At 62.1% G+C, this 55,711-nt stretch carries 55 protein-coding genes and 3 pseudogenes (1 of these 58 running past the window's edge); 27 read left to right on the forward strand and 31 right to left on the reverse strand.

Annotated features, from left to right (window positions below):
* Nucleotides 1–19: 19 nt before the first annotated feature.
* Nucleotides 20–895, forward strand: a complete 876-nt coding sequence (locus B5E41_RS10430; RefSeq protein WP_088393766.1) for a LysR substrate-binding domain-containing protein — start codon at nucleotides 20–22, stop codon at nucleotides 893–895.
* A gap of 106 nt (nucleotides 896–1,001) precedes the next feature.
* Here the strand turns inward: B5E41_RS10430 and B5E41_RS10435 are convergent, their stop codons facing one another.
* Nucleotides 1,002–1,970: a zinc-dependent alcohol dehydrogenase family protein gene (locus B5E41_RS10435; protein ID WP_088393768.1), complete on the reverse strand. Its 969-nt coding sequence runs from the start codon at nucleotides 1,968–1,970 to the stop codon at nucleotides 1,002–1,004.
* Between the two features lie 53 nt (nucleotides 1,971–2,023).
* On the opposite strand from B5E41_RS10435, the gene B5E41_RS10440 reads away from it, so the two are divergent.
* Genes B5E41_RS10440 through B5E41_RS10450 form a run of 3 tightly spaced genes read left to right on the forward strand, consistent with a single transcriptional unit; the run spans nucleotide 2,024 to nucleotide 5,131 of the window.
* Entirely contained in the window at nucleotides 2,024–2,440 is a 417-nt protein-coding gene (locus B5E41_RS10440) for an acyl-CoA thioesterase (RefSeq protein ID WP_088393332.1), read from the forward strand.
* A 2-nt stretch (nucleotides 2,441–2,442) separates the two neighbouring features.
* The gene (locus B5E41_RS10445) at nucleotides 2,443–3,954 is read left to right on the forward strand and encodes a class I adenylate-forming enzyme family protein (RefSeq protein WP_088393334.1); all 1,512 of its coding nucleotides are present in this window, start codon (nucleotides 2,443–2,445) and stop codon (nucleotides 3,952–3,954) included.
* Complete coding sequence (locus B5E41_RS10450; RefSeq protein WP_088393336.1) at nucleotides 3,932–5,131, forward strand: thiolase family protein; 1,200 nt, start codon at nucleotides 3,932–3,934, stop codon at nucleotides 5,129–5,131. Before B5E41_RS10445 ends, B5E41_RS10450 begins: the two co-directional genes overlap by 23 nt.
* An 11-nt stretch (nucleotides 5,132–5,142) precedes the next feature.
* Here B5E41_RS10450 and B5E41_RS10455 read toward each other — a convergent pair whose 3' ends face one another.
* Nucleotides 5,143–6,126: a LysR family transcriptional regulator gene (locus B5E41_RS10455; protein WP_088393338.1), complete on the reverse strand. Its 984-nt coding sequence runs from the start codon at nucleotides 6,124–6,126 to the stop codon at nucleotides 5,143–5,145.
* A 110-nt stretch (nucleotides 6,127–6,236) separates the two neighbouring features.
* On the opposite strand from B5E41_RS10455, the gene B5E41_RS10460 reads away from it, so the two are divergent.
* From B5E41_RS10460 to B5E41_RS10470, 3 genes are all read left to right on the forward strand, one after another.
* Nucleotides 6,237–6,698, forward strand: coding sequence for a cupin domain-containing protein (locus B5E41_RS10460; RefSeq protein ID WP_088393340.1), 462 nt, complete (start codon nucleotides 6,237–6,239; stop codon nucleotides 6,696–6,698).
* 438 nt (nucleotides 6,699–7,136) lie between these two features.
* Nucleotides 7,137–7,901 carry an SDR family oxidoreductase gene (locus tag B5E41_RS10465; RefSeq protein ID WP_088393770.1) on the forward strand — a complete coding sequence of 255 codons (765 nt, stop codon included), beginning with the start codon at nucleotides 7,137–7,139 and terminating at the stop codon, nucleotides 7,899–7,901.
* 139 nt (nucleotides 7,902–8,040) lie between these two features.
* Nucleotides 8,041–8,454 (forward strand): cupin domain-containing protein, encoded by a 414-nt coding sequence (locus B5E41_RS10470; protein WP_088393342.1) that lies wholly within the window; start codon nucleotides 8,041–8,043, stop codon nucleotides 8,452–8,454.
* Between the two features lie 49 nt (nucleotides 8,455–8,503).
* Here the strand turns inward: B5E41_RS10470 and B5E41_RS10475 are convergent, their stop codons facing one another.
* On the reverse strand, nucleotides 8,504–9,787 hold the full coding sequence (locus B5E41_RS10475) for a cystathionine gamma-synthase family protein (RefSeq protein ID WP_088393344.1): 1,284 nt from the start codon (nucleotides 9,785–9,787) through the stop codon (nucleotides 8,504–8,506).
* Between the two features lie 137 nt (nucleotides 9,788–9,924).
* Entirely contained in the window at nucleotides 9,925–11,004 is a 1,080-nt protein-coding gene (locus B5E41_RS10480) for a YihY/virulence factor BrkB family protein (protein ID WP_088393346.1), read from the reverse strand.
* Between the two features lie 2,617 nt (nucleotides 11,005–13,621).
* Between B5E41_RS10480 and B5E41_RS10500 the strand changes: the two genes are divergently transcribed.
* Both B5E41_RS10500 and B5E41_RS32145 read left to right on the forward strand, forming a co-directional pair.
* The gene (locus B5E41_RS10500; RefSeq protein ID WP_088393352.1) at nucleotides 13,622–14,062 is read left to right on the forward strand and encodes a GFA family protein; all 441 of its coding nucleotides are present in this window, start codon (nucleotides 13,622–13,624) and stop codon (nucleotides 14,060–14,062) included.
* Nucleotides 14,063–14,958: 896 nt separating this feature from the next.
* Nucleotides 14,959–15,570, forward strand: a pseudogene (locus B5E41_RS32145) (AAA family ATPase).
* Nucleotides 15,571–15,590: 20 nt separating this feature from the next.
* Here the strand turns inward: B5E41_RS32145 and B5E41_RS10510 are convergent.
* Nucleotides 15,591–16,529, reverse strand: a complete 939-nt coding sequence (locus B5E41_RS10510) for a diacylglycerol kinase catalytic domain-containing protein (protein WP_088393354.1) — start codon at nucleotides 16,527–16,529, stop codon at nucleotides 15,591–15,593.
* The gene (locus tag B5E41_RS10515) at nucleotides 16,516–17,550 is read right to left on the reverse strand and encodes an SPFH domain-containing protein (RefSeq protein WP_088393356.1); all 1,035 of its coding nucleotides are present in this window, start codon (nucleotides 17,548–17,550) and stop codon (nucleotides 16,516–16,518) included. The genes B5E41_RS10510 and B5E41_RS10515 overlap by 14 nt, the downstream gene beginning before the upstream one ends.
* A 128-nt stretch (nucleotides 17,551–17,678) precedes the next feature.
* Here B5E41_RS10515 and B5E41_RS10520 point away from each other — a divergent pair, with 128 nt between their 5' ends.
* Together B5E41_RS10520 and B5E41_RS10525 are read left to right on the forward strand one after the other, a co-directional pair.
* Nucleotides 17,679–18,374 (forward strand): NUDIX hydrolase, encoded by a 696-nt coding sequence (locus B5E41_RS10520; protein WP_088393358.1) that lies wholly within the window; start codon nucleotides 17,679–17,681, stop codon nucleotides 18,372–18,374.
* A gap of 100 nt (nucleotides 18,375–18,474) precedes the next feature.
* Nucleotides 18,475–19,668 (forward strand): MFS transporter, encoded by a 1,194-nt coding sequence (locus B5E41_RS10525; protein WP_088393360.1) that lies wholly within the window; start codon nucleotides 18,475–18,477, stop codon nucleotides 19,666–19,668.
* 168 nt (nucleotides 19,669–19,836) lie between these two features.
* Here the strand turns inward: B5E41_RS10525 and B5E41_RS10530 are convergent, their stop codons facing one another.
* The 14 genes from B5E41_RS10530 to oiaX form a co-directional block, all read right to left on the reverse strand.
* Nucleotides 19,837–20,733 (reverse strand): universal stress protein, encoded by an 897-nt coding sequence (locus B5E41_RS10530; RefSeq protein ID WP_088393362.1) that lies wholly within the window; start codon nucleotides 20,731–20,733, stop codon nucleotides 19,837–19,839.
* A gap of 190 nt (nucleotides 20,734–20,923) precedes the next feature.
* On the reverse strand, nucleotides 20,924–21,586 hold the full coding sequence (gene dhaL / locus B5E41_RS10535) for a dihydroxyacetone kinase subunit DhaL (protein WP_088393364.1): 663 nt from the start codon (nucleotides 21,584–21,586) through the stop codon (nucleotides 20,924–20,926).
* Between the two features lie 3 nt (nucleotides 21,587–21,589).
* Entirely contained in the window at nucleotides 21,590–22,594 is a 1,005-nt protein-coding gene (locus B5E41_RS10540; RefSeq protein ID WP_088393366.1) for a dihydroxyacetone kinase subunit DhaK, read from the reverse strand.
* 55 nt (nucleotides 22,595–22,649) lie between these two features.
* Entirely contained in the window at nucleotides 22,650–24,494 is a 1,845-nt protein-coding gene (apnL, locus tag B5E41_RS10545; RefSeq protein WP_088393368.1) for a D-apionate lactonase, read from the reverse strand.
* The gene (locus B5E41_RS10550) at nucleotides 24,491–25,525 is read right to left on the reverse strand and encodes a Gfo/Idh/MocA family protein (protein ID WP_088393370.1); all 1,035 of its coding nucleotides are present in this window, start codon (nucleotides 25,523–25,525) and stop codon (nucleotides 24,491–24,493) included. Before B5E41_RS10550 ends, apnL begins: the two co-directional genes overlap by 4 nt.
* A 1-nt stretch (nucleotide 25,526) precedes the next feature.
* The gene (locus tag B5E41_RS10555; RefSeq protein WP_088393372.1) at nucleotides 25,527–26,588 is read right to left on the reverse strand and encodes an ABC transporter permease; all 1,062 of its coding nucleotides are present in this window, start codon (nucleotides 26,586–26,588) and stop codon (nucleotides 25,527–25,529) included.
* Complete coding sequence (locus tag B5E41_RS10560) at nucleotides 26,585–28,135, reverse strand: sugar ABC transporter ATP-binding protein (RefSeq protein WP_088393374.1); 1,551 nt, start codon at nucleotides 28,133–28,135, stop codon at nucleotides 26,585–26,587. Before B5E41_RS10560 ends, B5E41_RS10555 begins: the two co-directional genes overlap by 4 nt.
* Complete coding sequence (locus B5E41_RS10565; protein ID WP_088393376.1) at nucleotides 28,132–28,776, reverse strand: DUF2291 family protein; 645 nt, start codon at nucleotides 28,774–28,776, stop codon at nucleotides 28,132–28,134. The genes B5E41_RS10560 and B5E41_RS10565 overlap by 4 nt, the downstream gene beginning before the upstream one ends.
* A 73-nt stretch (nucleotides 28,777–28,849) precedes the next feature.
* A complete protein-coding gene (locus B5E41_RS10570; RefSeq protein WP_088393378.1) occupies nucleotides 28,850–29,791 on the reverse strand; it encodes a D-ribose ABC transporter substrate-binding protein in 942 nt (313 codons plus the stop codon).
* Nucleotides 29,792–29,888: 97 nt separating this feature from the next.
* Nucleotides 29,889–30,716 (reverse strand): phosphogluconate dehydrogenase C-terminal domain-containing protein, encoded by an 828-nt coding sequence (locus B5E41_RS10575; RefSeq protein ID WP_088393380.1) that lies wholly within the window; start codon nucleotides 30,714–30,716, stop codon nucleotides 29,889–29,891.
* Nucleotides 30,717–30,790: 74 nt separating this feature from the next.
* Entirely contained in the window at nucleotides 30,791–31,237 is a 447-nt protein-coding gene (gene derI / locus B5E41_RS10580) for a D-erythrulose-4-phosphate isomerase (protein WP_004678734.1), read from the reverse strand.
* The gene (locus B5E41_RS10585) at nucleotides 31,234–32,037 is read right to left on the reverse strand and encodes a triose-phosphate isomerase (RefSeq protein ID WP_088393382.1); all 804 of its coding nucleotides are present in this window, start codon (nucleotides 32,035–32,037) and stop codon (nucleotides 31,234–31,236) included. The genes derI and B5E41_RS10585 overlap by 4 nt, the downstream gene beginning before the upstream one ends.
* A gap of 1 nt (nucleotide 32,038) precedes the next feature.
* Nucleotides 32,039–33,373 (reverse strand): four-carbon acid sugar kinase family protein, encoded by a 1,335-nt coding sequence (locus tag B5E41_RS10590; RefSeq protein ID WP_088393384.1) that lies wholly within the window; start codon nucleotides 33,371–33,373, stop codon nucleotides 32,039–32,041.
* Between the two features lie 5 nt (nucleotides 33,374–33,378).
* On the reverse strand, nucleotides 33,379–34,674 hold the full coding sequence (oiaX, locus tag B5E41_RS10595) for a 3-oxo-isoapionate-4-phosphate decarboxylase OiaX (RefSeq protein WP_245303073.1): 1,296 nt from the start codon (nucleotides 34,672–34,674) through the stop codon (nucleotides 33,379–33,381).
* Between the two features lie 140 nt (nucleotides 34,675–34,814).
* Between oiaX and B5E41_RS10600 the strand changes: the two genes are divergently transcribed.
* The 8 genes and pseudogenes from B5E41_RS10600 to B5E41_RS10635 all read left to right on the forward strand — a co-directional run bounded on the left by B5E41_RS10600 (nucleotide 34,815) and on the right by B5E41_RS10635 (nucleotide 44,240).
* The gene (locus tag B5E41_RS10600; protein ID WP_011428354.1) at nucleotides 34,815–35,519 is read left to right on the forward strand and encodes a transcriptional regulator NanR; all 705 of its coding nucleotides are present in this window, start codon (nucleotides 34,815–34,817) and stop codon (nucleotides 35,517–35,519) included.
* 114 nt (nucleotides 35,520–35,633) lie between these two features.
* Nucleotides 35,634–35,954, forward strand: a complete 321-nt coding sequence (locus tag B5E41_RS10605) for a hypothetical protein (protein WP_088393388.1) — start codon at nucleotides 35,634–35,636, stop codon at nucleotides 35,952–35,954.
* A 381-nt stretch (nucleotides 35,955–36,335) separates the two neighbouring features.
* Nucleotides 36,336–38,188: pseudogene (locus B5E41_RS10610) on the forward strand (ABC transporter ATP-binding protein).
* 82 nt (nucleotides 38,189–38,270) lie between these two features.
* The gene (locus B5E41_RS10615) at nucleotides 38,271–39,275 is read left to right on the forward strand and encodes a LacI family DNA-binding transcriptional regulator (RefSeq protein ID WP_088393390.1); all 1,005 of its coding nucleotides are present in this window, start codon (nucleotides 38,271–38,273) and stop codon (nucleotides 39,273–39,275) included.
* A 36-nt stretch (nucleotides 39,276–39,311) separates the two neighbouring features.
* Complete coding sequence (locus B5E41_RS10620) at nucleotides 39,312–40,604, forward strand: ABC transporter substrate-binding protein (RefSeq protein WP_088393392.1); 1,293 nt, start codon at nucleotides 39,312–39,314, stop codon at nucleotides 40,602–40,604.
* A 91-nt stretch (nucleotides 40,605–40,695) separates the two neighbouring features.
* The gene (locus B5E41_RS10625; RefSeq protein ID WP_088393394.1) at nucleotides 40,696–41,637 is read left to right on the forward strand and encodes a carbohydrate ABC transporter permease; all 942 of its coding nucleotides are present in this window, start codon (nucleotides 40,696–40,698) and stop codon (nucleotides 41,635–41,637) included.
* Nucleotides 41,630–42,523: a carbohydrate ABC transporter permease gene (locus B5E41_RS10630; protein ID WP_088393396.1), complete on the forward strand. Its 894-nt coding sequence runs from the start codon at nucleotides 41,630–41,632 to the stop codon at nucleotides 42,521–42,523. The genes B5E41_RS10625 and B5E41_RS10630 overlap by 8 nt, the downstream gene beginning before the upstream one ends.
* Nucleotides 42,524–42,527: 4 nt before the next feature.
* Nucleotides 42,528–44,240: a GH32 C-terminal domain-containing protein gene (locus B5E41_RS10635; protein ID WP_088393772.1), complete on the forward strand. Its 1,713-nt coding sequence runs from the start codon at nucleotides 42,528–42,530 to the stop codon at nucleotides 44,238–44,240.
* A 74-nt stretch (nucleotides 44,241–44,314) separates the two neighbouring features.
* Here the strand turns inward: B5E41_RS10635 and B5E41_RS10640 are convergent, their stop codons facing one another.
* Nucleotides 44,315–44,818, reverse strand: a complete 504-nt coding sequence (locus tag B5E41_RS10640) for a YciE/YciF ferroxidase family protein (protein ID WP_088393398.1) — start codon at nucleotides 44,816–44,818, stop codon at nucleotides 44,315–44,317.
* Between the two features lie 282 nt (nucleotides 44,819–45,100).
* Between B5E41_RS10640 and B5E41_RS10645 the strand changes: the two genes are divergently transcribed.
* Together B5E41_RS10645 and B5E41_RS10650 are read left to right on the forward strand one after the other, a co-directional pair.
* Nucleotides 45,101–45,628, forward strand: a complete 528-nt coding sequence (locus B5E41_RS10645) for a sigma-70 family RNA polymerase sigma factor (RefSeq protein WP_088393400.1) — start codon at nucleotides 45,101–45,103, stop codon at nucleotides 45,626–45,628.
* A gap of 125 nt (nucleotides 45,629–45,753) precedes the next feature.
* Nucleotides 45,754–47,079, forward strand: coding sequence for a cytochrome P450 (locus tag B5E41_RS10650; RefSeq protein ID WP_088393402.1), 1,326 nt, complete (start codon nucleotides 45,754–45,756; stop codon nucleotides 47,077–47,079).
* Nucleotides 47,080–47,113: 34 nt separating this feature from the next.
* On the opposite strand, the gene B5E41_RS31640 is transcribed toward B5E41_RS10650, so the two are convergent.
* From B5E41_RS31640 to B5E41_RS10660, 4 genes are all read right to left on the reverse strand, one after another.
* A complete protein-coding gene (locus B5E41_RS31640) occupies nucleotides 47,114–47,284 on the reverse strand; it encodes a hypothetical protein (RefSeq protein WP_155249479.1) in 171 nt (56 codons plus the stop codon).
* Nucleotides 47,284–47,436, reverse strand: coding sequence for a hypothetical protein (locus B5E41_RS31645; protein WP_176439372.1), 153 nt, complete (start codon nucleotides 47,434–47,436; stop codon nucleotides 47,284–47,286). Before B5E41_RS31645 ends, B5E41_RS31640 begins: the two co-directional genes overlap by 1 nt.
* A gap of 68 nt (nucleotides 47,437–47,504) precedes the next feature.
* A complete protein-coding gene (locus B5E41_RS10655) occupies nucleotides 47,505–48,149 on the reverse strand; it encodes an NrsF family protein (RefSeq protein ID WP_088393404.1) in 645 nt (214 codons plus the stop codon).
* Entirely contained in the window at nucleotides 48,146–48,694 is a 549-nt protein-coding gene (locus B5E41_RS10660) for a sigma-70 family RNA polymerase sigma factor (RefSeq protein ID WP_095999809.1), read from the reverse strand. Before B5E41_RS10660 ends, B5E41_RS10655 begins: the two co-directional genes overlap by 4 nt.
* A 247-nt stretch (nucleotides 48,695–48,941) precedes the next feature.
* Between B5E41_RS10660 and B5E41_RS32150 the strand changes: the two are divergent.
* Nucleotides 48,942–49,076, forward strand: a pseudogene (locus B5E41_RS32150) (molybdopterin-binding protein); the annotation flags it as partial.
* 9 nt (nucleotides 49,077–49,085) lie between these two features.
* On the opposite strand, the gene B5E41_RS10665 reads toward B5E41_RS32150, so the two are convergent.
* Together B5E41_RS10665 and B5E41_RS10670 are read right to left on the reverse strand one after the other, a co-directional pair.
* On the reverse strand, nucleotides 49,086–49,847 hold the full coding sequence (locus B5E41_RS10665) for a Crp/Fnr family transcriptional regulator (protein WP_088393406.1): 762 nt from the start codon (nucleotides 49,845–49,847) through the stop codon (nucleotides 49,086–49,088).
* 243 nt (nucleotides 49,848–50,090) lie between these two features.
* Nucleotides 50,091–50,603: a ferritin-like domain-containing protein gene (locus tag B5E41_RS10670; protein ID WP_088393408.1), complete on the reverse strand. Its 513-nt coding sequence runs from the start codon at nucleotides 50,601–50,603 to the stop codon at nucleotides 50,091–50,093.
* 160 nt (nucleotides 50,604–50,763) lie between these two features.
* On the opposite strand from B5E41_RS10670, the gene B5E41_RS10675 reads away from it, so the two are divergent.
* The 3 genes from B5E41_RS10675 to B5E41_RS10685 all read left to right on the forward strand — a co-directional run bounded on the left by B5E41_RS10675 (nucleotide 50,764) and on the right by B5E41_RS10685 (nucleotide 53,080).
* On the forward strand, nucleotides 50,764–51,261 hold the full coding sequence (locus tag B5E41_RS10675; protein ID WP_088393410.1) for a DUF4142 domain-containing protein: 498 nt from the start codon (nucleotides 50,764–50,766) through the stop codon (nucleotides 51,259–51,261).
* 5 nt (nucleotides 51,262–51,266) lie between these two features.
* Entirely contained in the window at nucleotides 51,267–52,250 is a 984-nt protein-coding gene (locus B5E41_RS10680; protein WP_088393412.1) for an alpha/beta hydrolase, read from the forward strand.
* 104 nt (nucleotides 52,251–52,354) lie between these two features.
* Nucleotides 52,355–53,080, forward strand: a complete 726-nt coding sequence (locus tag B5E41_RS10685; protein WP_020919113.1) for a Crp/Fnr family transcriptional regulator — start codon at nucleotides 52,355–52,357, stop codon at nucleotides 53,078–53,080.
* Here the strand turns inward: B5E41_RS10685 and B5E41_RS10690 are convergent.
* From B5E41_RS10690 to B5E41_RS10700, 3 genes are all read right to left on the reverse strand, one after another.
* Nucleotides 53,072–53,254, reverse strand: coding sequence for a hypothetical protein (locus tag B5E41_RS10690; RefSeq protein ID WP_088393414.1), 183 nt, complete (start codon nucleotides 53,252–53,254; stop codon nucleotides 53,072–53,074). The genes B5E41_RS10685 and B5E41_RS10690 overlap by 9 nt on opposite strands.
* Nucleotides 53,251–53,553 carry a hypothetical protein gene (locus B5E41_RS10695; protein WP_088393416.1) on the reverse strand — a complete coding sequence of 101 codons (303 nt, stop codon included), beginning with the start codon at nucleotides 53,551–53,553 and terminating at the stop codon, nucleotides 53,251–53,253. Before B5E41_RS10695 ends, B5E41_RS10690 begins: the two co-directional genes overlap by 4 nt.
* Nucleotides 53,554–53,681: 128 nt before the next feature.
* Nucleotides 53,682–54,053 (reverse strand): hypothetical protein, encoded by a 372-nt coding sequence (locus B5E41_RS10700; protein ID WP_088393418.1) that lies wholly within the window; start codon nucleotides 54,051–54,053, stop codon nucleotides 53,682–53,684.
* Nucleotides 54,054–54,324: 271 nt separating this feature from the next.
* On the opposite strand from B5E41_RS10700, the gene B5E41_RS10705 reads away from it, so the two are divergent.
* Both B5E41_RS10705 and B5E41_RS10710 read left to right on the forward strand, forming a co-directional pair.
* On the forward strand, nucleotides 54,325–54,624 hold the full coding sequence (locus B5E41_RS10705; protein WP_088393420.1) for a hypothetical protein: 300 nt from the start codon (nucleotides 54,325–54,327) through the stop codon (nucleotides 54,622–54,624).
* Between the two features lie 72 nt (nucleotides 54,625–54,696).
* Entirely contained in the window at nucleotides 54,697–54,936 is a 240-nt protein-coding gene (locus tag B5E41_RS10710; protein WP_088393422.1) for a DUF6894 family protein, read from the forward strand.
* Nucleotides 54,937–55,096: 160 nt separating this feature from the next.
* Here B5E41_RS10710 and B5E41_RS10715 read toward each other — a convergent pair whose 3' ends face one another.
* Nucleotides 55,097–55,711: the 3' portion of a sensor histidine kinase gene (locus B5E41_RS10715; protein ID WP_088393424.1), read on the reverse strand. The gene runs 759 nt beyond the window's last position; only the last 615 of its 1,374 coding nucleotides appear in the window; the start codon falls outside the window, past its right edge — the gene reads right to left on this strand; its stop codon occupies nucleotides 55,097–55,099.

Below are 55,711 nucleotides of genomic sequence, written 5' to 3' on the forward strand. Positions count from 1 at the left end.
AAATCTACTGGATATGCCGATGACCCAATCCCGCCGCACGCTGCCGCCTCTGAATGCCCTGCGCGCCTTCGAGGTCTCGGGCCGCAGGCTGAATTTCCGCGCCGCCGCCGAGGAGCTCGGCGTCACGCAAGGGGCGGTCGCGCAGCAGGTTCGCGCGCTGGAAGACCAGCTCGGCCTCAGACTGTTTCAACGCCTTGCCCGCGGCCTCACGCTCACTGCCTATGGCACGGCCTATCTGGCGGATGTGACCCGCGCCTTCGACATGCTTGCCGATGCGACGGGGCGGCTTCTCGACCGGCCTGAAATGGTGACGATCAGCGCCACTCCCACGGTCGCCACCAGGCTGTTGATCCCGCGGCTCGCGGAGCTCTATGCCGCTCTTCCCGACATCGATCTGAGGACGGTCGCGACCGAGACGCTCGCCGATTTCGACCGCGACCAGGTTGATATCGCAGTGCGCCTCACCCGCCCGCCTTTTCCGGCAAACCTGCAGGCGCAGATGTTGTTCCGCCAGGAGCTGGTCGCGGTCGCAAGCCCGCATCTGGTTAAAGGCCTGAGCTTGCCCTTGACCGTCGAAGAACTTCGCAAACTGCCGCTTCTGCACGACTCGCACGATCATTGGCCGGTATTCCTGCGCACGCGCGAGAAGCTGCCCGGCGCGGCCTTCAACCATACGACCCTGGCGCTCGACGCCGCGCTAGCCGGCCAGGGCGTCGTCCTCGCCTGCCGCGCCTTCGTCATGGCCGATCTCGAAGCAGGACGGCTGGTGCGGGTGACGGATGCGACCGCGACCATCGGATCCGATTACTTCCTCGTGCGCAAACGCTCCTCATCGCCGCGAAAGGCCGTCGATGCGGTCTGGGACTGGTGCGCGACCCAGTTGTCGCTTTCCTGAAGCGCCGCATGAAAGCAGGGCGCTAGCCCTCCAGCGCCTCGATCATCTCAACCCGCGTTGAATGCCGGCCGCCCTCCGAGGAGCGTTGGAGAGCCGCACTTGCCCGTCACGCCAGCAACACCTTGCCACCCGTCCGGAAGGGCAGGGCGGCGCGCAGCGCCTCGCCGATCTTTTCCAGAGGAAAGACCTCCCGCACTTCGGTCGCGATCACCTTGGAGGCGATCATCGCCGCCACCTCTGCATAGGCGCGCTGGACGTCGCCAATCGTCTTGGAATGGACCCACTCCCTGAGGTGGCAGAAGGAAAAGGCAATGTCGGGATGGGAGGCCCAGAATGACGGCTGGATGCTCTCTCCCGAAAGCAGGCCGTAATGCAGGAAATGCCCGCCGGGCCTCAGCGCATCCGCAAGGATCGAGGCGCGGGCGCCGCCGACGCAATCGAGCACCGCGTCGAGCCCATGCCGGCCAGCGAGGCCGGTGACGAGATCGCCGTCCGCCCTGTCGACGATAACGGCTTCTAGCCGGCCACGCAGACGCGCGAGAGATTCTTCGCTGCGGACGATTGCGATCGGTTCCACGCCAACCGCATTCGCCATGCCGATCAGGATCGATCCGATCGAAGAGGCGGCGGCGTTGATGGCGATGCGCATGCCGGGTCTCAGCCCGATCTTCTTATGCAGCATCAGCCAGCCAGTCATCGGGTTGACGTAGCTGGTCGCGGCCTGGAAGTCGGAAAGCGCATCGGGTACGCGAAGGCACCAGCTCGGATCGGTATCCTTGAATTCCTGCCACCCGCCGGCGCTGCGCACCGGCAGCACGCGCGTTCCCGGCACAAGTCCGTGCACTTCCTCGCCGCACGCCTCGACCACCCCGAAGGCTTCGAAGCCGGGGATGAAGGGCAAGGTCGTACGACCGGCATAGGCGCCTGAGATGGTGATGATATCGGAGGGATTGATCGAGCGCGCCAGCAGGCGCACGCGAACCTGATCGCGCGAGAGCGGCGCCAGTTCGGCCCGTTCGATCCCGACGACCTCCTCGGCCGGCCCGAATTTTCGCACGACCGCCTGATATTGCATTTGCATCCCCCACACAGTCGGTTAGAACACGCCGTCGAAATTTCGGTGATCGAATGAGCGTTGACGACAGGCCTTTAGCATCGTTCCGGGTCTCGATGCGAGACATCGACATTTATGGTCATGTCCACAACTCGGTTTATCTCGATTATTGCGAGGATGCGGTCGTCGAGTTGCTGCGCCACCGTGAGATCCTCAGCCACTTCCGCCACACCACCTCGGGTGTGGCTTATCACGTCAAGAAGGCGGAGATCACCTTTCACAGCCCGATCGATGTCGACGATATCGTCGAGGCGAAGGTCAAGGTCGAGAAGATCGGGCGGTCGAGCCTCTCCTTTACGATCGAGCTCTATCGCCAGCGCGACGGCGCACACTGCGCCTCGGCCGGCCTCGTCTGGGTCTGCGTCGGCCTCTTTGACAGCCGCCCGACGCCGATCCCGGAGGCGACCAGGGCCGCCTTGTCGCAGGGCTGACCATGCCGATCCACGCAGAACTTCTTCGGCACGCCACGAAGAGACCGGAAAAGCCGGCGGTCGTGATCGACGGCCGCTCGCTGAGCTATGGCGAACTCTATAGCCGCGCCGGCGCGATCTACCGGTTTATCCAAGCGCGCTCGAACCACCGTTCATTCGATCTGCCCGGCGTCGAGAAGCTCGTGGCGGTCAGCCTCGGCAATCACATCGCCTTTGCCGAATATTTCGTCGCCGCCACCGCGCTGGCGAATGCCTGCGCTGTCATCGATCCGATGATGCCGGCCGAAAGGATCGAGCGCATCGTCGAGCGGCTGGCGCCTCACCTGCTCGTCGTCGACGATGCCGCGAGCCCGAGCGCCGAGATCGGCCGCAGTCTCGGTATTCCTGTGATCGTCGCCGGCGCGGAGCCCTTTGGCCTCGCCGCGACGGGAGACGGCCTTCCGGCCGATGCCGACGGCATCTTCCTGATCGGTTTTACCTCGGGCACGACAGCCGAACCGAAGGCCTATTACCGCTCGTGCGAGCAGTGGCGCCGGAGCCTCGACCGGGGACGTCTCGTTTTCGAACTCCAGGATGCGCCCTCGACCCTGTGCCCGGGAGCGCTCGCGCATGGGCTGGCGCTTTACGCACTCGTCGAGGCACTCGATGCCGGGGCAACCTTTCATTCGGTGGGCAAATGGGATGCCGGCGCGGTCGCGCGCATTCTCTCTTCCGGGATCGAACGGCTGGTCGCCGTGCCCACCCATATAGCAGGCATCGCCCGGGCATGGACGGGCGCGCCGATGGATTCCTTGCGCGACGTGCTGACCGCCGGCGCCAAGCTCAATCTCAACGAGGTCGAATCCATGCGCCGCCTTTTCCCAAAGGCACGCATCCGGGAATATTACGGCGCCTCTGAGATCGGCTTCATGACCGTCTCCACGCTTGCCGGCGGCGCGACGGATTTTCCGATCGACCGAGTCGGGCAGGCCTATCCCGGCGTCGAAATCTCCATCCGCGACCCTGAGGGAAACGACGTCGGCGCCGATGTGCCCGGCACCATCTTCGTCAACAGCGACCTGATTGCGAATGGCTATCTCTGGGGCGACGACGGTCAGGCGTTCCGCGTTACCCCGGCTGGCGCGACGGTCGGCGATCTCGGCGAGATCGATGAAAACGGCATGCTGCGGGTGATCGGCCGGGCAGGCGGCATGATGATCACGGGCGGCAACAACGTCTATCCCGCCGAGGTCGAGAGTGCGCTGAAAACCTGCGCCGGCGTCGAAGATGCCGTCGTCTTCGGGCTGCCGGACGCCTATTACGGCCAAAGGATCGTCGCCGTCGTCTCGGGCGAGGCGACGGATGCGAAAATGCTCGCCGAGCATTGCGCAGGCAGGCTTGCAAGGTTCAAGATCCCCAGGCAGTTCCACCATATCGACGCCTGGCCGATGACGAGCAGCGGCAAGATCGCGCGCGGGCAGGTGGAAGCATCGGTGATTTCGGGAGATGGTCTTGTCCTACGCCTATCAGCCTGACGAGGATTGGCAGCCGGTCGTGGTCGCCGCCTACCGCACGCCGATCGGCCGGGCCTTCGGCTCTCTTTCGACGGTTGCGGCCGAAGATCTGCTTGCCCCGATCATTCGCCGGATCGTCGCGGAAACTGGCGTTGCGCCCGATGCCATCGACGACGTGTTGGTCGGCAATGCCGCCGGCGGCGGCGGCAATATCGGCCGGCTGGCGGCGCTCAACGCCGGCCTGCCGATGGCCGTCCCCGGTGTCGCCATCGATCGGCAATGCGGTTCCGGCCTAGAAGCGATCATCCTGGCCGCCCGGCTGATTCAGGCGAAGGCGGGTGCCTGTTTCCTCGCCGGCGGCGTCGAAAGCGTCAGCACGGCCCCATGGCGCGTCGAAAGGCCGAAAGCCAATGGCGCCCTGCCGCGCTTTTACGAACGGGCGCGCTTCTCCCCCGAAACGATCGGCGATCCCGAGATGGGCGTCGCCGCCGAAAATGTCGCTCGTCAATTCGGCATCTCGCGCCAGCGGCAGGATGAATTCGCCCTGCGTAGCCACCGGCTGGCCGTCAAGACGGCCGAGGCCGGCCTCTTCCGGCCGGAGATCGTCGAGATCGCCACCGCCGGCGGTTTGGTGGAGCGGGACGAATGTCCGCGCCCGACGACCTCGCTTGAGGCCCTCGCAAACCTGAAGCCGGTCTTCCTCGCCGATGGCTCCGTGACAGCAGGCAATGCTTGCCCTGTGAATGACGGCGCCTGCCTGGTGCTCGTCATGAGCCGCGGCATGGCCAGAAGCCTCGGCATCGAAAAAGGCCTCGCCTTCATCGACAGCGCCGCCGCTGGCGTCGATCCCAACCTGCTCGGCATCGGTCCGGTCGCCTCGACGGGTAAGCTTCTGCAGCGCCAGCCCCACCTCTTGCTCTCGAAGATCGACGCCATCGAATTCAATGAGGCTTTCGCGGCGCAGGTTCTGGCGTCGCTCGATCAGCTGGATATATCAGCCGACGCGGTCAACAAGGAGGGCGGCGCCTTGGCGCTCGGCCATCCCTTCGGCGCCTCCGGCGCGATCCTGGTCACCCGGCTCTACAGCCAGCTCATCCGCAGGGATGGCCGGAGGCCCGCCGCCACCGGCCTCGCCATGATCGGCATCGGTGGCGGCATCGGGCTCACGGCGCTTTTCGAGGCCGTCCGCCTTTTCTGAGAAGAGGCCGTTCAGGCACGTGCGCTGCCGGATTCAATCCTTTTGTGAGCTGGCTCGGTCGATATCGGCTTCGGCGCGGCGAGGGCGCCCGCGATCTGATCCCGAAGCCACACACTCCCGGGGTCACGATCGAAACGACGAAGCCAATACATGGTGACATCCATTTTCGGCGATTCCATCGGGGGCATGAACACGTCGAGCATCAGTCGACCGGTCAACATGCGGGCGAAATGAACCGGAATGCTTCCGAGCATCTCGCTCGCTTCAACGGCAAGAGCGACCGCGTGAAAATGCGGCACCGTGACCATGACACGCCTGGCGAGACCCAGGCGTGCAAGGGAAGGATCGATCGTCCCCATCCTGCTGCCATCGGCCGAGCGCAGGACGTGGGGAACAGCGCAGAAGACGTCCGCCGGTATGGTGTCTCCTGGAGAAACGCCATGGCTGGCAAGGAGCGGATGTCCTCGCTTGGCAATGCATACCAGCCATGATTGGAACAGCTTGCGGCTCATAATCCATTCAGGCGGTTCGAGCGAGCGATCGATAACGATATCAGCGCGGCCGTCACGCAGCATCTCGAAGACTTCCGATGAAGCATGATCGATCATATGCAGGGTGATGGAGGGCGCCGCTTTGGCCACGCGTGCAGCAAGCGGCGGCATCAACAGCGAGGAGAAGTAGTCCGATCCGATCAGCGTGAAGGATCGGGTCGAGGTAGCGGGGTCGAACGCAGCGTTCGTCGCCAACGCCTCTTCCATGCCGGCCAGGGCTTGCCTTATCGGTTCACGCAGCTCGAGCGCCCGCGCCGTCGGCATCATCTGATTGCCTTCCCGTACGAACAATTCGTCGTCCAAGAGCGCGCGCAGTCTCCCCAACGCCGAACTCACGGCCGGCTGGGACAAGCCGACACGCTCGCCGGCTCGCACCGTCGAGAGCTCCGCCATCATGGCGTCGAATACACGCAGCAGATTGAGATCGAGGGCCGAGAAATTCACGAACTCAATATCCCTTATATGATCATTCAATTTCCGGGCATCTGCTTCCGGCGATAGTTTTGGACAGCAGTATAAAACTCTATTCCATTCAACCTCGGAAGGAAATTGCGATGAACATCGCTGGGGGCATCGGGCGGACCGTAAGCTGGATGGACACGGCCTACACCATACATGTGGGGCGATTTGAGAGCGGTGGAATTGTCGGCGTTTTTGAAGGCACCGTGCCTGCCGGCGGCGGGCCGCCCGTCCACATCCATCACAATGAGGACGAGGTGATCCATGTGATCGAAGGCGATTACGAGTTCTGGCTGAACGGCGAGATCGTTCCGGTTCCTGCGGGCAGATCAATTTTCCTACCGCGTGGCGTGCCGCACACATTTCGGGTGGCAAGCGCGTCTCCAGGACGCAACCTCACCATCCTGACGCCGGGCGGCATGGAAGAATTCTTCACCGAGGCCGCTGTGCAGGCTCCGCGCCTACCGGAGCATATGGATCAGTTGCTCCAGCTTGCGGAACGCTATGGTATCGAATTTCGCGGGCCGCCGGATTGGGACGCCGCCCGGGCGTCCTGACAACGGCACTCTGCATCAACGACTGCACAGTGCGCCGATCGCCTCTCCCACCCCGCAACCAACGCTTGAACGCCTCTGCTCCGTGGCGAAGGCGGCAGGCTTTGGCGATCGTGATGACATCCTCAGCTTCGGTTATCTCCGCCGACGGCACGTCCGGCCGATGCCGGATGACATCAGCCTTCTCCACTCCGGCGGCACACCTCGACCGCAGGTGAGTTGCGCTACTGCCTTGGCATAGGACGACAGCGACCGAGAGAGAATGGTTCGAGCCCCTGATCCGGCGCATTCTCTTGGCCGTCGGCTGTGGTCGGCCGCGCTGGAATCCGCGTGGCGATTGTCCTCATGCCGATCAAGTCGCCTGCCCTGCTGAAGAGGCGGTTTGCGACCCATCTTGAAATCAACAGAGGACATTCCTCGCAAAGGACAAGGGAGATTACCATGAAGATCGTCGTTATCGGCGGAACCGGCCTCATCGGCTCGAAGACGGTGGAAAGGTTGCGCAAGAAGGGACACGATGTCTTGCCGGCCTCGCCCAATTCCGGCGTCGACACGATCACCGGCAAGGGCGTCGCTGAAGCGCTTGCCGGGGCGCAGGTGGTACTCGACCTCGCCAACTCGCCTTCCTTCGAAGACCAGGCCGTGCTCGAATTCTTCCAGACCTCGGGCCGCAACCTGCTCAAGGCGGGGGCTGCAGCCGGCGTGAAGCACCACATCGCGCTGTCGATCGTCGGCATGGAGCGGCTGCAGGGCAGCGGTTACATGCGCGCCAAGATGGCCCAGGAGCAGCTGATCAAGAGCTCCGGCATTCCCTATACCATCGTGCACTCCACCCAATTTCATGAATTCATGGCCGGCATCGCCCAGTCGAACACGGTCGGCCAGACCGTGCATCTGTCGCCGGCATATCTTCAGCCGATCGCCTCGGACGATGTCGCCGATGTCATGGCGGACGTGGCGCTTGCAGCACCGGTCAACGGCACGATCGAAATCGGCGGCCCCGAGAAAATCCGCCTGACCGATATCGTCACGCGCCTCTTCAAGGCGACGAACGATCCGCGCCAGGTGATGACGGATCCGCACGCCCGCTATTTCGGCGTCGAGCTCGATGACACTTCGCTGGTAACCGGTCCCAATGCCAGGCTCGGCAAGATCCGCTTCGACGACTGGCTGCGCCAGCAGCCGCCCCAGAAAAAGAGCGCGTGATATCGACCCGGCGCTTGTCCACCCACTCCTGGAGCGGCTCAGCTTTCACACAGCGGAGAGCCGCCCTCAGCAATGATTTGAGAAATTCCAGGCGAGACCGCTCGCACTGGAATTGCCCTAGCAACCGAGGAGACCAGACATGCTCAGGAAAATCATCTCAGCGGCGGCCTTTGCGCTTGTCCTTGCCGCCAGCACCCAGGCTGACGCCGCTGGCGGCAAAGCCAAGGTGACCGTTGTCTTTGACCAGAAGCTGCCCAATGTTCCCGGCAAGAGCATGAAGGCCGTACTGGTGGAATATGAGCCGGGGGGCCAGTCGCCCGGCCATACGCACCCGAAGTCGGCCTTCATCTACGCCACCGTTCTCGAAGGGGCGATCACCAGCAAGGTGAATGACGGGCCGGAGAAGATCTACAAGGCCGGCGAGAGCTTTCCCGAATTTCCCGGCGATCATCACGCCGTCAGCAAGAACGCCAGCAAGACAAAGCCGGCGCGCCTGCTTGCGGTGTTCGTGCTCAATAGCGACGAGACGGAACTGACGACCGACGACAAGTAACCTCGTCCTCGATGCCCGGCGGCGCCGGGCATCGATTCCGTGCGCCGCGTCAAACAGCCTGCAGCGCCAGCTCCAGATCGGCGATCAGATCATCCGGATGCTCGATGCCGATCGATAGCCGGATTGTCGATTCCAGCACGCCAATGCGCTCCCTGACATCGGCCGGCACGCCGGAATGCGTCATGGCGGCGGGGTGGCTTGCGAGCGACTCCGTGCCACCGAGGCTGACGGCGAGCTTGAAGACCTGCAGCGCGTTCAGGAATTTGAACGAGGCCGGCTGGCCGCCGCGGATATCGAAGGAGAAGGTCGAGCCGGCGCCGGTGCATTGGGCGGCGAAGGTGCGGCCGGAGGGCGAGTCCGGATCGTGATAGGGAAGATAATGGACCTTCTCCACCTTCGGATGATCACGCAGGAAATCGGCCACCGTCCGCGCATTGCTGTTCGCCCGCTCCATGCGTAGCTGCAGCGTTTCGAGCGACCGGCCGAGCATCCAGCAGGAATGCGGATCAAGCTGCGTACCGATCGCGCCGCGCAGCGCCTTGACCTGCTTGATGACAGCCTTGCGCCCGAGGACAGCGCCGGCGATCAGATCGGAATGGCCGCCGACATATTTGGTCAGCGAATAAAGCGAGATATCGGCGCCATGCTCGATCGGCCGCTGGAAGACCGGCCCGAGCAGCGTATTGTCGCAGACGACGACCGGCACGTGCCCCTGTCTTGCGCCGATCGCATCGGCCACCCGCCGGATCATCGCGACGTCGACGAGACCGTTGGTCGGATTGGCGGGCGTCTCGATGAGGATGACGGAAACGCGGCCCTTGCCGACCGCCTCATCCGCCGCCTTCTGCACCGATGCCTCGCTGACGCCATCGGCAAAACCGACCGCGGCGACGCCGAAATTGAGGAAAGTCTTTGCCAGCAAGGTTTCCGTGCCGCCATAAAGCGGCTGCGAATGCAGGATCGCATCTCCCGGCCGGACGAAGGCGAACAGGGTCGTGGCGATCGCCGCCATGCCTGAGGAAAACAGCGCACCGCTTTCCGTCCGCTCATAAACAGCGAGCCTGTCTTCGACGATCTCGCTATTCGGATGATTGAAGCGCGAATAGACGAGACCGGCGCCTTTGCCCGCCGGCGGGTCGCGGCGGCCGGAGACATAATCGAAGAAATCCTTGCCATCCTCGGCGGAGTTGAAGACGAAGGTGGAGGTCAGGAACACCGGCGGCTTGACCGCCCCTTCCGAAAGTTCGGGATCGTAGCCGTAGTTCAGCATCTGCGTTTCGGGATGCAGCGCATGATTGCCGATATGGGTTTTGGAAGGATGCGGGGCGGTCATGATCGTCTCCTCTGTCGAACCTGCCGAAGGACAGGATACATCAAATCGAGGAGCAGTCATCGAGACTGCTCAATTAAGAGTGGAGCATAATGTCGTACCAAGAACCGCTCACACTTTTCGGCCTCGTGCTCAGACGCTCAACTCACGATCTCGCCTAAGGTATCGGCGACATAGGCGCCGCGCGCACCCATCGGCAGCGGGTGGCCCGTCGTCGTGTCCCGCGCCGTCTGATGCTCCAGCTCGGCATTAAGCTCCGCTCCGACGATGAGAATAACCACGGAAAGCCAGATCCAGATGAGGAAACCGATCAGCGCGCCGAGCGTACCGTAGGTCGCGTCGTAATTGGCGAAATGCTCGAGATAGAAGGAGAAGCCGAGCGACATGCCGGCGCAGGCGAGCGCGGTCAGAACCGCACCCCAGGTCATCCACCGGACTCGCGCGGGCTCGCGGCTCGGACCGAAGCGGTAGACCAAGGTTACGGCCACGACAATGACAAGCAGAAGCAGCGGCCATCTCAAGAGAAGCGCCATATGTTCCTTGAACTGATCAAGCCAGAGATAGGAGAGTACGACAGGCATCACGCCCATGAGCGCTACCACGACGACCGCGAAGATAACTGCGCAGAGGGTGAAGCAGAGGCCGATCAGGTTCAGCCGCACCAGGCTGCGCTTCTCCTTCTCCTCATAAGCGACGTTCATCGCATCGAAGATTGCCAGGGTGCCGCTATGGGTGCTCCACAGCGCAATGCCGAGACCGACGAAGAAGGTGATGCCGAGCGTGCTGTCGCGTTTCTCCACAAGCGCCTTGAGCTGATCGGCAAGAAGATCGAAGGCCCCGGGCGGCAGGAGGATGGCGAGCTCGCGAAGATGTTCGGAAATGGTGATCGGATCGGCCACCAGGCCGTACAGCGAGACCAAGGCCGTCAGGGCCGGGAACAGCGCCAGGAGCAGATAGAAAGTTACGCCCGCGGCAATGAGGGTGACCCGGTCGTCGAGGACCTCATGGAAGACGCGCCAGAACACATCGCGAAGGCCGCTCATCGGGATGGCCTCGGGCGTCGCCGCGCTGCGCCCATGATCGTCACCCGATGGGGCGACCGCGGCAGAAGGCGCCTGCGAATTGCGCTGCGTTGCCTGCAGCAACACAAACGCGCCCACAGCAGCCGCCATCATCGCCGCAGCGAGCGGATATCCCTTGAGGCGGAGCACATCAGCCATTACTCTATCCTCCGATTTGCTTCGGGGATAACGCCGGGTGCCGCTAAAGGATGCAAGCTGTTGCTTTCTTGCGGAGATTTCCGGGGAGGGGAGGGGGCCGCTGCGGCCAAGAGGCCGCGACGGCGATGCCTGACTCCAACTCCTGATATTATAAACAGATGATTTTATTAATTTTTAATCAGCTTACGGAAGCAAAGCCGGCTTTTGGTTTCGCTACTGCAGCACAGGGCTATTTGGAACTGTCGCCGTCATGGCGACTTCGCGGCGCCGGAAGCGGCAGATTCGGCCGCCAGACGCCCCATCGAGATCGATTTCGGACCCCGAATTCGCCTGCCGTCTTCGCACTGGCGCTTCCTGGAGACCGGCAGAAGCATTCGCGGAACCGCCTGAACGACAAACCTGCCGATGCATTTGCCCTGTCTCACCCATACGCCGACGGCAATGGCCGACAATAGCCACCCCCGTTGTCCACGGCAAAGATTGGCCCCGGTCGGTATGGGCCGGCTTTCTCATTCAGAACGCTCTACGATCGCACAGCGTCCGTACCCGGGCGCCAGTCCGCCTTCCCGCTCCATCCACACACCCGGATGCAACGCTGCGAAGGAAGAAATGGGCACCGCCTCTGGAGACCGGCGATCAGAACGCGGCGCCGATTTGCTGCCGACAGTCCCGACCGCCACTGATGGCTCGGACCACCATTCACTGCGGGCGGCAGATGCCGCGAGGCGTATCGCCGGCTTTCCCGGTAAGTTCAGCGGCGGACAGACCGGCTAATCAGCATTGGCAGCCGTAGGCCTCCTGCGCATTCGTATCATCTGCCCGACATCGTCATCATATCGATCATCCGGGAACTCGACGCTCCAGACGAGACGGCGCAGCGACTCAGGAGAGATGCACTCCTCCAGACGAAGCAGAAGCAACAAGTGGTCGACAACGACGATTAGCCTGGCGTAGGCGCCGAGCTGATACAACACGGGACGCATCGCCGCATAGGATTTGAAGCCGAAAGACGCGGCGATCGCCTCATCAAGGTGCGATGACTTGATATTGGGATATTGACCCCGCTAGGCTTTCTTGAAAGTGGCGACGTTCGAAGGCGAGAACCTGACAGATGGGTTCAGCATATGACGATCCAATGTTCCGGCCGAAGTCTGCCGATTACACTTCGACCTTGGTGAACATGGTCGTCGAGAAACTCTGCACGCCCTTCAACCCGGCAGCAGGTTCGGATGAGCTTCCTAGCCGAGACATTAACCTTCGGACGCTTCTTGCTCAAGACATGGATCGACCTGTGGATCGCGTTGCCATTGGCGGCGGCTGCATGGCTCGCGAACTGGCATATCGCTGTCCGTTGTCCGCGGACAACCAGCCGATCGGGCCTGGCTTGTGCCAGCTCATGCCGTGTCCGAATTAAGACTCTGCCTCAGAACGAGCCGACATGGCGGCACTTTCAATGCGCGGTCCCGCCGCCCTCGTCTTCCGCATAGGCAATTACGATGTCGCTCAGTTTCGAAGTTTAGCTCAGAGGCAGCTAGCGACTGCGCCGAAGGGGGCAGCCGAAGTAAAGTCGCACTTGAGCGAATAGAGCGTGCTCTTCGACCGGCTCTATTGTGTGGACTTCATCCCAAGCGATCGCGAGTTGGAGATCCTGGAATTGCAGCCAGAGCACACCATGTCGTTTGATGCCGTCATAGTAATAGTCGGAAACTCGTCTCTCCTGATCGAACACCTGCGACGGAAGGGAGCATTGATCAGGCATAAGCTCGAGCAACTGCCATATGCGGATCTCTCCAAATGGTTTCGATTTTGGTTCGGTCCGGAGGATGAACGGCATGACCCAACCGCGGAGCTGTCCGAAGCAATCCATTCGCCGCCGCTCCTCCCGACGCCTTCTGAGTTCTGCAGGCACTCGAACAAGCCGGAGCCAGCAGGTCAAGAGCAGAAGCGAATAACTCGTCTGACGGGTTCATCACCTAAGCCCGCATGCGGACCTCCTTCGCACGACGCCATTCAAACTGGAGCACTCCCCAAGAAGCATATGTCGCTACGTTGTCCGCGGACAACGCCGCGCCCAAGCAGACAGGGAGCTGCGCCGCACCACTTCTCCCGTCCGCAACATCACCTGTGCGATATTGGCGCAGCCGGCTTGAATTCGCCGCATTGCGGCACTACCTCGTGACGGGCCGAAGCGCTGCCCCTCCTAGCTGCTTTGGTCCGATGGACAGCACTCCTCCTCCCATGCTGTCGGTCACTATTGAAGCCCGGCGCACTCTCCCGCGCCGGGCTTCTGCCAGATGGATATCGTACCCATCAGCCCTTCGAGGCCTCGCCGGGGCGCATCAGGGTGAGGCTCTCGTGGGCGCCGCGACACACTCCAATGCCTCTCGTCGACCGCGGCATCCTCCACCATCCATCATGCTGCGGTGCGCAGCCCGCAGGGCGGAGCCTCGAAGCACACGCCGCAACGCCGCTCCTTGCATCTACTCGACGCGACACGCACCCTACGCCCCCCTTGAGGACGCTTGAGCGCCGGCGCGATAGCCTCCTACACTTCTCATGAGACGCAGCGCCCTAACCGACAATGCACAAGATGAGCAAAAAGCAACCGAGGTGACGAATGAACAGGCTTGCGCAATGCCATTGCGGATCACTCCGCGCAGAGACATCAGGCGATCCGCTCACGGTGAGCATCTGCCACTGCCGCGATTGTCAGCGCAGAACGGGCGCCGTGGCCGGAAGCGGTGCGATCTTCGCGAAGGCCGAAGTGATGATCGAGGGAGATCGCAGGATCTTCGAGCGGGACGCCGCGCAAGGGCGCAAGGTGCGTTTCCACTTCTGCCCGAACTGCGGCACGTCCGTGTATTGGGAGGGCGATTTCAATCCCGACCTCTGCGTCGTCGCCGTCGGCGCCTTCGCCGATCCGGCATTTCCACCGCCACTGGTTTCCGTCTACGAGGAGTCCAGGCATGATTGGCTTCAGCTTCCCGATGGGATGAAGCACGCGCAACGCGGGCTGGTTTCGGCAGCGGCTGCGGAAAAGGAGCAGGGCAGCGGCTAGCGGCCTTGGTGGCCGTGCGCCACGCGGGCAGCTCCTCCTCGGCAGCCCGTGCGGAGCGTGCGGCAACGCCACTGCTTGTCATCTGACACCTGCGCACCCGCTCCGCCTCGAGGGCCCCTTAGGAGGTACCTCAGGGTGAGGCTCTTTTGGGCGTCGCGCAACCTGCAACGCCTTTGAGCCTCCGCGCAAAATCATCCGGCGCCCGCCTCGACTGCGGCCCACCAAGCCTCCTAGGCGCGGCATTCCCAACATCCCTCATCCGAGGCGCGGAGGCCGAAGACCGAAGCCTCGGAGGACACGCCGCAGCGCCGCTCCTGGCATTCAATCAACCTCGGCGCGCTCGCTGCTCTCCTGAGCACAGTCGATATGGCCGACACTCTTTGGCAGCAGCCGCCGCTCATCTCAATCGATGGGAGAGTTCCTCGTTCCCCACACAAAAGTGACAGTAACTGGAACGACGTACGAGGGGCGGAGAAGTAAAGGAACTAAATCCTTACATTACTTCCGTTTCGATATCAAAGCTGGACAAATTAAGGTGTTAGCCCTCAACACCAGCGGAAGCCTCTTGCCGCTCAGCCGGCATCACCACCCCGTCTCCTCGCATTAAACTCAAGAAAATCCGCTTCGATGCCATCTCTGAAGATGACGCCGTGTTCAGGCGTTTCGGAAAACGCTGGTCAGCGGCTGATCCTGGGAGACGATGCCGGCGGCAAGGCGGTTACCAACATGGCAACGTTTGACGATCCTTTGAGACAACCAAAGGGAGCGACGGCTTTTCGAAACCGCGCTACTCTTTATGATCTTGTGACACCGACCAAATCGGCACCGCCTCTTAATCGTCCACTGCAGTGACTGCGAGGTTCGAGAAGTCAGCTGTGAATAGGGAAGACAGCCCGATGAAGCTATTCATTCTCCTCTTGGGCTTTCCCGGCGTCGGAAAGCTGACGATCGCGAGAGAACTAAGTCCGCTCCTGACTGCAAAGGTTATTGATAATCATTAGTTCAACAACCCGATACTGCGTCTGCTTGACGATGACGGAACCACGCCTCTCCCGAATGGAATATGGGAATATACCGGAAGAGTTCGCCAAGCCGTCCTGGATGCGATCGTCGCCTATGGTCCTCCTTCGGCGAATTTCATTTTCACGCATGCCGGCATAGAAGGTGATGAGCGCAGCAATCGCACGTTCCAGCAGATTGCCGGCGCGGCCCGAGAATGCGAGGCGCTGCTGGTCCCCGTGAGGCTGCTCTGCGACGAGGAGGAGTTGGCACGTCGCCTTGCCACACCGGCGCGTCGCGATCGGTTGAAGTCGATTGATGCACAGGCATCGAGGGAGAAAAGCAGAAGAGCCCAGGTCCTCGCTCCCCAACACCCGTTTACGCTGAATTTGGATGTCACCTCAAAGACGGCGGAAGCGAGCGCAGCAGCGATTCACGATTATATCTTAAAGGTAACAGCCGGCGATCTCGGTTCGCTCCAGGATACCGGTATCATTACCCTACCATAATCATCCGAACCTCAACTCCCTCACACCACCAACATCCCCTGCCGCTCAGCCAACGTCACCTCCGCCCGCGTCCCGGCGTTGAACTCCAAAAAATCCGCCTCGATGCCGTCGCTGAAGATCACCCCGTGCTCCGGCATTTCGGAGACGATGGTGAGCGGCTGGTCCTTAGAGACGATGCCGGCGACAATGGTGGTGCCGGTGGTGCGGCTGGGGAAGGGTTCGCGGACGAAGTAGCGCAGGTAATCCGCATCCCAGGCGAAGGACATGTCGATCGTCCGGTCGGCTGGCTCGAAACCCAGCGCGCTTGCGGCTCCGAGCCAACCGGAATAGAGGCTCTTCAGCCAGCCGGTGGAGCCCATGCCTGTCGAGACGATGATGCCGCTCGAGGATTGGTGTTCCCAGCGCTCCTCGGCCTGCAGGATATAACGGGCCGAGACATGGCTTTGCGGGCCGATGAAGAGATCATTGACCGCGTGGATGACGGCGCCGGTGTTGAGCGTCGCCTTGGCCATGCTGACATGTTTGATCGGCCGCTTGTTTTTCAGCGCCTCGCCGATCACTCTCCGAAGGCTCTTCGGGTTGAAGGGCAGCAGCGGGCCGTCCCAGCGCTTGGGGTCGGGGTTGACGCCGAGGACCGGCTGCCCGTCGAGATATTTGAGCGTGTTGGCGACCAATCCGTCCTGGCCGAGCACGACGACGACATCGTCGGGAGCGAAGATGAAGCTCGAGAGGTACCGGCGGTCGAGACGCTGGACTCGGGCGACGGCACGCAGGCTTGCTTCCACCTCGTCGATGGCCGTTTCGTATTGTTTCTTCTCGGCGAGATAATCGCTGAAGTCGGCGCCGAGATGCTCGACATAGAACTGCGCCTGCTGCACGGTGTTGAACCGGGCGATGAGTTCGTCGAGCCGGGTCGGCCTGACGACCAGGATGATCTTGCGTTCGTCAGAGACCGGCACGGTCCTTGCCCTCCTGCGGCTGCAAGATCTCCCGGAGAAGATCGGGCGAGACGTTCAGCTGGCCGATCTTCGTCGCATTGTCTGCAAGGTCGCGGAAGGCGAGCGCCATCAGCTGGCCCGGCTGCATGCCGACCGAGGCGAGCGCCTGCAACACTTTCGGATCGGCCTGTTCGAAGGATTTCATCATCGCCGTCAGCGCATAGGCCTGGGCGTCGGCCTCGGCCCGCGCATTGGTCGCCGCCAGCGTCACCAGGTCACGGTTCTGCTCTTCGAGCGCGATCTTGCCGGCCATTTCTTCCCGGCGGATCTGCAGCTGCCGTTCCTGCACGGCGCGTTCGGCCTCCATCTGGGCTTCGCGCACCTGCCGTCTCTTGTTCTCCAGCGTGATCTCGGTGGCGATCTCGTTTTCCTTGATCGTCCGCTCCTGCTCGATCGCGGCGTTGCGCCTGCTATAGATGGCTTCGTCGGCCTGCCGCAGCAGGGCTTCACGGGCATGCGCTTCGAGCGCCTTTGATGTCTCGGCCTTCGGCGTGACGGCAAGCAGCGACAGGCCGAGAATCTCCAAGCCAAGCGCCTCGATCGTCGGATGCACCTTGAGCGCGTCGGCCACGCCGGCGACGAGCGCCTCGCCCGAAGCAAGAACCTCTTTGAGCGACAGCGTCTGCACTTCGGCGCGCATCGCCACCTGAACGCGGTCGATCACGCGGGTCGAAAGCTTCTGCGGGTCCTCCGAGACATAGTGGCCCCGGCGGTCGAGCGTGAAATTCAAAAGTGCCGCCGTGCGGCGCGGCTCGGCGATGCGGTAGGTGATCTGCCCCTGCACCGTCACCTCCTGGAAGTCTGATGTCACCAGAGGAAAGATGAAAGGATCGTTGACGCTGGCCGTCGGCACGAGCACGAGGGAGCTCGAAGGCGAAAAATGCCAGAAGGCAAGGCCGGCGCCCTCGCGAACGGCCTTGCCGTTCTGATATTGGATGACGTATTGCGTGGGTTCCGTCTTAATAAAGCGCAGTCCGAACATATCCGTTTTCCCGTTTCCTGGCGCGAGCCCCTCGCTCGTGTCGAAAACAGAAAACATAACTTAGTGACAAATGTCAACTAACTTAGTTGACGATTTACACTAAGGCCGGGGCATGTTATCTTCCCACCATGACAACACACGACAATGACGCCTTCAAACCGATCGCGACCGTCGATCTCGCCATTTTTTCCCTGGCGCCGGCTGGCCTCTCCGTGCTGCTCGTGCGCAGGACAAGCGTCCCCTTTGCCGGCGACTGGGCTTTGCCCGGCGGCTGGATCCATATTGATGAAGATGCGGATCTGGAGGCTGCGGCGCGCCGGGTGCTGAAGGAAAAGACCGGCGTCGAAACACCCTATCTCGAACAGCTGCAAACGACGGGAAGCCGCGATCGAGACCCAAGAGGCTGGAGCATCAGCATCGTTTACATCGCGCTGCTTTCGGCCGATGATGTCGCAGAGCGGCAGGATGCGCTGGCCGAGGAGGCCGAATGGCGACCGATCGAAGGCGAGGGCGTCGGCTTGTCCCTTGCTTTCGACCATGCGTCCCTCCTCAAGGAGGCGCTCGGCCGCATCCGGAGCAAGGTCGAATATTCGAGCCTGCCCGGCCATCTGCTGCCGGTCCGTTTCACATTGAGCGAGCTGCAATCGGTCTATGAGAGCCTTCTCGGCCGTAAGCTCGACAAATCGGCCTTTCGAAAGCGCATGGCGGAAGCCGATTTCCTGGAGCCCGTCGAAGGCGAGATGCGCCGGGCCAGCAATCGGCCCGCACAGGTCTTCCGCTTGAAGGACACCCGGTCGCTGGTGCTCTTCGACCGCAGAATTTGATCTCTGCATCCTGAGGGATCAGGCGTTAAGACGCTGCTGCGTCTGCCGGTCGAAGAGACGAGCAACGTCCGCGCAATCGATGCCGTAGAAGGAGTCGCATATGAGAGGGCTCGATGGTGGCGGTTCGTCCGCTCTGCGCTTCGTGCTGATCATGGGAGTCGTCAATCTTTTCGGCGACCTCACCTATGAAGGTGGCGCGGCGATCAACGGTCAGTTCCTTGGAATGCTGGGGGCGAGTGCCGCTGCGATCAGCATCATTGCCGGCACAGGGGAATTCCTTGGATATGCGCTGCGGCCCGTCGCCGGCTGGATCGCCGACCGGAGCCGCGCCTATTGGGCGGTTACCTTTGCCGGCTACGCGATCAATCTCTGCGCCGTACCCGCCATGGCACTGGCCGGGAGTTGGGAGCTTGCGGCGGCCCTGATCATTGCCGAACGGGTTGGCCGTGCCATGCGCAAGCCGACGGTCGAGACAATGATCTCCTATACCACCGGCGAACTTGGGCGAGGCTGGGCCTTCGGCCTCAATACCGCCCTCGACGAGGCGGGGGCGACGCTGGGGCCATTGATTGCCGCTCTCATTTTATTCCTGCGTGGCGACTATCGAACCGCCTACGCCCTGCTAACCATTTCTGTTGTGCTTGCAATCACGGCACTCATCGCTGCGCGGCTGACGTTCCCCGTTCCCGAGCGATTGGAGCAGGGCCGCACCGCCACGGCGAAAACGCTAGGCCTGCCGTACTGGCTCTACATGGGCGCCGGCGCGCTCTTTGCGGCCGGGTTGCTCAGTTACGAGCTCGGAGCATACCATCTGGAGCGCACTCGGACCGTCCCGCCTGAATGGATCCCGGTGTTGCTTGCCTTCTCCACCGGATCAGGGGTGGCTGCCAACCTGATCCTCGGCAGGCTTTACGACTGGTCGAATAAGGTGGCGCTCACTGTGGGGATCGTGCTGTCTGCTTGCTTCGCGCCGGTTCTACTCCAGGGCGGCTTCGCGATGGCTGTCATCGCAATGCCATTGTGGGGCATCGGTTACGCGGTGCAGGACACGCTGATGAAGGCGATCATCGCCGGGTTGCTCCCGGAAGGGCGTCGGGGTCTGGGGTTCGGCATGTTCTATTCGGCCTATGGTGGAGGTTGGCTGCTGGGCAGCGTCGCAATGGGATTGCTCTATGATCGCTCGACGCTTGCGCTTGCCGCGTTCGTCGCAGCGGCGCAGCTTGCATCTCTTCCGATCTTTCTCCTGGCTCGAAGGGAAGCGCGTCGGGAGACGCGGTCAAAGCGGTCGCAATAGTCCCATGCGAGATCTGAACCTGCGCAGCTTCGCGACCGTCGCTAGGCATAAGCACTTCGCGGCTCAGAATCATCGGGGCACAGAGCAGCGGGGGAGTGTTCGCCGCGGTTTCTTGGAAAGGCACGCGTGAAAATCGCCATCCACGGCGGGATCGAAAATCGCGCCTCTCTAATGCTTCATCATCAAGGGAAGTCTCGCGTGCGACAGCAGGTAGCGAGTGACGCGGCCGAGAAGCAGTTCGAGGAAATAGGCATGCTTGAAAGCGCCGATCAGCAGGCAGGTTGCGCCGACGGAACCCGCAAAATCGAGAATGGCCTCGGCAACCGGACGATCCTCGGAGCGGATCGCGACGATGTCCCCTTTCAGGCCGAGCTGCGTAATCAGTTCCCTGGCGGTAAACTGATAGCTGCCGTCGGGCTTGTCGTTGACGCACAAAACGGTGACTCGCTCCGCCACCGCCAGCCAACGTCTTGCCGCGACGATGGCGGCTTGTGCATGCCCGTGCGGCTTCCAACCGATCAAGACATGCTGCAGGACATGGCCGGAATAGCGGCCTGCAGGCGGCACGAGCACGAGCTTGCGTTCGTTGAAAAGCAGGTCGTGGAACGCATCGCGGGCATCCATGTTGCCGTGGCATGGGGTGACGACGAGTGCACTCTCGTGGCATTCCGATGTGACGCAGCGGCCGAGATCACCGCGACAATCATCAAGCAGCAGGTCGCTTCGGCTCGGATTGGCCTCTTTCCAGTTCTCGAAGACGCTTATCACCCGCTCAAGGCGCTGCTGTGGCGAACCCTCGTTCATGTCTCGCAGCATCTGCAAGTCGATTTCTTCGGGCGCAGCCACCATCCGTTCCGGATCCGCACCGACATGGGCGGCCGCCATGCGGCCATTGACGGCTTGAGCGGCGTCTACCGCGATATCGAGGCAGATCCAAGCACTTGCCGCGTCGGGCAGCAAGGCGATGACTTCAGCGTGACGGGTCAACTCGTGGACCCGACGGGCTGAGTTCACGGCGGGTGGCAACGCTTCTGTGTCGCGGCCGTCTGAAGGTGAGGTGTTCATCAGGACCTCCGTTCGCGATGCTCCCGCATCGCTCTTGGTCCAATCCGAAATTCAGCTTGATCATACGCCCGCGCCTGGCGGCCCGCAACACGCAGAGGCTTGAACAGATCGGTGCGAGACGGTGGTAGCCCCATGCTGTGATCGCTGCCACAGGCTGTCCCGGCAAGCGGGCCCTTTTTGCCGGTAATCATTACATATCGATGCGATAACTATCATGTTGCTCCACGAATTTTGCGATCGACGCGATGATAATCGCAGCCGATGCGGCACCGGGATCGATATGCCCGATCACCCGCTCCCCGAGCCGCGATGATCGCCCCTTGGCGGCCGTCATATCCTTGGTTGCTTCGCAGCCTTGGCGCGCTGCCTGCTCGGCCATGTCGAGCGATTGGGAAAGGGGCGTGCCGGACGCCCAGGCAGCGAGCGCGGCATCGGCTGCGGGCTTCCAGGCATCGACCATGGTCTTTTCGCCGGGCTCGGCCTTGCCGCGCTCCTGAATGCCCTGTGCCAGCGCCGCGAAAGCGCGCAGGAAGTCGTCATCACTGAGTTCAGACTTGTCCTTCACGGCTGCGCCGGCGCGCATAAAGGCTGTGGCATAAAGCGGGCCGGATGACGCGCCGACCGTATTCAGGAATGCTTTTGCCGCCGCGTTAAAGACGGCGGTCGGCGCAGTCTGCGCCCGGTCGAGCGCGGCGACCGCCTTGGCCGCCGCCTCGCAGCCCGCATCCATGGCAAGGCCGTGATCGCCGTCGCCGATGGCGCCGTCTAGCTCGCAAAGATGATCGCGTCGCGCGGCGATATCCCTAGCAATCAGGGCAAACAGGCGCTGCAGGTCCTCGGTTGCGATGGTCATCGATCACCTCCTGAACATGGCGCAATCGCAGGGATGATCGATCAGCCGCTGAAGCTCGTCGTCGAGATGCATCAGCGTGATGGACGCGCCCGCCATTTCGAGCGAGGTGCAGTAATTGCCGACGAGCGATGTGTGGATGACGAGCCCGGCCTCGTCGAGCCGCGCCTTGACGCGCCGCATCATGATGTAGAGTTCCATCATCGGCGTCGAGCCCAGCGAATTAACAAGCACGGCGACACGATCGCCAAGCTCGGCCTTCATCTCCCTGAGAAGATTGTCCATCAGTTCGTCGGTCACGGCATCCGCCGTCTTCAGCGGCCCGCGCGCCACGCCGGGCTCGCCGTGGATGCCCATGCCGATCTCCATCTCCTCCTCGCCGATCTGGAAGTTCGGTTTCAAGGTCTGGGGCAGCGAGCAGGGCGAGAGCGCAACACCCATCGTATAGGTGCGCGCATTGGCATGGCGGGCGGCGCGCTCGACCTCGTCGAAGGAATAAAGAAGATCGCAGGCTGCGCCGGCGGCCTTGAAGATAAACACATTGCCCGCCACGCCGCGCCGCCTGTCCGTCTGATCGGCCGGGGCGGACGCGACATCGTCGGTGGTCAGCACGGTGCGCACCGTAATGTCGTCGAGCGCCAGCATGTCCGCCGCCATGTCGAAATTCATCACGTCGCCGGCATAATTGCCGTACATGAAGAGCACCCCGACGCCGCCGTCGACGGCCTTGGCGCAGGCCATGATCGGATCGGGCGGCGGCGAGGCGAAGACATTGCCGATCGCGGCGGCATCAGCGAGCCCCTTGCCGACATAGCCGAGGAATGTCGGCTCATGCCCGGAGCCGCCGCCGATCACCAGCCCGACCTTGCCCTTGCGCGGTCCGTTCCTGGCAATGATGGCGCGCGGCACGCCGTCCACGGCATAGAGGTGCTCGGGATGTGCCGCGAGAACCCCTTGCAGCATCTCATCGACGGCATCCGCGCCTGCATTGATAAGCTTCTTCGTCTTCACGCCGATCCTCCCAAAACGAGCTCCGACTGCATAGATGCGGCGGGCGGGCCAGAGGTCAATCCGCCAGCGGCAAGGCGGCCGTCGCGAACGGCGCAAGCTGCAGCTCTTCGGCCAGTGCGCTGCCGCCGACGCTTCGCTCTTCGCCCGTGAGATTGACCACGTAGAGCCTGGCGCCTGCGGCATCCCGCGCCAGGAAAGAGAGCACTTCGGAGGGCGAAGACGAGAGGCATTCCTGCCAGGATGCACCCGCCAAGGCCGACAAGGTCCGCACCGTGTTGAAGAGCGGCCGCCGCCCGCCTTGCTCGACAGGTTCATCGGGACCGGCGATCAGGCCGAAAGGACCGGTCAGCGCCGAAAGCGTCAGGCATTCGAGGCCGGCCTCCAGCACCCGGATCGCATAGCCGAGCGCGAAGGCCTCGGCGAAGCGGCCGTTGTGGCGGGGATCGCGATTGGCCATCGGAATGCGCCCGCCGGACGGATTGTCCATCGTGCGGCTGCCATAGGGGTTCTGGCGCATCGGGATCGTCGACGGGCCGATGCGATACGGCTTGTCGCCGTAGATCGCGCGGACGGAGCGCGTGATGAAGGGCAGCGCCTCCAATGTCTGCATGACGCTGAGATCGTCGGCCGCGTGCACGATCGGGTTGGTGCAATGGCTGACGAAATCGATCTCACCTGCCGGCACGCGCTTGCGATTGAGCTCGGTGAAATAGCTGAGCATGCCGCCACCGATGCGAATGCCGGGGAAGGCGGCGCGGGCCGCTGCATAGACCTCTTCGAGGGGAGGGCAGTCCGGCCATTTGCTGCCGGGCGGCGTCGATTGCCGGTCGACGGAAGGCGACATCAGGATCGCATCCGGCTTGAATCCGGCTTGCTGCATCTGCCGGGCGATCTCGGCTGCCTCGACTGCCGGCGACGATTTGCAAGGGAGCGCGATCTCCAGCGTCGAGCGGCCAGGATGGAGAGCCGCGATCGCGGCGAAGTTTTTCAATGCGTGGGGGCCATGCCCGGCGTCGGGATCGAAATGGAAGAGAAGCTCGCGAGGCGCGATCTCCGACAGGAGAGGCCCGGCCGCCAGTGTCGCCTCGGCCTCCTCGGGCGTCACGATCAAGCCGATCTCGGGCATGGTGCCGGTTCGCGTACCGAGCTCGAGCCTTATGACGCTGCTCTGCGTCGCGGCTGATGGCGCGACGGAACTGCTGATATCCCGGATGATCAGCGACGTCTTCTGCCGGACAGGCTGGTTCGCCGGTATCTGGTAAGGCCAGGGCAAAGCGAGCGGCCGGACATAGGTCTTGTAGGAGGCATCCGACCAGTTGCGCTGATCCTCCATTTCGAACGTGTCGCCCTCCATCCGGCATTCCGCGGTAACGCCTGGCATGATCTGATGGGTGATGGCGCGCATATCCTTGAAGGGCTGCCACGGCTCGATGACATTGGGAAAACGCGTCGCCGCGATCTGGCCGTCGACATGCTCGACCGCCGCCGGCGAACCGGCCACGCCGACGATCGGATGCAGGATGCAGAAGCCGCAGCGATTGGTTTCGAAGCCGGTCCCTGAGATGGCTTCGGCCTCGAAATCGAGCCGGTCGCGATATCCGGTGATGCGGACCTCTATGGAGAGCGTCGTCGCTTCCGGCCCCTCGCAGCGGGCGAGATAGGCGACCTCGAAACGATCCTCGCCTTGCTCGATCCTGAGGTCGGTGATCTCAGGGCTGTAGGTGCCCCAGTCCCGGTCGCGGACGAGATAGGAAATCGCCCGCAGCACCTCGACGCCGTCGTAGCGGATCGTACGAAGGTTGCCGTCGGCGAGATCGGCCGTCAGCCTTTCCGCCGTCAAGCGGACCGGCGGCCTTTCCCCAGCGCGGGTGCCGTAGAGCTGAAACGCATCGGCGGTCATCGCAGCATCGCCCGGACATCGATCGTCTGGCCGCGCGCGGCGCTGTCATAGGCGGCCTCGACAAGGGCGAAGGTCTTCAGATTGTCGGCGCCCGAGGTCGAGTGCTCCGCGCCGCGCCTGAGCTGGTCGACCCAATGCTGCTCGATCGCATAGACGCTTTCCTGGATGTTGTGCCAGGGCCGCGAGGCCCAGGACAGCAGCTTCGGCGGGACATCCATGACGGTCGTGCCCCTGCCGTTGGTGATCTCGAGGCCGTAGCCCTGGGTCAGCCGGATCGTGCCTTCGGAGCCGTCGAGCTCGATCAGCGTCTCGGGGAAGGGCTCCTTCGAGAGCCTGGTGGCGTAGCTGACGTCGACGACGGATGTCGCGCCGTTCTCATGATCGAGCAGGATGGTCGCGACATCCTCACCCTTGATCCTGTGGTTGACCCGCTTGGTGCGGGCCGTCAGCGAATTGACGTCGCCGAGGATATAGCGGGCGATATCGAGCGTATGGATGCCGAGATCTTCGATGATGAAGCGCTCGCCTTCGGCGAGATAGGGCTGGCCGGAAAAGACGTCGTAGCCCGAGCGGAAGGAGAATCGGCCCCAGAAGGGCGTGCCGATGGCGCCGGCATCGAGCGCCTTGCGCACCGCCTGGATCGGCGTCTGCCAACGGAAATTCTCATGCACCATCAGCGCCACGCCGGCGGCCCGGCAGGCCTCGACCATCGCCTTGGCATCCGAAAGCGTCTTAGCGAAGGGCTTCTGGCAGATGGCCGGCACCTTGTTTCGGGCCGCCATTTCTACCAGCGCACGGTGGCTCTGAACCGTCGTGGCGATATCGACGAAATCGAAGCCGTCATCGGCAAACATCGCCTCGGCATCCCTATAGCGCCGCTCGATGCCGAACTGGTCGCCGACGAGCTTCAGCCGCTCGGGATCGCGGTCGCAGATCGCGACGATCTCGGCACCTTCGACATCGTTCCAGGCATGCATCTGGTTGATCGCAAAGAAGCCGCAGCCGATCAACGCGCCTTTCAATTCGGTCATGTCAGCCTGCCTTTGCCATCTGCATGAGGGTGACGCGCTGCTGCAGGCGCCGCTGCGCCTGGTCGACGACCACGGCGATGATGATGACGAGGCCCTTGATGACCATCTGCCAGAAGGAGGAAACGCCCATCATGACGAGACCGTCAGAGAGGATGCCGATGACAAAGGCGCCGATGATCGTGCCGCCGATCGTGCCGCGCCCGCCCGACATCGAAGTGCCGCCGAGCACCGCTGCGGCGATCGCATTGAGCTCGAAGCTTTCGCCGGTCGCCGGATGGGCGGCCATCAGCTCCGAGGAGATGACGACGCCGACGATCGCCGCGCAAAGGCCGGAGAACATGTAGACGAAGATTTTCACGAGATCGACGCGGATGCCCGACATGCGCGCGGCCCGCTCATTGCCGCCGACGGCGAAGATGTGGCGGCCGATCGGCGTCGAACGCGCGACATAGGCGGCCGCGAGCGCCAGCATGATCAGGATCCAGATCGACACCGGCAGGCCGAGAATGCGGCCGGCTCCGAAGAAGTCGAAGCCGGTCGTCGCATATTCCGGACGGCCAACGAGGTTCGGAAAGGTCTGGCCGTCAGAGGACAGCAGCGCCAGGCCCCGGGCGATATAGAGCGTGCCGAGCGTGGCGATGAAGGGCGCGACGTTGAGCTTGGTGATCAACAGGCCGTTGATGAGACCGATGACAAGGCCGATCGACAGCGTGATCAGCACGATCTCGAAGAGGTTGAAATAGATGGTGTAGCCGATCGGCAGCTCGATGCCGTAGAGGATCAGTCCGCCGGCGACCATGCCGCAGAGCCCGACGATCGAGCCGACCGAAAGGTCGATGCCGCCGGTGATGATGACGAAGGTCATGCCCATCGCGAGGAATGCGTTCAGCGCCACATGCTTCGACATCAGGATCATGTTCGCCGTCGAGGTGAAGTTCGGCGCGAAGATCGCAAAGAAGATGATGACGGCGAAAAGCGCGATGAAGGTCCTGAGCTTCATCAGCGTCAGAAGCGCAGAGCCGTTGGCGCCCTTCGGCGCAAGAGTTGAGGTAGCCGCCATCATGACGCGATTTTCCCTTGATGTCCGTGTCCCTTGGCCGAAGCCGCGATAATGGCGTCTTCCGTCGCTTCGTCCCTGTCGAAGACGGCGACGAGCTGGCCATTGCTCAAGACCGCGATGCGGTCGGATAGCGCCATGACCTCTTCGAGGTCGGAGGTCGAAAACAGGATGGCGAGCCCGTTTGCCGCCAGCCGCCGCATGGTGCGGAAGACGTCGGCCTTGGCGCCGACATCGATGCCGCGGCTCGGCTCGTCCATCAGCAGCACCTTCGGATTGGTCATCAGCGCCTTACCTATGACGACCTTCTGCTGGTTACCGCCGGACATGGAGGTGACCTCGAAATCCGGGTTCGGCGCCTTGATGGAGAGATCGCGGATCGCTTCCTGAATGGCGTTCTTCTCCGCGCCGCTGTCGATATGAAAAAGCCGGGTGAAGCGCGACAGGCTCGCGAGCGTCAGGTTGGAAGCGATGGACAGCACCTGCACCAGCCCCTCGCGCTGCCGGTCTTCCGGGATCAGCGCCAGGCCGCGGCGGATGCGCCGCGTGGTGTCGCGGGCGCGCACTTGCCTGCCGTCGATGAAGATCTTACCGGTCGAATGCGTATGGCGTCCGATCACGCATTCGAAAAATTCGCTGCGCCCGGCGCCCATCAGGCCATAGATGCCGAGGATCTCGCCTGCCTTGACCGACAGGGAAACGTCGTTGACCGAAAGCCCACCGGTCGGCCGGGGAAGGCTGATGTTTTCGGCGCGGAAGACTTCCTTGCCGACCGAATGGGTGACGGATTTCGCGAAATCCTTGGCGTCCGAGCCGATCATCGAACGGACGATCCAGCGCGTGTCGATGTCGCGCACCATGGCGTGCCCGGTGATCTGGCCGTCGCGCAGCACGGTGATGTAGTCGCCGATCCGCATCAGCTCTTCCAGCCGGTGCGAGATATAGACGATCGCCACCCCCTGCGCCTTCAGCTCGGCGATCACCTTGAACAGGATCTCGACTTCGGCCGCCGACAGCGCCGAGGTCGGCTCGTCCATGATCAGGATGCGGGCATTAAGCGACATCGCCTTGGCGATCTCGACCAGCTGCTGCTGGCCGATCGGCAGATCCTCGACCATCGTATCGGCCTCGATGCCGGCATCGAGGCGCCGCAGGAATTCATTGGCCTTTTCGACCTGCGCCTTGTGATCGATGCCGAGCAGGCCGCGGGTGATTTCGCGCCTGGTGAAGATGTTTTCGGCGACCGACATGTTGGCGAAGAGATTGAGCTCCTGGAAGATCATGCCGATGCCGTTCGCCTGCGCGTCGGCCGGGCTGTCGAAGGAAACGGGCTTGCCGTCCAGGATGATGCGGCCATGCGTCGGGCGCTCGACGCCGGCGATGATCTTCATCAGCGTCGATTTGCCGGCGCCGTTTTCGCCGACGAGAACATTCACCGCGCCTCGGCGCAGCTCCAGATTGGCCCGCTTGACGGCGACGATGCCGGAATAGACCTTCGACACGTCGTCGAGACGGAGGATGATATCGTCCTGATGTGCGTCTGTCGCCGTCATGATCCCACCTTCAGTTCCGAAGGTGTGACGAGCGGCAGCTCGCCGCTTCTCGGCAGCGGGAAGGCGCCGATCACCGTCACCGTCTTGCCGGTGAGATCCTCGCGCGGAACGGCGGAGAGGAAGGCGGCATTGGCCTTCTCGTTGAACGCCTTGCCGAACTGCGCCCATTCGATCTGGTTCTTGAACTCGTTGAAATTGACGAATTCGAGCGTGTCGCGCAGCGCGGTGCCGCGCAGCGCCGGGCCGATCTGCACCTTCGCATCGGCCTTGCCGTCGCCATCGGCATCGACATCGAGCGTCGCCGCGCGCGAGGCGGTGTCGGCCGCGACGACCGTGCCGGTGATCTTCACCGCATAGGTCCAGGGCGAGCTGCTCTGCTTGCGCGGATTGCCGTATTTTTCGCCCGCGGCATCGGGGCTCGTCGCAACGAGCTGCATGACGTCCTTCAGCTCGCCGGCGCGCTTTTCGAAATAGGGCACGACCTGAGGCTGCCAGATCGCCTCGACCTTGGCATTCGGATCGAAAGCGGTCTTGGCCGCTGCCGCCGCCTTCTCTTCCGCGGTCGGCGTCTTGATGATCTTGCAACCGGGCAGGGCCGCCGCCACGACGGCAGCCAGCAATGCGCCCTTCATTCTCAACATGCGGGTGAACCTCGGCGTCTCGCAAAATGCATTGCGGAGGGCGCAACATTGCACCCTCCGCAATTGGGGCTGATCAGTTCGTCAGGGCGAAGGTTTCGAGCTTGCCGGCATTGTCGGCATTGATGAGAACGCAGTCCATCAGCTGCTTCTCTTCCTTCGGCGTCGTCTTGTTCTTGATGTAGGCGTCGGCCTGCTCCACCGCGAGCTGCGCCTGCGCATAGGCGGGTTGCAGGACGGTCGCCTTGATGCCGCCCGACTTGATGGAGTCGCGCACGTCGTTGGAACCGTCGAAGCCAACGACGATCACATCCTTGCGGCCGGCGGCCTGCAGGGCTGCGATCGCGCCCATCGCCATTGTGTCATTGCCTGAAATGACGCCCTTGATATCCGGATTGGCCTGAAGGATGGTTTCCATCTTCGAATAGGCTTCCGTCTGGCTCCAGTTGGCCGACTGCTTGGCGACCGACTTCAGCTCGGGATAATCGTCGATGACGTCGTGATAGCCCTGCGAGCGGATGCCGGCATTGGTATCCGACTCCTTGCCGACCAGCTCGACATAATTGCCCTTCTCGCCCATCAGCTTGACGAATTCCTGCGCCCCGAGCTGCGCGCCCTGATAGTTGTTCGAGACGATCTGGGCGACGGCGACGCCGGTCGCATTGATTTCGCGGTCGATCAGGAAGGAGGGGATGCCGGCATTCTTGGCCTTCTTGACGGCGGCGACGGAAGCGTCCGCGCCCGCATTGTCGAGGATGATCGCCTTGGCGCCGCGCCCGATCGCCGTATCGATCATTTCCGACTGCTTGTTGGCGTCGTCGTCATGGGTCATGACGAGCGTCTCGTAGCCGAGCTCCTTCGCCTTGGCTTCGGCGCCGACGGCTTCGGCCTTGAAGAACGGGTTGTCATGCGCCGGGGTGATGATGGCGATGAGATCGGCCGCGAAAGCCGGCATGGCCGTTCCGAGCGCCAGCGCGCTGGCGAAGGCTGCGAGTGTCAGTCTGCGTGTCAGTTTCATTCTTTCCTCCCTGTTGTGAATGACGCTCCGTCTCCCCGGAGCGGTGCCCCGTCTCCGGAGCGGTAGCAGGGGGAGGATTTGCCTCCCCCGGGCCGGTTCAGGTGATGCGCCGGATGCTTTCGGCGATCTCCTGCGGTTCGAAAACTTTCTTCCAGTCGTCGCGCATCAACGCCGGGATGCCGAACTCGATCGCCTTGTTGCAGGCATCCGAGAAGACACCGTCGACCTCCTTGAAGATGACCGCGCCGAGCACGTTCATATGGCCGAGCAGGAAATCGCGCGCGGCTTCGGCCGGCACGCCGCGGGCCACGCATTCGTCCATCGCCTGGCGCATGATGACGAGCAGCGAGGCGCAGACGGTTTCGGAAAGGCCGGGTTCGAGCATGGCGAGCTGATCGACCGTGACCCGGTGCGAACGCATGACCGGCGCCCAGATGACCTTGGCGATTTCCTCGCCGAGCGCATAAGCGCTTTCGGGACCCTGCATCAGCGCCGAGACGATGTGCTGCTTGGCGAAGAGGCCGCCGAAATGATCCTTCTTGGCCTGCATATCCGTCTCGTCGTTGAAGATCGGCGGATGGCAGGGATGGGTGACGAAATAGGTGAGGTCGTCGCGCTTCGGCAGATGGCCGGCGAAGGGCGCGGCAGCATCGAGCGCCACCACCATGGTGTCGGGCGCGAGCTTGTCGACGATGCCGGCCGCGACCTTGCCGATCGCCGTATCCGGCACGGCGAGAATGACGACCTCGGCGCCGTCGAGCGCGGCGTCGACAGGCACGCAATCGAGGCCAAGATCGTTCTTCAGGCGGGCCTTGCCGGCATCGCTCACCTCGACATGGCGCACTTCGAAGCGCGAGCCTTTGAGATTTTTGGCAAGCCGGTACCCCATTTTGCCGCCGGCGCCGAAGAGAGCAATCTTGGTCATGTTTTCCTCACCTTTTCAGTTCTGGATAGGATCATATACTGGTATGATGAGTCAATCACCATATCATTACGCGCTTAGGCCCCATGTTTCTCCGCATCGAGCCGGTCGATCGCCTGCACGTTGCCGGCCGACGGGCCATCGGGGTCGAATTCGGAGGCGAGCCAGACGTCGACGATCGATTTCGCCAGTTCCGGCCCGATGACGCGCGCACCCATGGTGATGATCTGGGCGTTGTTGGATTTCACCGCGCGTTCCGCCGAATAGGTGTCGTGGGTGAGCGCGGCGCGGATGCCCGGCACCTTGTTGGCGGAGATGCACACGCCGATGCCGGTGCCGCAGAACAGAATGCCGCGCTCATGCTCGCCGTCGACGATCGTCTGCGCCAGGCGCTGGGAGAGATCGGCATAAAAGCCGGACTGGCTGAGATCGTGCACTTCGAGATCCGCCTTGCCGGCGAGATGGGCGGCAATGACGTCCAGGAGCGGTTTGCCGGCGCTGTCGGCGCCAATTGCGATCTTCATGGCAGTTTCCTTTCACTCGCCGTCTGGCGTGGAGATGAGCGGTCGATCGCCGCGCTGACGCGGGCGAGAATGTCGAGATAGCCTTCGACGGACCAGGCGGAGCGGCCGATGAAAAGGCCGTCGATATCGGGCTCGCCGATCAGTTCCTCGCAATTGCCGGGATGGACGCTGCCGCCATAGAGGACCGGCACCGGGCGGCCGAGAATGGATTTCGCCACCTCGGCGATCTTGCCGTGCCGCTGCGAGGCATAATCGGCCGTCGCCGGAATGCCGTTGACGCCGATCGCCCAGACCGGCTCGTAGGCAAGCAGGATCGGAGCCTCGCCGGCCTCGATTTCGACGCCCCTCAGGGCAGCCTCGACCTGCCGCCGCAACACGGCATCGGCCCGGCCTTCGTTACGCTCCTGCAGGGTCTCGCCGATGCAGACCAGCGGCGTCAGGCCGTGGCGGATGGCGGCGGCAACCTTGAGGCCGACGGTCTCGTCGGTCTCGCCGAAATGTTCGCGCCGTTCGGAGTGGCCGAGCTCGACGAGATCGAGCCGGCAATCCTTCAGCATCAGCGGCGAAACTTCGCCGGTCCAGGCGCCGGCATCCTCCCAATGCATGTTCTGGGCGCCGACCTTCACCGAGCTCTCGGAAAGCACGCGCTTGACCTCGCGCAGCGATGTGAAGGAGGGGATGACGAAGCGCTGCACGCGGGCATCGCGTTCACGATCCGCATCGGCGAGGCGGCGCGCGAAGGCGAGCGCTTCCTCAAGCGTCTTGTTCATCTTAAAGCTGGTGCCGACCCAGACGACCATCTCAGTTCTTCCTCCCGTCGCGGATCTGCGCGAAATAGCGGTCCGTGCCGACCTGGCCGCCTTTCAGCGCGATCTGCAGGCCGTTGGTCGGCGCATAGTCGCCATGGGCGAGGCAGAGCGGCGAGCCCGGCGTCTGCGGCAGCGGCAGCAATGTCGTCAGCGCGTCGATCTTCAATTGCCGCAGCGCGTGGCTCGACGTGTCGCCGCCGGCGACGACCGCGCGCGGCAGTGCTTCCTGCTCGATCAGCCTGCTCAGGATCGTGCCGAGCGCGCTGCCGAGCTGGTGGCGAGCGCCGGGAAGCCGGTCGATATCGGCGCCGCGGTCGGCGGATGGGCCGAGCGCCGTGTAAAGGATGACGCTCCGGCCTTCCTTCAGCTTGCCGATACCCGCCTGCACCGCCGCATCCACCGCAGCCTCGCCATTCGAGACCAGAGCAAGCGGATCGAGTGCGATGCTTTCGAAACCGTTTTCGACGGCCGTGCGGATCTGGCGTTCGGTCGTCGGCGAGACGCTGCCGGAGACGACCGCGAGGCGATCGACGGCGCCGATATCGGGAAATTCCGCGCTGCCCTGACCGATCACGCCGGCCTGCCGCCAGGCTCTGAGCAGGGCATATTCGACGCCCGAGGAGCCTGCGACGAAGCTTCCCGAACGGTTGGCGACGCGCAGCATCTGCCGCCCGGCGGCCGCCTGCGTCGCGTCGGAATCGACATCGAGCAACAGAATACCTTCCCGATCCGACGCCAGCTCGTCGATCCGCCGGTCGGCATCGGCCGCGGTGATTGCGACGAGATCGGCAAGCAGCACGGGAAGCGAGGTCTGCTTCGACAGGTGCAGCGCAAGATCCGCCTCATCCATCGGCGTGACGGGATGGCGGCTCATCACCGGGTGGCGGTCGATGCGGAAGACGCGACCCTGATAGGCTGCGAAAAGATTGCCGAAAACCGTGTAGCGCTTCAATTGCGGCGCGCCGACGATGACGGGCACGATGGATTGCCCGAAACTCGTGCGGCCGATCTCGATCGCCTTGCCTATATTGCCGATGCCGGGGCTGGAATCGAAGGTCGAGCAGACCTTGTAATGGCAGATGGCAGCGCCGAGCGAATTCAGCCAGTCGAAGGCCGGCGCAAGATGCTCGTCCATCCATGCCGGCGTCTCGCTGCGGCTCGTTCCGGCAATGCCGATCGCGCGGCAATGGCCGAAACGGGCAAGCAGCTCCGGCCTGGGAAGGTCGAGGAAGAGCACGGTCTCGACGCCGTTCGAGGCGAGCGCCTCCATGACGTCGGTGGAGCCGGTGAAATCATCCCCGTAATAGCTGACGAGACGTCCATCCATCGCCGTCACGCGCCCTTGCCGTCGCTGAATTTCGCAATCGAGGCGGCAAGCTCCGGATGATCCTTGGCATAGACCTCCAGCGGAATGCCGGCGACCGCCGCCTGCCAGGCCTGCTGCACGGCGCGCACGCCGGCAGCAGGACCGCCGGGATGGCTGACGATGCCGCCGCCGCAGAGATAGAGAAGATCGATGGTGCGGCCGGTGCGCTCGTAGGTCTCCGGCGCCTGCCCGCCCCACTGGCCGGAGCCCGCGACCGGAAGCGGGCAATCGGCGGCATCGAAGAGCGGCGTGCTGACGGCCTTGAAGGAAGAGACGAAGCTCTCGTCCGGCTCCCAATATTTGACCCTGATGCCGTTGATCTGGAACTGGTCGACGCCGAGCAGCCGCCAGAACTGCTGATAGACCTTGAAATCCATGCCGGCGCCCGGATCGCGCGTCAGCACATCCCAGCCGTTGCGATGCGCATGCAGCACCAGGCTGGAGCGCTTGCGCAGGAAGCTCATGCCGCCGAAGCCGATCGAATTGATATTGACGACGGCGCAATTGCCGCCGGCCGCAGCGACGATATCGTGGTTGCGCATCATCTCGTCGGGATCGGCATGCGAGATGCCGAAGGCATACATGACCTTCTTGCCGGTCTTCTGCTCGTGATCGAGAATGCGCGGCATGATCGCGGCGACGCGCTCCTTGAGCGGCGAATAGGCCGGGCTCATCAGCTTCTCATCGTCCTTGATGAAGTCGACGCCCGACCCAATCAATTCGCCGACGAGTTCCGCCGTCTCGTGCGGCCTCAGCCCCAGTGCCGGCTTGACGATCGTGCCGATGATCGGGCGGCCCTCGACGCCGGTGAGGCGGCGGCTGCCCGCTATGCCGAATTGCGGCCCGGGATGGGCGCTCCGGAAAGCTTCGGGCAGCTTCATGTCGACGATGCGGATGCCGGTCATGCCCTTGATCGAATAGACGCCGCCGATCGCGATGGTCATCAGCGCCGAGAGATCTGTGCCGATCGCCTCCAGAGGGAAGGCAATGTCGACATCGGCGCGGTGGAGCAGCGTGTCGGGCGCGGCCTCGGGCCAGGTCGGATGGCGCGCATTCTCGAGCGGGCGGATCGCCAAAACCCGGGCGGCGACGCGTGATTTCAGCTCTTCCGTCTCGCCGGGAACCGGCACGAAGGTTCCGGTCGACTGGTCGCTGGCGATCTTGTCCGCCATCGTCTCGACGCTGCCGGGCGTTTCGATGCGGTAGGTCAGGGTTATCATCATGAAACGGCCGGCTGCTCCTCTCGCCATGGAGATTGTCATGGCGTCAACTCGTGATCTGGTATAATGAGTATTCCAACTGTTGAAAAGCGGAATCTTCGGCGGCGCAAATTTTCAGCCGCGAGCTTTGTTCTCGGCGCGGAAAACTGTTAGGAGGAAGCATTTTGAGCCAGCGAGATCTCATGACCCAGCCCATCGAACAAATCGTCCGCCGGAAACTCTCCGACGAAGTGTTTGATCGACTCGAGCGGATGATCACCTCAGGCGAGCTTCAGCCCGGTGACGAAATGCCCTCCGAGCGGGTGCTGATGGAGCGCTTCGGCGTCGGCCGGCCGGCGATCCGTGAAGCCATGCAATCGCTCGCCAACAAGGGTCTCGTCAGCATCTCGCACGGCGAGCGCGCGAAGGTCTTGCGGCTGACGGCGAAATCGATCTTCCGCCAGGTCGATCTCACCGCCAAGATCATGCTGTCGCAATCGGCCGACTCGCTCGAACATCTGAAGAGCGCCCGCATCTTCTTCGAGCGCGGCATGGCCCGCGAAGCCGCGCAGCGCGCCTCGGCAACCGATATCAGCGATCTCAGGGACATCATCGAGCGTCAGCGCGCCTCGCTCGGGCGGGCCGAAGAGTTCATCGACGCCGACATGGAATTCCACACCCGCATCGCCCAGATTTCAGGCAACCCGATCTATGTCGCCGTCAGCGAGGCGATGCTCGCCTGGCTGAAGGAATATCACACCGAAATGCTGATCTGGACCGGCAAGGAAAAGTTCACGCTTGCCGAACACGACGAAATCGTCGACCGCCTCGAGGCCAACGATGTCGACGGCTCGGAGATGGCGCTCCTGAAGCATCTCGAAAGGTCGCGGGCGCTTTATACCAAGTAGCCCGCACCAGACGGTGATCAGCGGCGCAATTTGTCATCAGCAGCTGCGGAACAATGATGTCCTGACGAGGTTGTGGATGAGCTAATCACGCAACATCCCAAGGAGGATCTCAGGATGCGTATGAAAATCGTAGCAGCTTCGCTCTTCGCGCTCGGCATGGCGACATCCGCTTTCGCCCAGTCCAACCCGGCCCCGGCCGGCGCCACGATCGACAAGAACCAGGCCGATCAGGGCGGCGGTGCGAGCGGCGACATGAAAGCCAAGAAGCCGATGGCCACTGATACCACCACGACCGGCTCAACGACCGGCGGCACGATGAAGATGGACAAGACCAAGTGCCCGAACCCGGTCAATAACTCCGCCAATCTCCAGACGCAGGGCGGCACGAGCAACGCCACCCCGATGGACGAGGCCTGCGCAGCGCATAACAACTGACCGGCTTGCAATGCACCAGGAACCCCGCTTCGGCGGGGTTCGGCTTCAGGAGAGCTGCTCCGAAGGGCGAGGCGTTGCGCCGACACCCGATGAATGCAAGGAGCAGCGTTGGAGCGCGTCCTTCGAGGCTCCGGCCTGCGGCCTGCGCGCCTCAGGACGAGGGACGCCGGAGGGTGCCGCGCCTGTGCAGGCAGAGATGCCGCATCCGAGAGGGGCGTTTCGCGCGGTCTGTGCATGCTCGATTTCAGCCCCCCCTTTATACAGCCTCCCGTTCCCAAACACCAAAATTCTAGTTGAGATTGCAGCCCCAAGGTGATCCTATCCTCCGCCTGCGTAGCCTTGAGTCCCTCGCCCTTATTCCAACATTTGACCGAGCGGCCCATGTCGATTTCAGATGCGATCTATCGTCCCTTCGAGACCCTGATCCGGCCGCTCGACATTCCTTATCGGCCGCTGCCGTCGAAGGGGCCGGTGACGGTGCTGTTGCATTTCATCTCGATGTTTCGCGGCGTGCTGATTGCGCTGGCGCTTTGCTCCATGGTGTTCGAGGTGATCAACCTGACGATCGTCTGGGGGCTTTCGGTCATCGTCGACGGCGTGACGCAGCAGGGTGCTGCCGTCTTCCTGCGCAGCGAATGGCTGCTGCTGAGCGTTCTCGGTTTTCTGATCTTTCCGGTGATGCCGATCGTATCCTTCGTGCTCAATACGCTGAACTCGCATACATTGGGCATCGCCATGCCGGCTGCCATTCAGTGGCAGGGGCACAAGGCGGTGGAGCGGCAGGATCTTGCCTTTTTCCATGATCTCTATGCCGGCCAGGTTTCCTCGCGGCTGCAGCAGGTCTCCTCCGCCGTCCAGCAGCAAATTCTCGCCGGCTTCCAGTCCATTCCGCGCTTCCTGATGCAACTGATGGGCTCGGTGATTTTGCTCAGCGCGCTCGCCTGCAGCTTGCTTTGCCCGTCGTCGTCTGGATCGTGCTCAACGTCGCCTTCACCGCGAGGATCGTGCCGACCTTCGTCGAGCGCTCGCGCCGCACCGCCAAGCAGCGCAGCATGATCGCCGGCGCCATCACCGATCTCTACACCAACATGCAGATGATCAAGCAGTTCGCGGCCGAAGACAGCGAAGCAGGCGCGATCCGCCGCATCATCGGAAAGGCCGTGCAGACGCAGCACGCCGAGCAGCGCATCTACCGCTCGTCGGAAGTGACCGTCGTCATCCTCAATACGCTGTTGTGGCTGACCATGCTGGCGATCGGATTTTTCGGCCTCGTCAAAGGCTTCCTCACGGTCGGCGAGTTCGTCGGCGCAGTCTATATCCTCAATCGGCTGTCGACGCAGATCTTCGTCTTCATGCAAATGGGCCAGCAGATCTTCCAGGCGATCGGCACGATCAAGGACGCCATGCCCGTCATGACGACGCCGCCCACCATCACCGACCGGCCGGATGCGGCCGAACTCACGGTGCAACAGGGCGAGATCCGTTTCGAAAAGGTGCGTTTCGCCTACAAGTCCGGCAAAGCAATCATCGACAACCTGTCGCTGACGGTGCAGCCCGGCGAGAAGGTGGGCCTGGTCGGCCTCTCCGGCGCCGGTAAGACGACGCTCGCAAACCTGCTCCTGCGCTTCTACGACATCAAGGAGGGCGCAATCCTGATCGACGGGCAGGATATCCGCGCGGTGACGCAGGCAAGCCTTCGCCGCGCGATCGGCGTCATCGCCCAGGATGTCGCGCTGCTGCACCGTTCGGTCGGCGACAATATCCGCTACGGCCGGCCGGTGGCGACGCAGGAAGAGATCGAAAGGGTGACGAAGATGGCAAGCGCCGATGCCTTCATCGCCGATCTCACAGACAGCGAAGGTCGCAAGGGTTACGCGGCTTTCGTCGGCGATCGCGGCATCAAATTGTCAGGCGGCCAGCGCCAGCGTGTCGCGATCGCCCGCGTGCTGTTGAAGGACGCGCCGATCCTGGTCCTCGACGAGGCGACCTCCGCGCTCGACAGCGAATCCGAAGCCGCCATCCAGGAAAGGCTGAACCTCGTCATGGAGGGAAAGACGGTGATCGCCATCGCCCACCGCCTCTCGACGATCGCCAGGATGGATAGGATCGTCGTGCTCGATCACGGACGCATCGTGGAAGAAGGCCGGCCGGAAGAACTGGTCGAACAGGATGGGCTGTTTGCCCGGCTCTGGAGGCGGCAGACCGGCGGCTTCATCCCTGAAGAGATCGATTGAGCGGGGCAGGGAACTGTCATCGCTTGACTCATGGGAAAGGGATTGATACCGATGTGGGTAATCGATAACCCAAAGCGAACCCGTGACTGCTTCACTTAACGACATAGCCGCCCGTGCAGGCGTTTCCGTCAAGACCGTGTCAGGCGCTCTGCATGGCGGTTCGGCGCGCATGTCTGAGGAAACGCGCCGGCGGATCAAGGAGATCGCCGAGGAACTCGGCTATGTCACCAACTTTGCGGCTCGCAGCATGCGGCAGGGCTGGATGCCGCTTGTCGGCCTCGTCGCCGATGACCTGATCACCTCGCCTTTCGCGACGGAGATCATCAGGGGGCTCGACGGGGCCGTGCGTACTTCCGACATGGCCGTCTTCGCCATGACGCTCGGCGGCCATCGCAGCGTGGGATCGATCCTCGATGAGATGCGACGCTTTCGCCCGCGCGCGATCGCCTATGCTGCCATGTATCACAAGAGCGTCGACCTGCCGCCCGAGTTTGCCGATACTGTCGGGGTGATGATCAACTGCCGGGACGCCAATGATCGAGTGACGTCTCTCGTGCCGGATGAAACCGGCGCGGCGATCGAGATTACCAGCTACCTGCTCGACGCAGGGCGCCGCAATATCGCATTCATCAACCTGCCGGGACTGCTCGCCGGCGAACTGCGTGAACTGGGTTTCCGGCAGGCGCTCGATCACGCCGGCATTGACGGGGCAGGGGCTGTCGTACTTCCCGCTGTCAGCAAGGCGATCTATAGCGATCGGGCGCATAGCCTCGTGCCCACACATATACATGATCTCATCAACAGCCCGCGGCGTCCCGATGCCATCCTGTGCGGCAACGATCGTGTGGCCATGGAAGTCTACGCCGCGCTGCGCCGATGCGGGGCGACCATTCCCGATGACGTCGCGGTCGCGAGCTTCGACAATCAGGTCGAGATCGCCTCCCGCCTCGATCCGCCGCTGACAACCATGGCGCTGCCGCACCGCGCCATGGGCCGCCAGGCCGCGCAAATCCTGCTTGCCGACCACCGATCCGCGGCCGGGGTGCAGAAACTGCCGTTCCAGTTGGTGGAGCGGGCATCCGTGTAAATTGAGGAAGGCCCATTCAATTGAGGAGGAATTCTAATGGGTAAACGTTTACTTTGGTCTGTCGTCCTGTCTTCGACACTGGCCGCTACATGGGCTGACGCAGCCGAAAAGACTGCCATTCAGGTCATGCATCAGGGCGATCCCGGTTTTGTCGCCGCCTATGGCAAGGTGGCCGAGCGCTTCGAGGCCGCCAATCCCGATGTCGATGTCCAGTTCATCTATGCGCCGCACGATGCCTATAACGAGAAGTTCAGCGCGGCCGTCATGGCCAAGCAACTGCCCGACGTCATGGAGCTCGATGCGCCGTTCCTCGCCAATTATGTCTGGTCGGGTTATCTGCAGCCGATCAAGCCGCTGATCGACAAAGATCTCCTCGACGACATGACGGAGTCCAACATCGCTCAAGGCACATACCCGGTCGACAAGGATCTCTATGCGATCGGCCTGACGGACTCTTCCGTCGTTCTTTACGGCAACAAGAAATATCTCGAAGCGATCGGCGCGCGCATCCCGAAATCCGTCGACGATGCCTGGACGCGAGAGGAGTTCGAAAGCTACCTCGAGAAGCTTTCGAAGCTCGACGGCGTGAAGTGGCCGATCGACACCTTTCGCGGCTACGGCATCAAGACCGAATGGATCACCTATGCCTATGGGCCGATCCTGCAATCGGCAGGTTGCGACCTGATCGACCGCAAAGCCTGGAAATCCGAGGGAACGCTCGACAGCGACGCCTGCGTCGATGCCCTCGCCATGATGCAGAAATGGGTCAAGAACGGCTGGGTCGTGCCGCAGTCGGCCGGCACCAACCAGTTCTTCGCCGAAGGCAATCCGGCCGCACTGGCGCTCGGCGGACACTGGGTCTATGCGGAGGCTGCGGCCACCATGAAGGACAACATCGTCGTCCTGCCGCTTCCCAAGTTCGGCGCAAAGGGCGCGAGCCCGAACGGCACCTGGATCTGGGCGATCACCAAGACGTCAAAGCATCCCGATGTCGCCGCCAAGTTCATCAGCTTCCTGCTGAAGGACAAGGAGTATCGGGCCTATGTCTCAAGCCAGTCCGGCTATCCCGGCTTGAAGAGCTTCGCGGCCGAATCTCCGCTCTATGCAAACGGCGGCCCCATGGCGATCGCCTTCGAGCAGGCGTCGAAGACGGCCGTTGCCCGCCCGCCGCATCCAGCCTATCCCACCATCACGTCGGCCTTCATGCAGGCCATCGACGAGGCCTTCAATGGGGGCGATCCAAAGGAGGCGCTCACAACAGCCGCCAAGAAGATCGACCAGGATATCGAAGACAACGACGGATATCCGCCGTTCGGTGATCAGGAATAACAGCCAACGGCGCCGGTCGGTCGAAGCCTTGCGACGTGTCGCCACGTTGCAGGGCGGGACCGACCCTTGAGGCCTGGCGAGGAGGAATGCGATGGTCATGCAACAATCGACATTGCCGTCGACAACAGTGCGAAAGTCTCCGGCGCGCCGGCATGACATGGGACGACTGATGCAGGAAGCGGCGATGCTCGCGCCGGCCGTGATTCTTTTGACTGTCTTTCTGATCGTGCCGTTCTTCCTGTCCTTCTGGACGGCGATGACCAACCAGCCTCTGGTGCCGCGGCCGACGCCCGTCCGGTTCGTCTGGTTCAACAATTTCATCCGCATCTTCCAGGACGATCTTTTCTGGACTGCCCTCTGGAACGTCTCGCGCTTCACCTTCTGGATCATTCCAGCCCAGTGTGGCCTGGCTTTCGCAACGGCCCTGCTGCTGCATCAGAAGCTGCCGTTCCGCAATGTGCTGCGCGGCATGTTCTTCCTACCGGCGATCACGTCGATGGTCGTGGTCTGCGTCATCTGGGGCACCCTGTTCCAATATCCGACGGGCCCGTTCAACCAGATCCTCGGTTTCATTTCCGGTGGCGCGGTCCAGCCGATCGATTGGCTCGGCGATCCCGAATGGGCGATGTTCTCGCTCGTCCTGCTCTCGGCTTGGCAAGCCTATGGTTTCCAGATGATCGTCTATCTCGCGGGTCTGCAGGGCATTCCCGACGAACTCTACGATGCCGCCAAGATCGACGGCGCGAATGCTTTCCGGCGCTTCTGGCATGTGACAATGCCGGGCCTTCGGCCGACGCATGTCTTCGTCCTGGTGATCACCACCATCCAGGCGTTCAAGCTCTATACCCAGGTCGCCATCCTCACGCAGGGCGGGCCGAAAAGCAGCACCGAGACGGTTGTGCATTACATGGTCCGCGCCGGTTTCGAGGAACAGAAGATGGGTTATGCCTCGGCCGTGTCCGTCATCCTGTTCGTCATCGTTCTCATCATCGCGCTGATCCAGCGCCAGCTCCTGAGGCGCTTCGATGTCTGATATCGCTCTTTCGATCCCGCAGGCCCGCACGGCGCGGCCTCGTTCCGCTGCCCGAGTTCTCAGAACCGTGCAGGTGGCTTGCATCTTCATCATCGCCTTGGTGATCGTCTCCCCGTTGCTGCTTCTGGTCGTGGCGAGCCTCAAGGACGACCGCTTCCAGATCCTTGCCGACATGGGCAGTTTCCGCGCCTTCTGGGTTTCCAATCCGACGCTCTCCAACTATGCGGAGGTCGGCCACCTCTCGGGCCAACTCGCCTTCGGCCGTTACCTCATCAACTCGCTGATCATCCTGGTCACCACCGTCTGCTCCGGCCTGGTCGTCAACTCGATGGCCGGCTTCGTCCTCGCCTGGGGGTCGCTGAGGGGCCGGGCGGTCATCCTGTCGGTGGTGATCGCACTCTATGTGATCCCGCAGGAAAGCATCATCATGCCCCTCGTGATCATGGTATCCAGGGCGGGAATGTCCGATACCTTCGCGGTGCAGATCGTGCCCTGGGTGGCGAGCCCTCTCTACATCTTCCTGTTCTACCAGTTCTTCGCGCAACTGCCGAAGGAACTCCTGGAAGCCGCCGAGATGGACGGCGCTTCCTTTTTCCGGGCCTATCGCTCCATTTTCCTGCCGCTCAGCCTGCCCGCCCTTGCCACCGTATCGATCCTGATGGGCATCGAGACCTGGAACCAGTATCTCTGGCCGATCCTTGTGACGCAGACGGATTATGCCCGGCCGATCGCCGTCGCCATTGCGACCTTCTTCGGACAGGACAGCATCTATTGGGATCGTGCGATGGCCGCCTCCGTCTTGATGATGATCCCGATCCTGGGGCTCTACCTCGTTTTCCAGCGTTGGTTCGTGAGCTCCTTTATCGGCTCTGCCGTGAAAGGTTGAATTGATGACAAGCCAAGTAATGTCTCCGTCCGATGAAGGCGGGCTGGAGACGATCAGCGCCGTCCTGCCGGCAGGGAGCACGATCCATGCCTGGATAAAGGCTTCGCATGGCGCCGCCCCGGGAAGGCTGACCGCTCAAGTCGACGGCGATCCGGTCTGTACCGTCGAAACATCAAATCCTCATGAATTCGAGTTTCGGCTGCTGACGCTGGAGCGCGGTGGAGATACCGCCTTGTCCTACGATCCCGCTGCGACGTGCGTCTCGCTTGTCTATGCCTTCTCTCAGCCCCGCGTTCTCGATGAGGGCATTCGACTGCTGCATGTCAGGCCGTCCAATGCGGCGCCCGACGTTCCCGGCGGCTATCATTTCCGCCCGCCTTTCGGCTGGATGAACGATCCCAACGGATTTGGAAGATTCGGTGGCAGGGTGCACCTGTTCTACCAGCACTATCCGCATAACCTTCGGTGGAACAACATGCATTGGGGGCATGCGGTCTCGGACGATTACCTCCGCTGGACGCATCTTCCGATCTTTCTTCCGCCTTCGGATGCCCTCGCCGCACGGGCCGATGGGCGCGGCGGCGCATTTTCCGGCTCGGCGATCCCCCTCGATGGCGCCGGAATTCGCATCTTTTTCACCGAGCATATGAAGCACCGGCAGCCGGAGGAGCAAATTCAGTTCACCGCCACCAGCGGCGATCTCGTCAACGTCGAACCGGCAAACCTGATCCTGCCCGCGCGTCCTGAGGGGCTCGGCCTGACGACTGACTTCCGCGATCCCTATGTCTTCATGGGCCCGGACGACAAATGGAAGATGCTGCTCGGCACGCGGGACCGCGGGGGCGGCATCATCCTGCTTTACGAAACGGACGATCCGGGCGCGGCAACGGGATGGACCTTCCTCGGCATGCTTCACCGCGAGAACCGCTTCGGGATGACGGCGGCGGAGTGCCCTTGCCTGGTGCCTCTCGATGGTCCCGCGAACGATCCGTCGACGCGATGGGCCCTGATCTTCGGTCTTCTCACCAGCCGCGACCCGGCAACGGGCCGGCGCAATATCACTCTTGCCACCATCGGCCGCTTCGATGGTCACAGCTTCTCTGTGGAGTTCGAGCAGGAGCTGGACTTCGGCACCGATGCCTACGCGTTCCAGGCCTTCGTCGACGAGACCGGTCCGGTTGGCATCGCATGGCTGGCGAACTGGACGGATGTCTCAAAGGAAGTCGACATGCCGACGGCGATGACACTGCCGCGGCGGCTGGCATTGCGCGGCGGCGCGCTGACCACGCCACCGATCGCCGATGTCGAAAGTCTGCGGCAGCGCCCATTGGATGCTCAGGGCCTTCTGGACGGCCGTCCGGTCGATCTTGCCAACGGCTCTGTCGAGATCCTCCTCACGCTCAAGGAAGCGGGCAATGCCTTCCATCTCACGTTCGAACATCCCGACGCGACGGTGGCGGTTCAGTTGAATGACGACGGACTGAGCATTCTCTTTTCGGGAGCGGGCGCCAAGACGTCGCCCCGTTACATCGCCGCCGGCGCACGCCCGTCAACTATCCGCATATTCCTCGACGCAGGTTCCATCGAGGTCTTCGGTGATGACGGCCGCTGGACGGGAACCAAGCGGCTGCCGGGGTTCAAGGGGATAAACTCCATGCGTCTCGCCGCGCCGGAGGGACATGTGCTCACCGCCGAAATCTGGCAGCTTGGTCTCTGATCACAGGGAGCCCGGGCAAAAGCACGGCCGCCGAGGCGGCGGCCGTTGCGAAGGAGCATAGCGCACAGAGCGGCTTAGGCCGCCTTGCCCTTGCCCTTGATGTTGGCTGAAGACTCCGCGAGCCGCGTGAGCTTCTTGTCGGTTGCCTCTTCTTCGGCCAGCGTAGCCTGCAGCAGCGGCACGGCATCCTTGAGGCCGAGCTGTTTTGCCCATGCGATCAACGTGCCGTAGCGGGCGATCTCATAATGCTCGACGGATTGGGCGGACGAAATCAGGCCGGCATCGAGGGCAGCGGTGCCCTTGAATTCATCCATGATCTCCTCGGCTTCGGCGATAATGCCCTGGATGGCCTCGCAGGTCTTGCCGCGTGCCGGTTTGCCGATCATCTCGAAAACCTGTTCGAGGCGTTCGACCTGCGCCTGGGTCTCGTCGCGATGCTGCAGGAAACCGGCCTTGCCCTCTTCCGATTGCGCGGCGCGCGCCATCTTCGGCAAAGCCTTCAGGATCTGCTTTTCGGCGTAATAGATGTCCTTGAGAGTATCGAGAAACAGGTCGTTCAGAGTCTTCTCGGTTGCCATTTAGTCCTCCTATGGCGTGTCGTGACGACAATCAACTCTCGCATCGGTCGGATGTTCCGATCGGAAATATGACGCCCCCTTGGCCGGAGGCGCCATCTCTATCCGGCCAAGGAAGAGACCGTTCGACAGTATCGAGACGGCGATCACCCAACGACTACAGGACGCCGTTGTTCCCATGCGCGAGCCGGCGAGCAGTTGCCGCCCCAGCCCGGACTTGTGTCCGGTATCGTACGGCAACGAATAGGAAGCCAGCGACTTTCCTTCTCATCCCAGGAGAGAAAAATGGCTTCCCCGTCTTCACTACGCCCCGCTTCGCATTGTAAAGAGAAATCCGCAATCGAGCGGGAGATCGTCGAACTGACGCCGGCATTGCGCGCCTTTGCCCGAAGGTTCTTGCGCAGCGATGATGACATCGATGACCTCGTTCAGGAAACCTTGCTGAAGGCGCTGAATTCGCTTCATCTCTACCAACCCGGCACCTCCCTCAAATCCTGGCTTTTCACCATCCTGCGAAACACGTTCTGCACCAATTATCGCCGCAAGAAACGCGAGCCGGCTGGAATGGACACGGCGATGGAACAGGTTGCGATCGCCCCGACCCAGGAGTGGGTGCTGCGGGAGCACGAATTGCAGCGGGCCCTGACGCGTCTTTCCGACGACAGGCGCCGGGCTCTGACATTGGTGGCTGCCGGAACGAGTTATGAGGACGCCGCCAAAATGTGCGGGTGCCGGATCGGCACCTTGAAAAGCCGTGTGAGCCGCGCCCGCGAGTGCCTGATTGCGATGCTCGGAAACCATCTCGTCGATTGATCGCCCTGCGCCGGCCGCTTCGCCTGGAGCGGAACAAACGGTCGTGGTCCTGGTTCCAAACCCAAATCGATAGGATCGGCCGATCGAATCGATATGGGCAAACCGCCGGGCCAGGCTGAAGAGTCATGAACGCGCGAAGCCACGCCATCTTTCCCAGAGTTAATCGCGCCGGATGGCTCGATACGCTTCGCGTATTGACGGCGGTCGTGGTCCCGACGGTTGCCAAGGGCATCATCATTCGCCGCCCGACAATGGAGCGTCTGGCGGAGCGGCGGCGCTTCGACACAAACGCCGTGAAACAGATGCAGCGGCTGAAACACAAGTACGGGCCGGCGCCTCTTCTGCTGCCGATCCCATTGCGACCACATCTGCTGATCCTCGATCCGGCCGATGTCGCCACGGTGCTTCAATCTTCGCCCGAACCGTTTGCCGCGGCGACTGCGGAAAAGCATGCGGCCCTTGTTCACTTCGAGCCGGAGAACGTGCTTATCTCATCGGGCTCTCGGCGCGCCGAGCTGCGGCCGGCCCATGAGCACGCCTTGGCAACCGCAGACCGGCTGCATCCATTTGCGGTGCATTTCAAGAATATCGTCGACGCCGAATTTCTGCAGCTCCTGAACCTACCCCGTGAGCTCGATTGGTCGGCCTTTTCGCAGGCCTGGTTCCGGATCGTCCGGCGAGTCGTCCTCGGCGACCGAGCGCGCAACGACGTCACATTGACCGAGACTTTGAACGAACTTCGAGGGAGGGCCAACTGGGCATTTGCCGCCCCGGTCGATCAGCGCAAGCTTGCCCAGTTTCATGAGCAGGTCGGCCGCTATCTGAGAGACCCGGAAAAGCACAGTCTTGTCAACCGGTTTCCGACAGGCGATGGGCTTGCTCCGGAAAGCCAGGTGGCCCAATGGCTGTTCGCCTTCGATGCAGCCGGAATTGCCGTTATGAGGACGCTCGCCTTGCTGGCCTGCCATGTGAGCTACTGGAGCAAAGCCGTGGAAGAGGCCATGGGCGGGAATCTCGATCGGCCCTTCACACGCAGTTGTCTGCTGGAGGCCTTGCGTCTCTGGCCGACGACGCCGGCCATCCTGAGGCAGCTGACCAAGGACATCCAGTCAGGCGACAGGGTCATCGCTCGCGGCACGGGCGTCATCATCTTCGTCCCCTTCTTCCATCGAGACCCCGCGCTCCTCTATGCCAATCGGATGGAACCGAGCATCTGGGGACAGAACGACGCGTTGCCGGCCGCCGGGCTCGTGCCCTTCAGCGCCGGTCCCGTCATTTGCCCGGCACATAATCTCGTGCCGGCGATTGCAAGCTTTGCCGTGGGCACGTTCTTGTCGGCCGCCGATATTGTGCTGCTGCACCCGTCGTTAATCGTCGCCAACCTGCCTGGTACCCTCAATCACTTCGACATCCGGCTGAAGCTGACGGCGCGCCGCAGGGAAAATAGATGATGCCGCAAGGGGAGAACGTCCAGTTCGCGTCGGCTCACAGCCTTTGCATCACGCCGTAGACGAGGATCGAGACGTAAAGCAGAAAGACGATAGCGACCGTCGTCGCGATCACGGCGACGACCAGCCACAGGGTTTTCAGCCCGTCCGGCTGCCGTTTGGCGCTCGGCCACTCCAAGCGGATCGGATTGTCTTTGGGCCATTTCATCAAGGATTGGCTTCCGTTGAAGATTGCGTGGGCCGATTGCTTATATTGCTTGAGTTCCATGAGAGCGTAGCGCCGAACACGATCACGAGTCCAACCAGCAGGATGGCTCCTAAATAGACCATGAAAGCGCGACGATCCGATTCGTCGTTCATCTTTCTCTCCTTCGCCCCTCGAACCAGGCGAAACCCGGAATGTTCCGGTCAACGAATTGAGGAGGGATCTACCAGCGGAGCAGACGAGGTCCGGTCATGGCGCCGACGGCACCGATGAGCAAGATGCCGAGCGTGTACCAGATCAACACGAAAGGCATGCCGTTTTCGGTGCAGAACCAGGAATAAACCCAGGCGCCGGCTCCTCCCGCGGCAATGCCGGCGACAAAGCCGGTCAGCCGCAGATCCACCGGCGCCGCGCGGCGCAGCGCCCAGACCGTGCCGGCATAGACCGGGATCGCAAAGCCTGCGATGAGCGGGGGGCAATGCAGCGCCGAGGAACCGAGGATCAGCAATCGATAGCTCTCGCTCGGCGCCGTCAAGAGCTGGATGACCGCGACGGCCGCCATGGCGGCGAAGATCAATCCAAGCAAACCAAAAAAGCGCCCCTCGGAACCATCGGGTCGGGAAAGCCGAAAAACGGTGGCAAAGGCGGCCGCCGCAATCAGGGCATTATAGGCGGACTTGATCCAGAAGACCGGCAGCGTCAGCACGTTGGGCATATCGACTCGGGGACCAAGAATGATCAGCATCAGCAGAAGGGAAAGTCCGAGGGCCGGCAGTATGCCGAGCGCAAAGTGGCGCCATAGCGCGTTGCGCGGCACCGGCTTGAGGTCGCTTGCCAACCGTTCGATGAGATCGTCTGTCTTTGTCACGATGTGCCTCGCAGTCTTTCTCCAATCACCTTGAGCGCCCGATGGATGCTGACTTTCACCGCCGACTCGGACTGACCGGTGCGGTTTGCGGCGTCCGCGACCGAGCTGCCCTCGAGCTTCACCTGCCGGATCAGTTCCTGCTGTCGCAACGGCAAGCCGTCGAGCAACCGCTCGACATCCATGCGGGCGGTCAGCCGATCCTCGCTGAAGTCGCTTTCGATCTGGTCATCAAGCTCGGTCTCGGCCAGCCTGCGCCCGCCACGGCCGCGATGATGGTCGATCAGCTTGTACCGGGCGATCGAGAAAAACCAGGCGGTAAAAGATCTGTTCCGGTCATAGGTAGATCGCCGGGAATGCAGTGCCAGCAATGTCTCCTGGACCAGATCTTCCATGTCCGCTCTCGTCGCCGCAGCCATCCTGCGGCTGTAATAGCCGACAAGCAGCACGCGCAAAGCCGTCAGCAAACGCCGATAGGCAGCCTCGTCCCCGTCAAGGGACAGAAGCATCAATGCTTTCAGGGCTTCTTCCGAATGGGTGGTGGTCATGCTGTCAAAGAGCTCATTCGTAAAAACGGACAATCGGTTACAGCGAAAACCAAAGATTTTTGAACTGCAGCTCTACCACATGCACGTCAAGCTGTAACGCATTCCGACGCTTGTCGAATGGAGAGGCGTCAGCCACCGGCAGGCGCCGCGGACACGGCAATCCGATTTAGGAGATTTCCGTTGCAAGCTTTTTTACAGCCTTTGCAGCCTGCACGTCATCGTGGTTCTCGCTTGCAGGGGCCGCCTCCTCGAACGGTCGCTTGGTTACAAGGAGGCAAAGCTACTGACCCGGATCGAAGCACTCACGGATCTTGGGGAGCTTTGCGGCGGCAATGGTGGATTCTCGAAGGATCGCGGCTACGATTGGTATGCGGGGATATAGCTGCCGCTGTTATCCCTGAGCAGACGATCGGCCCGAAAGAGCCCATCGCTTCGATTTTCTCAGAGGTCCAATCAGCCGCTCATATTCCTCCTCCGCCCTGCCGTAGGCGTCGGCGGCGAATTCCTCCAGCCCGCCGCGATCTCTGACGATCACCAGCCCTCGGACCGAGCGGATGAAATGGTTGCCTTCGAGCAGATGCAGGGCCGTGGTAACGCTCGGCCGCCTGACCGCCAGCATCAGGGCGATGAATTCATGGGTCAGGGCGAGCTTGTCACCATCAATGCGGTCGTGGCACATCAATATCCAGCGAGCCAGCCGCTCATCGATCCCGTGGATCGCATTGGAGAGCGCGGTAAAACCGGCCTGGGTCGCGAGGACGTGCGTGCTCTTGTGCAGCAGGCTGGTAAACACCGGATGCGTTTGCATCAGATCCAGCAGCTTGTCCTGTCGCAGCCGATAGGCAAAACCCGGCACCTGGACGGTGACCTCGGTTACGCTGATTCCTCCGTCTATCGCTGCCGCGGTGGGTGCAAACCCGTCACGACCGAACAACCCGGCTTCGACGCGATTGCCCTCGGGCGAAATGTTGATGATCGAACCTACTCCCGAGCACGGGAAATAAGCGTAGTCGATCGTTGCGCCGGCTTTGGCCATGACAAAGCCGCGAGGGGTGTCGCACGGTTCGAGATGAGAAACGACAGTTGCAAGCTCTCCCTCAGGCAAGAGGTCGAACAACCGGTTTTCCTTGGTCGGTGTCGTTGCTTCTGTCAATGCTCGCCCTCCGGAAAGTGTGAGGTTTGGAGGCAGCCTGATCGAATCAGATGGGAAAACCGGCCGGTTATCCGGCTCTCCACGCACGCAACTCACGAACCCTCCCTTGGTTCCCGCTTTGAGCGGAATCGACGAAAGGCGTCGTGCAGGACTTGCCGGTGGGGTCGACAAAGACGGCGTTGACGATGACATCGTTCGACAGGCGATCGCCGTCAGGACGCTCATTCCGTCCGCCGATTGTTCTCAAACCTTTGCCGTCTCACCTGCCTCGCGCAGCGAGAGGAACTTCTTCGTCAGAGCGGCGAGATTGTCGTTGATCCATTCCGCCATCGCCAACTCCTCTGCCAGATTGGCCTGAAGCCCGGTCATGGCGGCGCCGTATCCACCCGCCTCGGCAACTGCCAGCAGCGACTTGTAAGCCGCCGCTTCGTAGTGCTCGAAAGCAAAATTGGCAAAGGCGTTCTTCAGTATTTCGTCGCCGGCGACCGTGTGGCCAAGCGCTGCCATCGATCCGGTGAACGACAGCGCCAAGTCCTTCAGCATCGACTTGTCCTCGTTAAGACCGTCGAGAATCTCCTCCAAGCGATTGATCTGCCCTTCAGTCTCGCGGATATGCTGATCTAGCTTTGCTGCGACCTCCGGGTAGTTGTCGATCCGTTTCAACTGGGGCTTCATGATGCTGAGCGCCTGGTTTTCCATGGCATGCGCATTCCTCAGTCCAACGACGAAGACGTCACGAATTTCCTTCTCTGGCATAGCTGGCCTCCTTGTTTGAAAGTCCCTAACCGCAACGACTCCTCCTGGTTCCGGGCGTTTAAAAGGTTGACTGCAACTGTCTTCGATTATGGGAACCGTCCCCCGGTCCGGTTGTTCGGGCGCATTGCCTGCCTCAACCGAGTGAACACGGAGAACGATGATGCGGCTCTTACTCAACCTTTGCCTTCTCTTCTTGGCCGCGGGGCCGTCCTTGGCTGCCGATGAGGCGGCCCGTCGAGCGGCAAGCGATTTCGCCACCACCGCCACAATCTCGAACATGTTCGAGATGGAGGCGGCAAAAATCGAAATTGCTAAGGGGGCGGCAGGTGACGCCAAACAGTTCGCCGACGACATGCTGAACGATCATGAGCGCGCGGGTGCGGTAATTGCCGATGCAGCCAAGAAGGACGGTGTGCAGCTACCGACAGCCATTGGCAACGAGCATAAAAAGAAGCTTGAAGCGCTTCAGCAGAGCGACCTGGAAAATCTCGACCAGGCCTATCTCTCGACGCAAGTGACGGCGCATCAGGATGCAGTGGCGCTTTTTGATGATTATTCACAGAATGGGCCTGATGGGGCGCTGAAGCGCGCGTCGCAGAAGATACTGCCGGACCTTAGAATGCATCTAACCCGAATCCAGGGGCTGGCAGCGAAGTGAGGGACGTGTCTCCGGGAGCAGCATCGCACCCGCGGCTGGCGCCGCTCACGTCCCACGAGGTCGGCGGCGCCCGCAGGCTCAATGCCCTGCTGCGGCTCCTTCCCAGCTATAATACCGATCGACGCTGGAACGCCAAGACTGTGCAGGCCGCTATCCACATAGCGCAACTCCTGGTGCCGGACGGGTTGCGGCGCCACAGGGACGTTGTCACTCGCACTGTCTTGGCCGATGGCAAGCGCATCCGCCTCAGGCTAATCCATCCGAACGGAGCCCGCCGCGGCCTCTACGTCCATTTCCACGGCGGCGCCTGGGTCATGGGCGACGCCCGCCTTGACGACGGCATCACCCGCCCGATCGCCAAAGACTGTCAGGTGGTGGTGGCCGGCGTCGATTTTCATAATGCCGCCGACGACCGGCTAGACCTTGCTCTTCTGGACAGCAAGGCGTCGATCGAATGGCTGGCCGATCATCTTGCCGAGTTCGAGGTCGAGCATCTCGTCCTCGGCGGCGAGTCATCAGGCGCTCAACTCGCTGCAGAAGCGCTTCTTCATCTGCGCCAACGCCGCAAGGCGGAGGCCGTCGTCGCATTTGTTTCGGTGTGCGGCGCTTTCGATCTCGGCGGTTCGCAAAGCCTGCGGCTCTCGACGGGCAGAAGTCTGGTGATAGACGGGCAATCGGCGCTCCGCAATCTGCAGCGACTGACGCCAAGCCTTTCCGGGCGCGAGGCGAAAGGTCCGTTGTCGGCCGATCTCTCGGGCCTGCCTCCGGCCCTGTTGGTCGCGGGGGCGCTCGATCCGATCCTCGACGACAGCATCTTGATGTATGAGCGATGGCAGAGCCAAAACGGCAATGCCGACTGCGTCGTCTTCCCGGAGGCCCCGCACGGCTTCAACCGCTTCCCGACCAAACTGGCAGCCAGAGCAAACAGCCTTGTCAGAGCGTGGATATCGCAGACGCTCGACCGCACTGCGAGTGCGGGTAGGGGCTGATCGAGCGCAGGCCTACGAGTCTGTACGCTATTGCACAATGTATTGCTCAATGATTCTAGAGGTTCGCCCGCAGCAAGGGTCGCATCACAGATGCGCGGATGGACATGGATGACCAACAATTGAAGTTTCGCAATGAACTTTTGCGCGCAATGGGCCCGCAGGAGCAGGAACTCCTGCTGCCGCATCTCGAGCGGGTCGATCTCGAGGTGCCTTTGATCCTTGAAATGGAGAATAGCCCGGTCAGCGACGTCTATATTCTCGAATCAGGGCTTGCCTCGATTGTGGCGAGGTTTCCGGGCGGTCGCGATATCGAAGTGGGCATCGTCGGCCGCGAGGGCATGACGGGCGCGGCAGTGATTCTCGGCGGGAATCAATCCGCGAACCGGACGTTCATGCAAGTCTCCGGTCATGGCTTCAAATTGCCGGCAGTGGTCCTTTCCACCGCGATGGAAGAAAGCCGCCCCTTACGTAGCCTGCTTCTCGCCTATGTCCAGGCGCTGCTTGCCCAGACGACGTCGACGGTGCTCGCCAACGGCCATGCCAAGCTCGAGGAGCGGCTGGCGCGATGGCTGCTGATGGTTCATGACCGGACCGATGGCGCGACCATCTGGCTGACCCACGAGTTTCTCGCGGTGATGCTCGGGGTACGCCGCGCCGGCGTCACGGTCGCGCTGCATCTGCTGGAAGGCAAAGGACTGATCCGGTCCACGCGACGCCAGATCGTCATCCTCAACAGGCGGGGATTGATCGAAGAGGCGCATGGATCCTATGGCGCTGCCGAGGAGGAATATCGGCGGCTGATTGGAAAGGATCTCGCCCGCTCAGCCTGATCCTGGCGTGATGCTCTGCTCGTCCTTCTCGGGCAGCGAGCCGGCGCCGGGCGTTTTGCTTTCGTCTATGAGATGATCCTTGGCGTGAGGACCGGCCGGCGGGTTTTTCCTCGCATCCGCGGTCTCCTTATCGGTTCCTTCGACGTCGGCCCGCGCATTTTCACCGTCGTTCATGAGCTGCTCCTCGTCAGACTGAGATGACCGGCCGGTCGTTTCGATCTCCGCCCCGCCGTGATTGCAGCAGTTGGGGAGAGCCCCTTTTTCGCCGACGCCAAACGCCCGACAGACAACAGCTTGTCCTCGTCGGTCAAGCCGTGACGATAAAGGCGAATGAGCAGCGCGGCGACCTCCTGCATGTCAGGCGAGCGCAAGGGCATGTCGGCCTCGCGGCCGATCACATTCAAAACGGTCTGCAGACGCTGAAGATCGGTTGAATCAAGCGCTTTCAGATGGATGGACTGAGAATCGAGCATGACCCTGGTCCCGAAGCTTTCACCGTGCGTTTAGAATAATGGGACTCAATTGGGGCTGAAACAACTCTTCGTCCTTAATTGTACGGAACTGAACAGTTCACGCACCGTGCTAACGGACGCATGGCCCTCTAGTGATAATAAGACGGGTCTCCTCCGAACAGAGCGGCAATCATCGCGTCGATATCGGAAGGACGCCCGCTGACGACAAAGCCGCCGGGCGGTGTTTCAGACCGCTCGCCATGGGCAAAGATGAAAGGAATTCGGCGCGTCTCCAGCCATTCGTTCATCCAGAGCATGGCTTGGTCGGAAATCGTCACGTCGATGATCACGGCATCGAACAAGAGGCCCTCGCTCAAACACTCAATCGCGCTGGAAACGACGACAGGACCGGCAAGCACCGCCTTTAGCGCGAGAAATGCCTTTCTCGCATCGTTCGAAAGGAAGCCGGCCTCACCGATGATAAGGATCGTCTTGCCGGCAATCGGGCTGAGCGATTTCATGGCGAACTGCCTAATGTAATCCTGGCTTTTGGGTGATCATCCTGTTCACGGCGGTTCGAAGCATCAGGCGGTCCGCGCCTGCACCGTGCCTACCAGATTCGAGCCTATCAGGCGACGTTCATTCGTCGTGATCGCCGAACCGCGGCCGGGTCGCCTTGTTCCCCTGGCGGACCGGATCAAGCCCCGATCGTCCTGTCCGTACGCTTCCGCACCGGCGGTTGAAATCGAAGATCCGCAGTTTAGGATCTTCGCATATATGGGGAGGAAGCGGATGATCCAGCACGCGGGAATCACGAAACCGGCGTTACAGCCTGATGACGTGGCAATGCTGACCACGGTCCTTGAGGAATGGTGTCAGGAGAAATCATGCGTGATCGCCAGCCCGGCCGCCGAACATGTTGCCAGGGAACTCGTATCCTGGTTCGAATGCGGCATCCGGGACAAGCACAAGCTTGCCGGGCTGATGCGGCATGTAAATCTGGATCCGGAGGACCTGCTGATCACACCGGATGCGCCGCCCTGCGCAACTGCACATGAGAAAGTCGGACGGACGAAGCGTCACGATGGATAGAAGCCGGCCAGGCTCTTTTCAGCGGAACCTACCCAACGTTATGGCATTGATTCTGCAACGACGGGGCAGCTGATGCCAAGATTTTGTTTTAACGTCGCTTCAGGCACCGGCACGGTCGTCGATCCCGAAGGTTCGCAACTGGCAACCATCGAAGACGCCGGGCGCGAAGCCGTTCAGGATGAGAGAGCCCTCATGAGCCAAGCGGTTCTTTCGGGGAAAGACACCTCAGCGAGAAAGATCCATATCTACGATGAACAGGGCACCCTGCTTCTGATCGTGCCTTTCGCCGATACGATCACGAGTGCCGAATAGCGAAGCCGTGGACCGCCAGGGCAATCAAACGTTCATATTCCCGCTTCGAAATGCCACACTCCCGGTAGAAATATTCATTCTTGAGATACAGGGGATGAAGGAGGAACGGTGAAGATGTGCCGGAAGGCCGCACTGCCCATCCTTCAAGGACAGAAGCCTTTCACCCTGACCTCGGCAAGCGGATCACGAACCCGGTACCGGGCGCACGATCCTCGATATGCATCTCCGCTTTCAGCTGCTGCACGAGCGCGCGCACGATCTTCATTCCCAGGCTTTTCCCATCGTTTTCGAAGGACAGCACTTCCGCTGGCAGACCCCGTCCGTCGTCGGCGACCTCGAGGCGGATCTCATCGGCAATGCTGCGGGCACTGACCGTGACGGCGCCGGAGACATCGGGATAGGCGTGTTTGAAGGCATTGGTCACCAGCTCGTTGACGAGTAGAGCGATCTGGATCGCCCGGTCGGCATCGACCATGCATGGATCAGCGTCGACGGATACCGCGTGGCGGGAGGTCGATTGCTGCAGGCGCTGACAGAGGCTCGACAGGAAATCTGCCAGATCTACCGTTTCGATATCCGGCTGACGCCATAATTGATCGTGCACCTGGGCGATGGTTCCAACACGCGCTTCCGCATCGCGAAGGGCTTGTCCGACCTCCTCCTGCTTGGTCGAACGTGCCTGCATGGCAAGCATGGCCGCGACAAGGCCCAGGCTGTTCTTAACGCGATGGCTCATCTCTCGCAGCATGATCTGCTGGTGTTCTTCGGCAAAATG

This window comes from Rhizobium esperanzae, from assembly GCF_002204185.1.
In the GTDB taxonomy this organism is placed as follows: domain Bacteria; phylum Pseudomonadota; class Alphaproteobacteria; order Rhizobiales; family Rhizobiaceae; genus Rhizobium; species Rhizobium esperanzae.

Bases quoted from the DNA above. Each gene is read 5' to 3' on its own strand.
- oiaX (WP_245303073.1), bottom strand. From the start codon at position 34,674: ATGACAATCTCCATGGCGAGAGGAGCAGCCGGCCGTTTCATGATGATA.
- B5E41_RS10470 (WP_088393342.1), top strand. From the start codon at position 8,041: ATGCTCAGGAAAATCATCTCAGCGGCGGCCTTTGCGCTTGTCCTTGCC.
- B5E41_RS10670 (WP_088393408.1), bottom strand. From the start codon at position 50,603: ATGCCAGAGAAGGAAATTCGTGACGTCTTCGTCGTTGGACTGAGGAAT.
- dhaL (WP_088393364.1), bottom strand. From the start codon at position 21,586: ATGACCATCGCAACCGAGGACCTGCAGCGCCTGTTTGCCCTGATTGCT.
- B5E41_RS10530 (WP_088393362.1), bottom strand. From the start codon at position 20,733: ATGAACACCTCACCTTCAGACGGCCGCGACACAGAAGCGTTGCCACCC.
- B5E41_RS10480 (WP_088393346.1), bottom strand. From the start codon at position 11,004: ATGGCTGATGTGCTCCGCCTCAAGGGATATCCGCTCGCTGCGGCGATG.
- apnL (WP_088393368.1), bottom strand. From the start codon at position 24,494: ATGACCGCCGATGCGTTTCAGCTCTACGGCACCCGCGCTGGGGAAAGG.
- B5E41_RS10600 (WP_011428354.1), top strand. From the start codon at position 34,815: ATGACCCAGCCCATCGAACAAATCGTCCGCCGGAAACTCTCCGACGAA.
- B5E41_RS10685 (WP_020919113.1), top strand. From the start codon at position 52,355: ATGGATGACCAACAATTGAAGTTTCGCAATGAACTTTTGCGCGCAATG.
- B5E41_RS10575 (WP_088393380.1), bottom strand. From the start codon at position 30,716: ATGACCAAGATTGCTCTCTTCGGCGCCGGCGGCAAAATGGGGTACCGG.
- B5E41_RS10620 (WP_088393392.1), top strand. From the start codon at position 39,312: ATGGGTAAACGTTTACTTTGGTCTGTCGTCCTGTCTTCGACACTGGCC.
- B5E41_RS10630 (WP_088393396.1), top strand. From the start codon at position 41,630: ATGTCTGATATCGCTCTTTCGATCCCGCAGGCCCGCACGGCGCGGCCT.
- B5E41_RS10705 (WP_088393420.1), top strand. From the start codon at position 54,325: ATGATCCAGCACGCGGGAATCACGAAACCGGCGTTACAGCCTGATGAC.
- B5E41_RS10635 (WP_088393772.1), top strand. From the start codon at position 42,528: ATGACAAGCCAAGTAATGTCTCCGTCCGATGAAGGCGGGCTGGAGACG.
- B5E41_RS10515 (WP_088393356.1), bottom strand. From the start codon at position 17,550: ATGTTCGGACTGCGCTTTATTAAGACGGAACCCACGCAATACGTCATC.
- derI (WP_004678734.1), bottom strand. From the start codon at position 31,237: ATGAAGATCGCAATTGGCGCCGACAGCGCCGGCAAACCGCTCCTGGAC.
- B5E41_RS10550 (WP_088393370.1), bottom strand. From the start codon at position 25,525: ATGACCGAATTGAAAGGCGCGTTGATCGGCTGCGGCTTCTTTGCGATC.
- B5E41_RS10500 (WP_088393352.1), top strand. From the start codon at position 13,622: ATGAACAGGCTTGCGCAATGCCATTGCGGATCACTCCGCGCAGAGACA.
- B5E41_RS10560 (WP_088393374.1), bottom strand. From the start codon at position 28,135: ATGACGGCGACAGACGCACATCAGGACGATATCATCCTCCGTCTCGAC.
- B5E41_RS10435 (WP_088393768.1), bottom strand. From the start codon at position 1,970: ATGCAATATCAGGCGGTCGTGCGAAAATTCGGGCCGGCCGAGGAGGTC.
- B5E41_RS10645 (WP_088393400.1), top strand. From the start codon at position 45,101: ATGGCTTCCCCGTCTTCACTACGCCCCGCTTCGCATTGTAAAGAGAAA.
- B5E41_RS10440 (WP_088393332.1), top strand. From the start codon at position 2,024: ATGAGCGTTGACGACAGGCCTTTAGCATCGTTCCGGGTCTCGATGCGA.
- B5E41_RS10585 (WP_088393382.1), bottom strand. From the start codon at position 32,037: ATGGTCGTCTGGGTCGGCACCAGCTTTAAGATGAACAAGACGCTTGAG.
- B5E41_RS10465 (WP_088393770.1), top strand. From the start codon at position 7,137: ATGAAGATCGTCGTTATCGGCGGAACCGGCCTCATCGGCTCGAAGACG.
- B5E41_RS10605 (WP_088393388.1), top strand. From the start codon at position 35,634: ATGCGTATGAAAATCGTAGCAGCTTCGCTCTTCGCGCTCGGCATGGCG.
- B5E41_RS10700 (WP_088393418.1), bottom strand. From the start codon at position 54,053: ATGAAATCGCTCAGCCCGATTGCCGGCAAGACGATCCTTATCATCGGT.
- B5E41_RS10675 (WP_088393410.1), top strand. From the start codon at position 50,764: ATGCGGCTCTTACTCAACCTTTGCCTTCTCTTCTTGGCCGCGGGGCCG.
- B5E41_RS10460 (WP_088393340.1), top strand. From the start codon at position 6,237: ATGAACATCGCTGGGGGCATCGGGCGGACCGTAAGCTGGATGGACACG.
- B5E41_RS10445 (WP_088393334.1), top strand. From the start codon at position 2,443: ATGCCGATCCACGCAGAACTTCTTCGGCACGCCACGAAGAGACCGGAA.
- B5E41_RS10625 (WP_088393394.1), top strand. From the start codon at position 40,696: ATGGTCATGCAACAATCGACATTGCCGTCGACAACAGTGCGAAAGTCT.
- B5E41_RS10650 (WP_088393402.1), top strand. From the start codon at position 45,754: ATGAACGCGCGAAGCCACGCCATCTTTCCCAGAGTTAATCGCGCCGGA.
- B5E41_RS10525 (WP_088393360.1), top strand. From the start codon at position 18,475: ATGAGAGGGCTCGATGGTGGCGGTTCGTCCGCTCTGCGCTTCGTGCTG.
- B5E41_RS10520 (WP_088393358.1), top strand. From the start codon at position 17,679: ATGACAACACACGACAATGACGCCTTCAAACCGATCGCGACCGTCGAT.
- B5E41_RS10695 (WP_088393416.1), bottom strand. From the start codon at position 53,553: ATGCTCGATTCTCAGTCCATCCATCTGAAAGCGCTTGATTCAACCGAT.
- B5E41_RS10555 (WP_088393372.1), bottom strand. From the start codon at position 26,588: ATGATGGCGGCTACCTCAACTCTTGCGCCGAAGGGCGCCAACGGCTCT.
- B5E41_RS10430 (WP_088393766.1), top strand. From the start codon at position 20: ATGACCCAATCCCGCCGCACGCTGCCGCCTCTGAATGCCCTGCGCGCC.
- B5E41_RS31645 (WP_176439372.1), bottom strand. From the start codon at position 47,436: ATGAACGACGAATCGGATCGTCGCGCTTTCATGGTCTATTTAGGAGCC.
- B5E41_RS10570 (WP_088393378.1), bottom strand. From the start codon at position 29,791: ATGAAACTGACACGCAGACTGACACTCGCAGCCTTCGCCAGCGCGCTG.
- B5E41_RS10640 (WP_088393398.1), bottom strand. From the start codon at position 44,818: ATGGCAACCGAGAAGACTCTGAACGACCTGTTTCTCGATACTCTCAAG.
- B5E41_RS10660 (WP_095999809.1), bottom strand. From the start codon at position 48,694: ATGACCACCACCCATTCGGAAGAAGCCCTGAAAGCATTGATGCTTCTG.
- B5E41_RS10690 (WP_088393414.1), bottom strand. From the start codon at position 53,254: ATGAACGACGGTGAAAATGCGCGGGCCGACGTCGAAGGAACCGATAAG.
- B5E41_RS10590 (WP_088393384.1), bottom strand. From the start codon at position 33,373: ATGGATGGACGTCTCGTCAGCTATTACGGGGATGATTTCACCGGCTCC.
- B5E41_RS10565 (WP_088393376.1), bottom strand. From the start codon at position 28,776: ATGTTGAGAATGAAGGGCGCATTGCTGGCTGCCGTCGTGGCGGCGGCC.
- B5E41_RS31640 (WP_155249479.1), bottom strand. From the start codon at position 47,284: ATGAAATGGCCCAAAGACAATCCGATCCGCTTGGAGTGGCCGAGCGCC.
- B5E41_RS10475 (WP_088393344.1), bottom strand. From the start codon at position 9,787: ATGACCGCCCCGCATCCTTCCAAAACCCATATCGGCAATCATGCGCTG.
- B5E41_RS10710 (WP_088393422.1), top strand. From the start codon at position 54,697: ATGCCAAGATTTTGTTTTAACGTCGCTTCAGGCACCGGCACGGTCGTC.